Raw genomic sequence first — 41,191 nt, 5'->3', positions numbered from 1 at the left:
TTCGCTTGCGGAGGTGAGCTTCTACGCTTCCCCGCCAGCACCGTCAACACTTTTTTTCAACTTCGTTTCGCTTTCCAGCGACCCGTCCGTTTCCGGTTTCCCGAAGCGGAGGTGAGCTTCTACGCTCATCCACCCGGCCCGTCAACGTTTTTTTTCACTCAACTCGAAGTGCCGTTGCCCTTCGATCCGCGTTGCGGCTTTCCGCAGCGGGCTGAACTAAATAGCCGCGCTTGCGATGCCTGTCAACTCGTTTTTTCAATCATTGCCAGGTTTCTTTCGATCCCAGGCCTGCCCACCCCGGTTTCCCGCAGCGGGAGAGGCTATCTAGGCGCGCCGGCCGCTCCCGTCAAGTCAAATGTTGCCGTCCTTGACCGTATTTTCTAAAACATCATTAATACCGAATGTTTGCGACGACCATTTTCCACCATCCAGAACCCAGCGGGTGATCGTCCAGGCCTCGTTGTCGATGACATCGCAGTGGCCGGCACTGTCTGCGCCCGCGACGCCGGCCAGGGCGGCAAGGAACTCCTCGGCATCCACCCAACGCCCCTCGTGCTCCAGGGCCAGCGTTCCGTCGGTGTACTCCGCCGTCTCAAAGGGACATTGACCGGCGAGGCCCGCCCAGGCCGCAGCGGTCAGGCCGCGCACCTCGCCGTACACGCGCAGATCCGGGCCTACGGGCATGGGACGCCCTCGTCGGCCAGCAGGCGCTTGGCAACGTTTAAGTCATACAGTTCCAACGGATCCGTCCCGGTGCCGCGCTTTTTGTATTCTGCGGCCGCCGCTTCAATGTCGGCATAGGGAATCCAGTCATGGCGTTCCCAGATCGCAGCGTGCTCGCTGTTCCAGAGGCGGAATTCCACCTGCCCGAAGCTGACGCGCACATACATACGCACCCGTTTCTCGGCGGGATTGGGATAGTAATAGAGACCCAACGTATCTTTCATGCTTTCTTTCCTCTCGTATGTTGAAACCAAGCCCGGCTTGAAACCAGTTTACCCCCCCTTGCCCCCGAGCAGGGAAGGTCCGGGAGGGGGTTACCCCCTCCCGGCCGCCGGAGCAACGGTGGTATCCGTCAAGCTTGCGCTGCGACATGCGCTCGTCCGATGGTAGTGCATTTTTGCCCCATTCCCCTTCGCGGCAACGCCGTTCCCCCTTAACCCCTTGCCTTCTAGGAGGGATTCCAAAGGGCTCAGCCCTTTGGCCACCGGAGGCTCTTCTGCCTCCTGGCCAAGATTGGGAAAAGCGGCGGCTCCCGCGTGGTTTTGCCGCCCTGCGATAGCCCGGCCGGAGGCGGCTGGCAATCCCTGGACGCACCCCAGGCTGGCCGAAGGGCCTTGCGCCCCTCCAAAACAGTGCTACAAAGGAAAGTCAGAACGAACATCCCCCAAGGAGGCGGCCATGACCGACGCACAAACCATCGTTCTTGGCGGCATGGAATGCGACTACGACCCGCAAACGCATATCGCCACCATCTATTGCGCCAACTGTTCCGAGCAAAACGAGGTCGAGGTGTGGCTCGATCAGGACGGCCGACCGGAATACGCCGGGTTTGTCTGCGAAAAATGCGGCTCTTTCAATACACCGGAAGGGTAACCCGAAATTTTACCGGACAAGGGCGTTGCAGCCGCCGCCAGCCTCGGCTAAACCGTTTGTACGATAACGAGGCGTGACGGGGGATGGCGTCGCCATGGAGCAGGAACAAAATCTGGCCTATTATATGGAACTGATCCGGCAGGCCCCAAGCTATCAGGATCTCGTTTTTTTCCGCAACCGGACCTTTGACGCCATCGAGGCCACCCTGCCGCCCGAAGAGGTGGACGCGCTCAAGCGGGCCTGGACCGACCGGGCCAAGGACGAACGGGTGCCGGTGACGCCGCCGGGGTCCAAAAGCACCGGGGCTTAGAGCGCGCGGGCAAAACAGGAGTCCTTTGTTTGCGGGTGCAATCTCGCAGCGCATCGGGGTGCGGCGTGGCAAGCCCGTTGCGCAAGGATTGCGGGCAACCCGGGCCGGCCCGGGTTCGGGAGGCCGGATGCGGCTACGGCCCGGGCCGGCGGATCAAAAGCAGCCTGGTCAGGCGCTACAAGCGGCCAGCCGGCTGTGCGGCCCGACACCCCGGGCCGGCAGATCAGATGCAGTCTGGCCAGACGCAAAAGGGCCAGCCGGCCGTACGGCCCGACGGCCCGGTCCGGCGGATCAGATGCAGCCCGCCCGGGCGCTGCAAGCGGCCAGCCGGCCATGCGGCCTTACGGCCCGGTCCGGCGGACCAGATGCAGCGGCACGGCTGGTCCTGATTTGAGGGTAAAGACGGCTTCGGCCGTATTCGGCCCGGTGAGCCGGCCCTTGAGCAGATGGCCGCTGCCGTGCTGGGCTGCGAAATCAGCCCCCACGATCACGCCGGCCAGATGGTAGGTGTTGGTTTTGCCGCTTATGTCCGGGAGAACCACCACGCCGTAAATCATGTCACCCTGGCGGGTGAAGTTGGCTGTGACCTCCTGGCCAAGGACCGCAGCCGACCAGGTGCCGACGATACCGGCGTCCTGTTGGGCCTGGGCCGGGACGGCCAGTCCCAGCCAAAGGGTGGCCAGCAGGATCACGGAGAGGCGCGTCAGATGGATCATAACAGTCCCTCGCGGCGCATGAGCGTCATGAATTTGGTGCGGACAGCCTTGAGTTCCAGGATGATGCTTTCCACCTGGGCGTAATGGCTGGAGAATTTTACAGCGCTATCGAGCTCACGCTGGCGTTTGGCCAGCCGCTGGCTGATGAAATCGAGAAAGGCCTGGGGTCCGGGTTCCTTGCTATCCAAAAGGCAGCTCCCACAGTGCCGCCGGCTGGGCGTCGATGCGCGTGGGACTACGCCCGTGACGTCGGCCGGCAATGGCGGTGTCATCGGGCTATAATCACGAACTGCCTGGCCATCAACCCCCAAAGGACCGAAAAGCAGGGCTGCTCCAAAAGCGGAAGCCGCCCAGGCCCAGGGAGTGGCCCAAGCGGCTTCCTGAAAAGGCCGTGGTGGCGTGTTGGGGGAGGAGGCTAGGGGGTGACCGCCACGGCCAGTTGATTTGGAGCGGGATCGGTGTAGGTAGACCGTCCGCTTTGATTTTTTGAAATGCAAATCCAAGGCCAATATTGATCCAGCGATGCATTGTTTTTTTAACCAATAATTTCAAAGCATAAAAAATAGCGCTCTGGACAACGACCGGGACCGGCAGGGCAAATGACCAAAGATACCTTTCCTTTCGGTTAGCTTTTTTACAATCTTAACCTGCGGCCCGAACATTTCCCGCTCCAATCGATGGCCCCGGGCCAGGAGCGACCGGAGGATCACAGGCAGTGGCGAAGCACAGCATAGAAGACGTCATTCCCGGCATGGTGGCCGGCAGGGATATCATTGGCCAGGATGGAGCCTTGCTGGTTCCGCGCGGCACCATGCTTTCCGAAGAGCATCTGCGGCGCATGCGCGCTTACGGCGTGCGCGTCGCGGATGTCGCAGCAAGCGACGGCGATGACACCACCCCGGAAACCGATGCGGCAGCAGACCGGCTGGCCGTCGCGCAAAGGCGTTGCCGCCACCTGCTCACACCCCGCTTCCAGACCCTGGACCTGGAGAGCCCGTTTGGCCGGGCCGTGTTCGATCTGGCCGTCAGCCGGGCCGCAACCCTGGCCGTGGCCCAGGGACTCGACCTCGACGCCGTGGCCGACGGCCCGGCCCTGGCCGGCCTGCCGCCGGAACAGCAGCTTTTCGCCGAGGGTGCCGTGGACCCGGCCAGTCTGGTCTCAGGCGACGTGGAACTGGCCACGCTGCCCGAGGTGTACGTGCGCCTGCTGGCGGTTTTGGAAGACGGCGAAAAAACCTCGGACGCCGATCTGGCCGGCATCGTCGGGCGTGACCCGAGCCTGACGGCCAAGCTCTTGAAACTCGTCAACAGCCCTCTTTTTGGTTCGCGCACCCCGGTGGACTCCATTGGCCGGGCCGTGGCCATGGCCGGCCAGAAAGAACTCACCACCCTGGTCACGGGTCTGGCCGCCCTGTCCGCCTTTTCCGATATCGCTCCGGGCCTGTACGACATGCGGATGTTCTGGCGGCATGCCGCCGCCTGCGCCGTCTATGCCTCGCTGTTGGCCCAGACCGTGCCCGGAGTCGCTGCGGACCGGGTCTTTGTGGGCGGGCTGCTCCACGATCTCGGCCAGTTGGTGATCCTGCGCAAGTTGCCGGCCGCTGCCGGCCGGGCGTTGCTTCTGTCGCGGGTGGAGGGGCTGCCGGCCAGTGAAGCCGAAATCGCCGTGCTCGGTTTCGACCACGCAGCCGTTGGCCGGGCCTTAATGACCAACTGGAACTTCCCGCCGGCGCTGACCGCCATGGTCGCCGACCACCATGCCCCCGACGGCCAGCCCCAGTCCCGGGAAACGGCCATCGTCCACATTGCCGACATCCTGGCCCAGGCCTGGGTCTGGCCGGCCTTTCCCGGCCCACCCACGCCCGGAGCAAGCGAAGCGGCCTGGCGCAGTCTGGGACTGGCCGAAACGGTCCTGGCCGAAGTGGCGGCCGCCGGCGACGCCCGTATTGCCGAGATTGAGTCGCTGTTTTTTGGGGCCAGCCCCCAGCCCACCCAACGCAGGAGTCGCTCATGACCGCTGACACGCCGCGCAACATTCCCCGCCGCCATCTCTTTCGCGCCCTGCTTGGCCGGGAAATTCCCACCGAATCGCCGCCAGACGCCACTCCCGCCGCCGGGCAGGCAGCCTCTCCCCATGCCGCTGGCGACGCCGCCTACGCGGCGGCCGATTATCCGGCGGCCATGGCCGCCTACCGGGAGTCGGCGCGGGGGGATCTGTCCAATCCGGCGGTGCGCAACCGTCTGGGCCATTGCCTCTACGAACTGGGGCAGTTCATCCAGGCCCGGGTGGAATTTGAGCATGTGCTGCGCTTAACCGACGGCAAGGATGTGTTTGCCCGCCTGGGCCTTGGCCTGACGCTTTTGGCCCTGGGCAAGACGGAAAAAGCCATGGCCGCGTTGCAGGCCTTTGACGATCCCGAGCGGGCCGATCTGACCGCCCTGGCCCGGCGCATCGCCGACAAGCTCGAAACAGCGGATGTTGCCAGTTACCCGGGCCTGCGCCTGACCCTGGAACGCTCGGCCCGGGCCATGGGCCTGCTGCCGGACCACGGCACGGCCTGATGGCCAGAAACTGTTGTTAACACCAATAATTTCCATATAATACAAAAAATAGCACAAGCCTCGCAGTTGCCTCTGTGCACCGTGCACGCTATGGTACACGGACTATGGCTGCACTTTCTTTCGGCGAACGCATCCGGGCCAAACGTCTGGCCCTTCTGGCCAACGACCCCCGGTTCACCCTGCGCCAACTGGCCGCCCGCCTGGGCATCCAGCCGTCCTATTTAAGCCGCCTGGAGCGCGGCGCCATCCCGAGCCTGTCCGAGGAACATCTGCAGGCCCTGGCCCGGGAACTGAATGATGATCCCGATATCCTGTGCGTTTTAACCGGCAAACTCCCGGGCGACGTGCGGCGTATCCTCTTAAACGCCCCGCAGCGGCTCTTGCCGCTGGTGCGCGCCCTGGAGCAGCCGGACTGGCTGGGGCCGGATGCGCGCAACACGCCCCCCCAGTTCTGGGATTGCTACCGCGAATCCCAGCATCTGGCCCGGGTGGGCAGCTTCGTGCGCGATCTGCAAACCGGCGAGGATTTCTGGAGCGAGGAATTTTTCCGCATCTTCGGCCTGCCGGCCGGCAGCCCTGCCCCGGACTTTGCCGCCTTCATGGAGCTGGTCCATCCCGACGACCGGCAGGCCGTCATGAGCGTCCGGCACCGGATGGCTGCCGGAGGCGAACCCATCCACTACGCGTATCGGTTCAAACGCGGCGATGGCCTGTGGCGGCAGGCCAAGGCCGTGGCCCGCTGCCAATACGACGCCGATGGCCGGGCCCGGCGCATTCTCGGCACGGTGCAGGATGTCACCACCGAACGCCAGGCGCTTGAAGATCTGCGCGCCGTGGCCCAGTTTCCCGAAGACAATCCCAACCCGGTGCTGCGTGTGGGCCGGGACGGCCGGCTTGCCTTTGCCAACCGGGCCAGCAGCCCGCTTCTGGACGCTGCCGGGCTGGCCGTGGGCGAGCCGGTGGGTTCGCCGATTCTGGACGCCGTGCAGGCGGCACTCACCAGCGCCACTTCCCAGGAAATTGACATGGCGGTGGGCGCAGGCGTCCAGCGCCTGACCGTCGTGCCCCTGCCCGCCTCAGGCCAGGCCAATATCTACGGCCGCGACGTCAGCGACCTGCACCACGCCGCCGACTCCCTGGCCGCCGCCGAAGCCCGCTGCCAACGGATTATAAACGACGCCGTGCTCGGTATCTTCCGGGCCACCCAGGACGGCCGGCTGCTGTCAGCCAATCCGGCCCTCGCCCGGCTTTTCGGCTACGCCAGTGCAGAAGAAATGCTGGCCCAGGCCGGCGGCGATACCAATACGCTTTACCAGGATCCGCAACGGCGCAGGGAAGTCGTCCACCGGCTGGCCAACAAGGAGGGGCTGCTCAACTTTGAAAATCCCTACCGGCGCAAGGACGGCTCGATGTTTATCGGCAATCTCCACGCCCGGCTGTCCGTGGAGGCCGACGGGGAGCGCGTTATCGAAGGTTTTATCGAGGACATTACCGAGCGCCAGCAGGTCCAAGCCGAACTGGCCGCCAGCGAAGAACGCCTGCAAACCCATCTGCGCAATTTCCCCCTGCCCACCTTCACCTTTGCCCTGAGCGACCGCCAGTTTGTCCTGGCCAACGCCAACAAGGCGGCCGAAGCCCTTTCCCGGGGACGCATCGGTGGCTGCCTGGGCAGCCCGGCTGAAACCATTTTCGAGGCGTCCCCGGACGTGTATCTGGCGTTGTGGAGCGCCTTCGAGGGCCGATGCACCGGTCGTCGCCGCCTGTCCCTGCGTGTGCCCGGAGCTGAAGACGCCGGCCTGTTCGACATGACCTTCGTTTTCGTTGCGCCGGACACGGTGATGCTGCACGCCGAGGAAATCACCGCCCTGGCCCGCATGCGGGACGATCTGCACCGCACCGCGGAAACCCTGCGCACCATTCTGGAGCATGTCCCCTATGCCACCCTGCTGGCAGCGGCCGATGGGCGCACCCTCTATGTCAACCAGCGCTTTACGGATCTGGTGGGCTACACGCTGGATGACATTCCCTCTGTGGTCGAGTGGATGCCCAAGGCCTATCCCGACCCCAACCTGCGCGCCCGGGTGGCGGCCGATTGGCAGTCCATCCAGGGCCGTCCCTGCCACCGCATCTATCCGGTGCGTTGCGGCGACGGCCGCTCGCGTTGGATCGATTTTAATACCGTGGCCCTGCCTGACGGACGGATGCTGCTCACGTTAAACGAAGCCGATCCCCGGCCGCTGCTCGGCACCTCCCGCGCTGACCACAGTCAGCCTTAAATGGCCCCACAGGACCAGCGCCATAAAAAAGCCCGGCCTGCACCTTGGCAGCCGGGCTTTTTTGCGGACAAAGCCGAAACAAGCAGTTGGAACGTGGCTCAGCCGGCCGCCGGGGCCGGGCTCTTGCGCCAGGATTTCTCCTGGCCGGCGCGCAGACGGGCGATATTGTCGCGATGCTTGTAAATAATAAGCCCGGCCACCACCACCCCGGCCGGCACCAGGGCCGGCTGGCCTAAAAACGCGCACAAGACCGGCACGGCCACGGCCAAAACCAGGGAGCCGGCCGAAACATAGCCCGATACGCGGATCACCGCCACGCAGGCGGCCACTGCCAGCAAGGCCACGGCAGGAGCCGCCGCCAGAAAAACCCCGATGGCGGTGGCCACGCCCTTGCCGCCCCGGCCGTAGAGAAACACCGAAAACATGTGCCCGACCACAGCCGCCACCAGAACCAGGGACACAAACACCACCGAATCGGTCATGGCCCGGGCGCACAGCACCGGCACCAGCCCCTTGGCCAGGTCCAGCAGCAGCGTCAATACACCCAGCCGGGTGCCGCACAGCCGGGCCACGTTGGTGGCCCCGGTGTTCAAACTGCCGGCCCGACGCGGATCGATGCCGCAGCCAACCAGGGCCACGAGCAGACCAAACGGGAAAGAGGCAACCAGATAGGTCAACAGAATGAAACCGATAGCGGCCATGGAGTCCCTCGCTCTTTGTCGGCTTGTCGGATCAGGACGCGCCAGCGTCCATAAACAACTGTTCGTCGGGCAGGCTGGCCGGAATCTCTTCCGCGCCAAACACCCGCAACTCATTGGTCAGCGGATCGATGCGCCCCAACCGTAGCGCATAGCGCTGGCCGGTGTAAATCGTGTCGCCAAGCGTATCCTTGGTGGCCCGGACATAGATCTGGATGTCGGGCAGGGACAGGGAGACAAAGGGTCCACCGCAGTCCACCACCACACCCTCGAAGGTGCGCTCCTTGCACGTGCGCTGGAGAAAAAGCAGCTTCCAATAGCGCGGCCGAAACCGCTGCACCCGGCCCACGGCCTCGATGCGCGACGACAGCGCCGGCATCCGGGCCTCCAGCTCCCCCCGGCTCCAGCGCGGCGCGCCGGTGCGCAACAGGCTTTCCAGCTGGGCCAGATTGATCAGATCGGCATAGCGCCGCAGCGGCGAAGTGACCGGGGCATAGGCCGGGGCGGCCAAGGTGGCATGGGGCCGGGGGTCCGGCTCGGTCAGGGTCGGGGGCAACTCGCGCACCGCCCGCTGGATGGCCGGCGGATCGCTGTGCACGCCCCGGACTTCCGGCGGCAGCCGCGCGTCCTGGGTGCGAAAGAGCATGGCCGCGCCATGGGACACGGCGTATTCGGCGGCGGCAGTATTGCCCAGAATCATAAATTCACTGACCAGCAACTGGGCCTTGGGATAGCTCGGGCACACGGCCATCGTCACCTGGGCGTCGTCGGGGTAGCCGGCCAAAATAATTTCCGGCTCGGGCCGCTCGATGATGACCGCCCCGCGCTCCAGGCGTTTATCGCGCAAAAGGACAGCCAGTTTCCAGCCAAGAACCAGATGCGGGGCAGCGTCACCCCGCTCCAGGGCTGCTTCGACGACCGAATAGCAGGTGTTTTCCGCCACCCGGACAAAGGTCTTTCGCATGGCGAACCCAACGATTTCGCCGTCTGCGGCAAAGTCCCATTCCATAAGCAGCGAAGGCCGCACCTCGCCGGCCCGCAGGCTGTAAAGATCGGTTCCCAGGCTCTCGGGCAGCATGTGGCTGACCCCTTCGGGCAGATACAGGCTCGAGGCCCGGTGGGCCACGGCGGTATCCAGCGGGCCGCCGAAGTCCCAGTCCAGGGCCGGGTCGGCCAGGGCCAGGTACAACCGCACCCCGCCGCCGGGCAGGGTCTCGGCGTAGAAGGCGTCGTCGATATCCCGGGTCGTTGGCGAATCGATGCTGACAAAGGGAATCGGCTCGGGTTCGCGGGCCAGGGCGGCAAGGCCCGCCCGGCGGGCCTCAATCTCGGCGGCAAAGGGCTTGTGCCAGTCGTTGCCCGCGTCGTAGTCGGCCTGATCCAAATGGAAATTGTGGTGCGGCGAGACGATGCCCCACTGGCTGGCCAAAATCAGCGGCAAAAAAGGATGCTCGGGCAGACCCTTGCGCAGCATGGCCCACAAGGTGGCCATTTCCGGGTCGTCGGCGTCGGCAATGACCCGGCGCAACAGCCCGGCCAGCTTCGCGGCCGCCTCGGGATCGAGCTTGGCAGCCAGGGACGCGCCGCGTTTGCGATCCCCTGCGGCCCAGCCCTGCCACAGTTCCTTGAAAAAGGTCTGGCCGGCCACCACGACTTTCTCGCGCTCCTCGGCCGCCGCCGATTCGGTCAGCCGGCGTTCGACCACCTCGGCCGAATAGACTTCGAATTTGGGCGGATGGAACTTGAAATGGGTCTTGCAGCCCAAAAGCGCCCGGCCCATGGCCGCCACGGCGTCCACGTCCGGGGTTTCGCCGACCAGCCCGGCAAACCATTGCGCCGATTCCTCGCGCACCTCGCCCTGGGCCAACTCCCAGAGTTCCAGCGGGGCGATGGCCTTGGCCCCGGCCTCGCGCCGGGCCTGATGGGTGGAAAGAATCTCGGAAATCTGGCTGCGGTCGCGCGGTCCGTCATAGAGCGGTCCCATCCACGGCAACACCCGCGAGGCCGCCATCTTCTCCTCGCGATGGGTGAGCGTATAGACCCGCAACCGGCCCGAAGACTCTTCCAGCACCCAGGCCACCTGACTCTGGTTGCCCTGCATAAACTCCACCAGACAACCCGGCCCGGCATACCGTTCCAACGCCATTTCTAGTCCTTCTGCTCCGCGCCCAAGACGGCCAACGCCGCCGGAGGAAATAAAGAAACGAAGACGCCTCCGGCGGCCGGGGGGATGATCCCCCCGGACCCCTGCAACGAGAAAATTTTTTATATGTGAGCGTTGGAGTGGCATTGCCCGGCCGCCACAGCCGACCAGCTTGCCAGCCAACGCCCAAAACCCCTTGAAAGACTTTCTAATCAAGGGGGTCCGGGGGGGATTATCCCCCCCGGCCGCCGGAGGCATCTTCTGCCTTCGCTTCCTCTCTTAATGTCTAAACGACCGCTGGCCGGTGTAGACCATGGCCACTTGGGGCGAGGCCTCGTTGCAAGCTGTGATGACTTCCGTGTCGCGGATGGAGCCGCCGGGCTGGGCCACGGCCGTGACCCCGGCCGCGATGCACAGATCCACGCCGTCGCGAAACGGAAAAAAGCCGTCAGACACCACCACCGTCCCGACCAATCCGCCGCAGGTTGCCTCGGTGCGGGCTTTGATGCCGGTCAGGCTGGCCAGGGCTTCGGGATCGGTTGCGGCTTTCTGGGTCAGTTCATACAGCGACAGCTTGTGGGCGGCAAAGGCCAGACTGTCGGCGTACTTGGTCTTGGCCTTGAAAATGGTCAGTTCCACCACTCCGACCCGGTCCTGTTCGCCGGTGCCGATGGCGACCGTGGCCCCGTCTTTGACGAATATGACCGAGTTGGAGGTGACCCCGGCCTCGATGGCCCAGGCAAACAGCAGATCTTCGGCTTCCTGGGGTGTGGGCGCGCGGGCAACGACCGTGGTTCCGGCCTTGTCCGTCGCCTGGGCCGGCAGGAAATCGCCCGTGGAGAGAATCTTGTTTCGGAAGGAAAACTGCAGCACCAGCCCGCCATCGGCCAGGGATTTGACATCCAGAAAAGGCTGACCCACCAGCTTGTCGAGCTGGGCCAGACCGGGCAGCTTGAAGATGCGCAGATTCTTTTTGGATTTAAGGATTTCCAGTGCCGCCGGCTCGTAGTCCGGGGCGGCCACCACTTCAAAATAGACGGCGTTGATCTGCTCGGCCGTGGCCACGTCGAGGGTGCGGTTGACCACGATGGCCCCGCCGAAAGCGGCAATGCGGTCCGAGGAAAAAGCGGCCGTAAAGGCGGCGCACAGGCCGGCATCGGACCAGGCTGCGCCGCAGGGATTATTGTGCTTAAGGATCACGGCGGCCGGTTTGGCGGTCAGGTACTGGAGGATGTTGACGCCGTTGTCCACGTCGGTGAGATTGGTCTTACCGGGATGTTTGCCCGATTGCAGCAGATGCTCTTCCGTGGCGGCGCACACCAGCCCATCGCCCGGACCACGAAAGGTCACGCCGCCAAGGGTCAATCGGCCGGACACCGGGGCGTACAGGGCAGCCGGCTGATCCGGGTTTTCCCCATAGCGCAAACCTTTTTCCTGGCCGTCGATGGTCCAGGTGCGCTTGGCAAAGGCCAGTTCGGCATCGCCCAGGCGAATGACCAGTTCGGCCGGGAAAGGATCGTCCACCATGGTGGTGTACATTTTTTTAAGATCGCTCATGGCGTCACCGCTCCTTGTCGCATTCGTGCAAGCGTGCCTAGCACAGCCGGGGCATGGGGGCAAATTGCATTTGGAAGGCCCGGCCAATTCTGCTAACAAGGCCTGTCCGCAGCGCGCGTCGCTGCAGTTATCGGGGCAAGGGAGTTGTCGTGGAACAGGTTTTGTTAAAGATGGCCAGACAGCTTCGGGCCTTTGACGAGGCCTCGCTCATGGCGCTGTGGGACAAATACAGCGAAACGGTGTCGCGTTTCGAGCCGTCCCAGCGTTGGGAGGAAGCCGTTCTGGTCCTGGCCATGATCCAGGGCATGCGTTTTAAAAATCAATTGTTCAATCATCACTGGGCCGAAGGCCAACAGCCGGGACAGCCCGCCACACCCGCGCCGATCCTGGCCACGCCCCTTGGCGACGCCATGGAAACGAGCGGGAAAAAGGCCGGCCCCAAACGCCAAAACAAGGGTAAAGTCCTGGCCTTTCGGCCCAAGGATTGAGGGGAGTCATAAAACATGGGCGAATTTCGCAACCCGCAGGCCCCTGGGGCCGGGCGTGGCATCGTCATCCACGGCGCGCAGTGGGGCGATGAAGGCAAAGGCAAGATCGTCGATCTGCTGACCGAATCGGCCAAGGCCGTGGTCCGCTTCCAGGGCGGCAACAACGCCGGGCATACGCTGGTGGTGGGCGGCGAAAAAACCGTGCTGCACCTGCTCCCCTCCGGCATCCTCCACGACGGCAAAGCCTGCCTCATCGGCAACGGCGTGGTGCTCGATCCCGAAGTGCTGTGCCGCGAAATGGACACCCTGGCCCAAAAAGGCATCGACGTCTCCCCGGAGCGTCTGGTCATTTCCAAAAAGACCCACGTCATCATGCCCTATCACCGGCTCCTGGACGGCGCGCGCGAGACCCTTCGCGCCGGCTCCAAGATCGGCACCACCGGCCGGGGCATCGGGCCGTGCTACGAAGACAAGATGGCCCGCATCGGCATCCGCGCCGGCGATTTTGCCGATCCGGAGCTGCTGGCCAAGAAAATCGCCCAGGCTTTGGTGGAAAAAAACACGCTTTTCACCAAACTCTACGAAATCCCGGCCCTGGACCCGGGGGCCGTGGCCGAGGGGCTGGCCCCGGTGGCCAAACGGCTGCTGCCCTACCTGGGCGATGTGTCCTCGATCATCCAAAAGACCCTGGCCAGCGGCGACGTGCTCTTTGAGGGTGCCCAGGGCACCCACCTCGACATCGACCACGGCACCTACCCCTTTGTGACCTCGTCCAATACCGTCTCCGGTCAGGCCGCCGCCGGCAGCGGCTGCTCCCCGGATGTGCTGTCGCGCGTCGTGGCCGTGGTCAAAGCCTACACCACCCGCGTGGGTTCCGGGCCTTTCCCCACCGAACTCTTCGGCACCGTCGGCGACTACCTCCAGGAAAAAGGCGGCGAATTCGGGGCCACCACCGGCCGCAAACGCCGCTGCGGCTGGCTCGATCTGGTGCTGTTGCGCGAATCGGCCCGCCTCTCCGGCCCGACCGACATTGCCCTGACCAAACTCGACGTCCTAAGCGGCCTTTTCGAAATCAAAATCTGCATCGGCTACCGCTATAAAGGCAAAATCTACGAATACCCGCCCCAGGAAGAAGGCGCGCTGGAATTCGTCGAGCCGATCTATGAGACCATGCCCGGCTGGGAAGAAGACATCACCGGCATCACCGCCTGGGAAGACCTGCCGCTGGCCGCCCGGGAATACGTGTCGCGCATCGAACAGTCGCTCAAAACCACCTGCTCCATCCTCTCCGTCGGCCCCGACCGCCGGCAGACCATTATTAGGGGATAGGAAAGATATCAGATCGGGCTCTGCCCGAACCCGCCGGGGGGATGATCCCCCCGGCCCCCCCGAAAGGGGGGCGGGAGTTCGGGCAGCGGTTGGTGGGATGGTCGGCGGCGGGAAGCCGTCTCTGATGGGGGGCGCAATTTTCCTGGCTGGCCCAGCCGCAGGAACGGCTGGGCCAGCCAGGAAAATTGCGCCCCCCACCTGCCCTCGGCCCCGAAGACGGGGCCGAAAGGTTTGCAGGAAAATTTTCCATAGGCAATGCGGCGCATTGCCAAGAACCACTGGAGACGCTGTATCCACTTATGCGCTCCGTAAACGAATCCCCCTTTCCCTTTGGCGTCCCCGAGCGCCAGTCCCATGTGCTCGCCGGCCTTGACGCCTTGGCCCGGGCCATCCCCCAGGCGCTGATCCTGGAGGGCGGCACGGCCGATGAGCGCGCGGCCATGGCCATGTGGCTGGCGGCGCGGCTTAATTGCCGGGACGCGTCCCCCCCTTGCGGCCTGTGTCCGGTCTGCATCCAGCTTCGCGACAAAGTATTTTTGGATTTGCAGTATTTCGACGGTGGCGCGGAAACCATCAAAGTGGCGGATATGCGCGAGGTGCGCGCCCTGGTGGGCGAGCCGCCGCGCGGGTCGGGCTGGCGGGTGGTGATTTTGGCCGAAGCGCAAGGGCTTACGGACGAAGCGGCCAATGCGCTTTTAAAGGCCATGGAGGAACCGCGTCCGGGCAACGTGTTCGTGTTGCTTTCGCCCCAGCGGGAGCGGCTTTTCCCGACACTGGTGTCGCGCTCATTTGTCATGACCCTGGCCTGGCCGGATGCCAGCCTGCCCTTGCCGGCCGGCGGCGAGGACGATCCCTGGCCCATCCTCGACGCTTTGGCCGGTTTCTGGCGTTCGGGCCGGGGCTGGTTTACCGGGGTCAAGGGTCGGCCGTCGCGGCTGACGGCCGAGCGGGTGCTGACCGAGTTGTCGCGGGAATTGGCTGCATTTTTGGCGGGTCGCTCGGACACGCCGCTTTCGGCCCGCTTGTCGGTCTGCGGCGATGCGGACGTGCCCCGGCGTCTGGACATCCTTTTGGCCGAGTGCCAGGAAGCGCTCATTGCCTCGGTCAATCCGGCGGTGGTGCTGGATCGCCTGGCCACGCGGGCCTACTTATGGCTTCGCGGGTAGTCGCCGCATCCCTGAGAATCCATCGCAGAAGCAGCCAGCCCTGAGTGGCTGCAATAACGTCCTGCTCCGAAACGCGTTGACCGTAAGGCCAGGCACCCCTCGGTCCTGTCGGGAGCCAGACCTCTGATCAGACGGACGGTGGAAATGCCTGCCCCCGCAAGACCCGGACCGGGCGCAAACGACCAGCGCCCGCCTGTCGGAAACCGACGGGCGGGCGCTGGGAAACAGGTGAATGTTCAGGAAGCGGCTATTCGGCGGCTTCCTTTTTCTTTTTCTTGGGCACGCCCTGGTAGGCCATGGTCTGTTTTTCCGTGGCCACCTGGCGGTGTTCCTTGCTCATGGACAGGCAGCTGGTGGGGCAGACATCCACGCACACGCCGCAATACACGCAGCTCATGGCTTCACAGGTCCAGGTGCCGGCCTTGTTGTCCACGGCGATGCACTGGGACGGGCATTTGATCTGACAGGTGCGGCAGAAGATGCACTCATCGATATTAATGTGCAACGTCCCCCGAAACCCTTCGAAATGGCCCCGCACGGCAAACGGATAGAGCCTTGTCGAGCTTTTGGCGAAGAGGTTCGCAACGACGTTTTTGGTCATGTTGAACATGGAAACGCGCTCCTTTTTTACCGTTCGGTGCAGCTGATGCAGGGGTCAATGGAGAGCACGATGACCGGCACGTCGGCCAATTCGCAGCCCGGCAGAATGGCCAGAAGCGGCGGGATATTGGCGAATGTCGGCGTGCGGATGCGCACCCGGTCCATATTCTTGGAACCCACGCCCTTAAGGTAGTACATGAGTTCGCCCCGGGGCTGTTCCACGCGGGTAACGGCTTCACCGTCCGGCTTGCCCTTGACCTTGGCGGCCAGGGAGCCGGCCGGGATATCCAGGTCCGGGGGTGGCGCGGCCGTGATGCTGTGGTGCTTGTCGCGGTTATACGACTGCATGATGCCACCGCGATTGCCGCTGATAATCCTGGGCGTGTCGTCTTCGTTGGCCCCTTCGACATTGGCCGCGGTTTCGCCGGCCGGCATCCGGGCAATGGCCAGACGCACGATGTCAAAGGACTGGAGGGTTTCGCGGAAACGCACGGCGCAACGGGCATAGGAGTCGCCGTCGTATTCCACGATCGGCTCAAAGCCCAGTTCGCCAAAGGCGGCGTAACCGGTCTGGCGGGCGTCCTGGGCCCATCCGGAACCGCGCAGCATGGGACCGACCGCGCCGAGCTGGTAGGCCTGCTCCTTGGTCAGCACGCCCTTGCCGCAACAACGCTTTTTGACCGTGTAATCATTTAAGATCGTGGTCTGAAGCTGACGGATTTCTTTCTCGGAGATGATGAGCTGCTGCTCGATCCACTGGCATTGTTCCGGGGAAAGGTCGCGCCGCACGCCGCCAACGACGTTGACCGAGACCACCACGCGGTTGCCGCAAGTGGCTTCCATGATGTCCATGATGCGCTCGCGCACCCGCCAGAACTGCATGAAAAGGCTTTCAAAGCCGAACGCGTCGGCAAAAAGGCCCAGCCACAGCAGGTGGGAGTGGACGCGGTGGAGCTCACCCCAGATGGTGCGCAGATACTTGGCGCGCCTGGGGACTTCGACGCCCATGATCTGCTCGATGCCTTCGCAGTAGCACAGGGCGTGCAGACAGGAGCAGATGCCGCAGACCCGCTCGACGATCTGGACCATCTGGTTGAAATCACGGACTTCACACAGTTTTTCCAGTCCCCGGTGAACATAACCGAGGGTGGGCAGGGCCTCGACGACGATTTCGTCCTCGATGGTGAGTTTGAGATGCAGGGGTTCCGGCAGCACCGGATGCTGCGGACCGAAAGGCAATATAGTACGGGCCATACGCTTCCCTCTCTAGGACTGTTTTTGAGCCACGCTGACTTTGCAAAACGGCATGGCGCGGACTTCAGCTTCAAGGTACAGGTGCCCGCCGAAATCGAGAACGATGTCGGAGAAGCAGATGCCGAACTGATCGCGGCTCTCGTTTTCCACGAGCAACGCGGCAAAGTAGACGGGGGAGATGCTCGGCACCACGGTCTCCTTGGGGATGGAGAGCCGATAATGCTTCATGACCAAGTCTTTGTCATAGTGGTAAAAGATCTCAAAACCGGCCTCACCGACATCCACAGCGGTCATGGTGACCAACCGCCAGCCGCCGTCAAAGTGCTCTTTGGCCACGGCGACGACTTCGTCGAGGGAAAGAGGAATCGTTTCCAGCACAATATTCTCCTGGCCTTCGGGGTCGGACCCCGGTTGCGTCGCAGGTTGCAGCTAGGCCGTCATGCCCAGCAGCGTCTTGACCTTCTCCAGGGCCGCCACCACGCCATCGATGATGGCTTCGGGCCGGGCCGGGCAGCCGGGCACATAGACATCCACGGGGATGACCTTGTCCACGCCGCCAACCACGTTGTAGGCCTCGCGGAACACGCCCCCGGAGCAGCCGCAGGCCCCGATGGCAATAACGGCCTTGGGTCCGGGCATCTGATCGTAGATGTTTTTGAGCACATGCTTGTTGCGGTGATTGACGGTGCCGGTCACGAGCAACACGTCGGCGTGCTTGGGATTGCCGATGTTTAAAATGCCGAAGCGTTCAATGTCGTAGATGGGCGTGAGGCAGGCCAGCACCTCGATGTCGCAGCCGTTGCAGCTGCCGCAATCGAAGTGGACCACCCACGGGGATTTGATGCGTCCCTGATTGATCAAATTGCCTAACATGGCGTGCTCTCTTTTTTGGCTTGGCAAACGTTATTGGGCATACAGCCAAAGCATGTTGACGAGGGTGAGGACCAGCCCCATGCCGACAGCGGACTTGAGCATGAAGCGCCAGGTCAGGCGCGCCGTGACGTTGTCCACGATGATTTCGGCCAGGTAGGTCACCGCCACAAGCACAACCATGCCCACAACGCTGGTCGACCAGAAAAGGGCGCACAGCCCGAGCACGAGGATGACCTCATACCAGTGGGCGATTTCGATCATGGCCAGAAACGGACCGGAGTATTCGGTATAGACGCCGCGCACCAGTTCCTGGTGGGCGTGGGCGCTGGCCGAGATGTCAAAGGGGGATTTGCGCAGCTTAATCGTGAGCGCATAGCCCAAAACGATGTACATCAGCGGCAGGTCGTAGAGCAGCGGCCGGGTCTGTTCAAACACCGCGCTGACCTTGAAGCTGCCGGTCACCATGGCGATGGCGGCAAAGACAAGGATCAGAAGCGGTTCGTAGGCCAGCATCTGCAGCAGCTCGCGCTGGCCGCCGATCTGGCTGTAGGGCGAGGGCGAGGCCAGGGCGCCCATGACCAGGAAGACCGCGCCGACCGTCAGCACGAAAAAGATCAGCAGCAGGTCGGAGCCGGTAAACAGCAGCACCACCGACAGGGCCGCGCCAACAATATAGACATAGGCGCAAAGGGCCTGCCAGGTGTTGGTGACCATGGGCTCTTTGCCCAAGAGTTTGAGCACATCATAGATGGGCTGGAGGATCGGCGGACCATAGCGCGACTGCAACCAGGCGGTGATCCGGCGGTCCACGCCGGTGATGAGCGCCCCCAAGAGCGGCGCGGCAACCAGAGCCAAAATGGCGAGTATGATTTTGGTAATCACAGGGCGCCTCCGAAAAGCATGATCACCAGCACGGCGAGCGCGATGACGTTGATCCATTTGGAGAGCATGGTCTCGCCGAAGAACTGCTCCAGATAGTAGTTGCCGGACTGGACAGGCACATGCAGCCCCAGGGGACCGAGGAAGCCGGGCTTGCCGTCAACCGTTTGTTGCTCGCCGCACATATAGGGCTGGGAGCACTGGGCGGCGGTCACCTTGCGCGCCTGCTTGAGGGCAAAGTAGAAGCCAAGGCCCAAGAGGAGAAACAGCGGGTAGACCAGGAAGATGCCGACCGGGGAATCAAAGTTGCCGTATGGGAGGGCGTACGGCGCGGCCTTGTAATACATTTTTACGACCGGGGCCACCAAGCTGTTGTAGACCACCGGCGAGAAGAAGCTGACCACCAGGGCCAGCCCGGCCAGGATGTAGAGCGGCGCACGCACGGTGATGTCCTGGGCCTCAGGCTTGGCCTTGGCCACCGGGGTGCCCAGCATGAGTCCGGCCCAACGGCACCAGAACAGCACCGTAACGCCCGAACCCAGGGCCAGCATGATCATCAGCAGGAACTGCCCGTGGGCGGACTCAATGGCCATCCACTTGGCCATGAGCATGCCAAAGGGCGGCAGCATCATGGTCATGATGCCGATGATGGCGACGAGTGCCGTACGGGGCATGACCGCGAACAGGCCGCGCATGTCCTCGATGTCGCGGGAACCGATCTTTTGCTCAATGGCTCCCACGCACAAGAACATAAGCGCCTTGGAGATGGCGTGGAAGAGGATGAGCAGGATGGCCGCCGTGATGGCCGCCGGGGTGTTGATGCCGGCGCAGGCAATGATCAGCGCCAGGTTGGAGATGGTGGAATACGCCAGGATTTTCTTGCCGTTGGACTGTCCGGCGGCCAGACAGGCCGTGGCCAGAAAAACAAAGGCCCCGAAAAGGGCCACGAAGTTGCTGAAGTAGGTTCCGGCGTAGACCGGGGCCAGGCGCACGATGATGTAGACGCCGGCCTTGACCATGGTGGACGAGTGGAGCAAGGCCGAGACCGGGGTGGGTGCGACCATGGCACCGGTCAGCCAGCTCTGGAACGGGGCCTGGGCGGCCTTGGTCATGCCGGCGAACACCAGCAGGAACATGGGCACCAGGATGGCACCGCCGGCCACGGCGAATTCGGGGCCGCGCGCCAGGATCTCTTGCAGCGACAGGGTGCCAACCACCTTTTGCAGCAGGATGATGCCGAACAAAAAGGCCGTGCCGCCCAGGACGTTCATCCACAGGGCGCGTTCGGCGTTTTTGCGGGCAATCTCGGTGTCGTCATGCCCGATGAGCATAAACGAGCACAAGGTGGTGCATTCCCAGAAGAAATACATCCACAGCAGATTGTTGGCCAAAACCAGGCCGTTCATGGCCCCCAGGAAAAGCACGATGAAAAAGAAAAACTGAGGCTGTTTCGACTTGGTCAGATGCAGGTGCTCTTCGTGTTCCTTCATATAGCCGATACCGTAGACGGCGATCAGCGAACCGACGATGGAGATGATCAGCACCATGACAAGGCTTAAATCATCCGCAAAAAAGGCCGGAATGTTCCCGTGCTCCTTCACCATGAAGAAGTCGAGAATGATGAGGCCGATGATCTGCGCGACGGAGAGCCAGATAATAATCTGGTTTTTGCGTTTGATACCGACGAACAGCACCACAAATAGTATGACAAAATCACCCAGGGTGATAAGGGTGTCATACAGTGGCGCTGGCGACATGATAAACGCTCCGCCTCGCAGCATGGCCAGCGACGCGAGTGCAAGCACTCCCGCCGTGGCGACCAGGATGACCTTGCGCACGTTTTGCTCTCGCAAAACGAGCAACACGGCTGCCACCAAAAATGGCAACAGCACCGTCACAAAGACCAGCGTGTCGAGCATAGGCACCTCGATAAAAAAGTTAGGGGACCGCCTGGGACACACGTTCTGCCCCCGCCGCCGGGCAAAACAATCCGCAAGCAAAGTGACCGCCTGCTTTCGGATTGTTTTTAGGCCCCTGGGGGAAGAGCGTCAAGTTTAGGCGTCTTACGAGAAAATTCTACCCGGTGCAATAGCGTGATTCCTTTCACAAGGGTTCCTTTCCCTGGAAAACCGGCCTGTTCGCGTCGCAAAGAGCAGTCCGGCGCTCCCCCTTGCCCGGCGCCAAATTAAATTTTGCACAATTTCAGGATGTTACAAAAGGATGAAAAAATCAGGCCCCACCCCTTTTTTTTCGCTCCAACCCCTTGCCTTTCACGCCAATGTGTTTAGATATTTTCCCGCCTGCCGTTAGCACTCACACCCTGCGAGTGCCAGCAGCACGGCTCATCAGCCAAAAACCATGGAGGTTATTGTATGAAGCTTAAACCCTTAGGCGATCGCGTGCTGGTTAAGCGTTTGGAACAGGAAGAAGTCACCAAGGGCGGCATCATCATCCCCGACTCTGCCAAGGAAAAGCCCATGAAAGGCGAGATCATCGCCGTGGGTCCGGGCAAGATCGCCGACGATGGCAAGCACCAGAAGATGCACGTCGAGAAGGGTGACCTCGTCCTTTTCAACAAGTACGCCGGCACCGAGATCAAGGTTGATGACGAAGATTTCCTCGTCATGCGCGAAGACGACATCCTGGCCGTCATCGAAGCCTAAGGCCCCGCGCCTTTCCCTTTTTCTTTTTTTAGAATTTTAGCGCAAGGAGAGTATACATGGCTGCCAAAGAAATTCTTTTCGATTCCAAGGCTCGTGAGAAGCTGAAACGCGGCGTCGACAAGCTGGCCAACGCCGTGAAGGTCACCCTTGGACCCAAGGGCCGCAACGTGGTCATCGAGAAGTCCTTCGGCTCCCCGGTCATCACCAAGGACGGCGTCACCGTGGCCAAGGAAATCGAACTGGAAGATAAGTTCGAGAACATGGGCGCCCAGATGGTCAAGGAAGTCGCTTCCAAGACCTCTGACATCGCTGGCGACGGCACCACCACCGCCACCATCCTGGCCCAGGCCATCTACTCCGAGGGCGTCAAGCTCGTGGCCGCCGGCCGCAACCCCATGGCCATCAAGCGCGGCATCGACAAGGCTGTTGCCTCCGTCGTCGCCGAGCTGGAGACCCTGGCCAAGCCCACCCGCGATCAGAAAGAAATCGCCCAGGTCGGCACCATTTCCGCCAACTCCGACGCCACCATCGGCAACATCATTGCCGAAGCCATGAACAAGGTCGGCAAAGAAGGCGTCATCACCGTCGAGGAAGCCAAGGGCATGGAAACCACCCTTGACGTCGTCGAAGGCATGCAGTTCGACCGCGGCTACCTCTCCCCCTATTTCATCACCGATCCCGAGCGCATGGTGTGCGAGCTCGACGAGCCGCTGATTCTCATCAACGAGAAGAAAATCACCGCCATGAAGGATCTGCTGCCGGTTCTGGAGCAGGTGGCCAAGATGAGCCGCCCGCTGCTGATCGTGGCTGAAGACATCGAGGGCGAGGCTCTGGCCACCCTGGTTGTCAACAAGCTGCGCGGCACCCTGCAGGTTTGCGCCGTCAAGGCCCCGGGCTTTGGCGACCGCCGCAAGGCCATGCTCGAAGACATCGCCGTCCTCACCGGCGGCCAGTGTGTCTCCGAAGACCTGGGGCTTAAGCTCGAGAACATGACCCTGACCGACCTTGGCAAGGCCAAGCGCGTCATCGTTGACAAGGAAAACTCCACCATCGTTGATGGCGCTGGCGACGGCGACAAGATCAAGGCTCGCGTGAAGCAGATCCGTGCCCAGATCGACGAGACCACCTCCAGCTACGACAAAGAGAAGCTGCAGGAGCGTCTGGCCAAGATCGTCGGCGGTGTGGCCGTCATCAATGTCGGCGCGGCCACCGAGACCGAGATGAAAGAGAAGAAGGCCCGCGTCGAAGATGCCCTCAACGCCACCCGTGCGGCTGTTGAAGAAGGCATCGTCCCCGGCGGCGGCGTCGCCCTGGTCCGTTGCGTCAAGAGCCTGACCACCATCAAGGCCGTTGACGACGACGAGCAGTCCGGCATCGAGATCGTGCGTCGCGCCATCGAAGAGCCCCTGCGCCAGATCGCCGGCAACGCCGGTTTCGAAGGCTCCATCGTTGTCGCCAAGGTGCGCGACGGCAAGGACGGCTTCGGCTTTAACGCCTCCACCGGCGAATACGAAGACCTGATCAAGGCCGGCGTCATCGACCCCAAAAAGGTCACCCGCATTGCCCTGCAGAACTCTGCTTCCGTGGCCGGCCTGCTCCTGACCACCGAGGCGGCCATTGCCGAAAAGCCCGACACCAAGAAAGACATGCCCGCCATGCCCGGCGGCGGCATGGGTGGCATGGGCGGCATGTACTAGCCGACCGTTTCCTCCAGGTTACCGTCAAGGGGGCCGCGCGCTGCGCGGCCCCCTTTTTTGCGTTTTTCCCCTCTGCGTGACCGGTGCAAGCCATATTCCTCCCCGTCTCCACCACACCCCGCGCCCCCCCTCCCCGTTGACCAGCCACGCCCCGCCGGGCTATCCCAGGGCAGCCTCAGCTTAAGGAGTCGCCATGCCCGACGCCACGCCCAACGACCAGACCAACCACCCCTACGACCTCAATAACCCCCAGGTGCTTCTCGCCTGGCAGCGCAACCACTTAGCCAATGAACGCACTTTTTTGGCCTGGTGCCGCACGGGGCTGGCCCTTTTCGGCTTCAGCTTCGTCATCGAACGCTTTGATTTCTTTATCCGCCAATTGCAAAACGTACCCATGTTCGAGGGCATGGCCCAAAAGCATCTGCACACCGAGGCCGTCACCCTGTCCACCTTTGCGGCAGGCGTTTTGGTCATGGTTGTGGCGGTGTGGCGCTTCTGGTACATCCGACGCTGCATCAATACCGGAGCCAAGGCCTTTACCCCGACCCCGGACATCATTTTCACCGTGGCCGTGGTCGGCCTGATTGTCGGCCTGACTTCGGTCTTCTGGCATCTGATTCTCCAGTAACCCTGCGCAGGGGAGGAGTCGCCATGCGACCAGCGTCCATGCTTTTTCTGGCGCTTGTGGCCGTCAGTCTGGCCCTGCCGGTCCCGGCCCAGGCGGCCAACGCTTCATCGCGTCTGGCCGTCGCCCTGGCCGCAGCAACCGCCGCCCGCCTGGACGACGCCCTGACCGCTGTGGAACAAAGCGCCAGGGGGCTCGGCACGGCCTACCGCGATCTGGCCCGCGACACCCCGGCACCACCCCCGGAAGAACGCAGCCGGGCGCTTCTAAGCTACGCCTTAAAAGACGGGACCGTGGCCTTTCGCGATTTAGCCGGCCCCTGCGGCCCCGAGCCGGCAGCCAAGGCCCTGTGCCAGTCGCTTTTTTTCTACGACGGCGAAAATTTCACCGACCAGACCTTTCGCGAGATGGCCACCCTGACCCGGCTGGCCCCGGCCATGGCCGCCGCCTACGAGTCCCTGCCCTATTCCTGGGTCTATCTGACCACACCAGGGCAAAGCTTCGCCATCTATCCTCATCTGCCCCTGGCCGAGGCCGTCAATAATTACAAGCCCACGGAAAAAGGCTTTTACACCATAGCCGATGTTGCCGGCAAAGCCTGCGGCTGGGAATCGCCCTATCTCGATCTGGCCGGCGACGGCATGATGGTCACGGTCTCCTGCCCGGTCTTTGACGGCGAGACACTGTTGGCCGTCGCCTCACGCGACGTGACCATCGGCCAGCTCTCCAAACGCGTCCTGGCCGATCTGACCATCATTCCCGGGGCCAGGGCCTTTCTCATCAATCGGCGCGGCAAAGCCATCGCCGCCAGCGACCCAACGCTGGCCGCCTTTATTGACGCCGAAAACGGCAAGGCCGGCGACGCGGTCGTCTATTTCCGGGCGGATCGGGGACTGGCCGCCATGGGCCTGGAAAAAGGGATGAACTCGCCGGATGAAACGGTCAACGCTGTTGGCGAAGCTGTCATCGAACGGGCCGAGACGGAAAAAAACTGGCCCATGGCCTTTGAGCACGGCAAGGAGCTGGTGCTGGCCGCCAGACTTCGCACCACCGGCTGGTATCTGGTCCTCGCCGTGCCGCAAAAGGCGGTCCGGTGAACAACAACCAGCCCTCTCCCCACGGCGGCAACCTGCGCGCCCTGGCCGCTGCCAGCGGCCGCCCCCCTGCCGGGATCATCGACGCCTCGGCCAGCATCAATCCGCTGGGGCCGCCCCCTTGGCTGCGCGACGTGTTAAGCGCCGGCGTGGCCGAACTGGTCCATTATCCCGACCCGGAAGCAACCGAGCTTATTGCCGCCGCCGTCGCCCGCTACGGCGCGCCAGCCTCGCATTTCGTGGCCGGCAACGGCACCAGCGAGCTCCTTTTCGCCCTGCCCCGCTGCACCGGTCTGGCCCGGGCGGTCATCCCCTCCCCGGCCTACGCCGACTACGCCGTGGCCTGCCACAAGGCCGGCATGGACGTGCGCCGCCTGCCCGGTTCGGAACTCGACGGCTTTGCCCTGCACACCGAGCGCATCGAAGCGGTCCTGCGCTCGCCGTCCCTGGTCATCATCGCCAGCCCGGCCAACCCCACAGGCCTTGTGGCCGATGCCGCCGCCATCGTGGACATGGCCGGCCGCCATCCCCAGAGCCTTTTTGTGGTGGACGAGGCCTTTGCCGATTTCGTCCCCGATTTTCACAGTCTGGCCGGCACCCGGCCCCATAACGTGGCCGTACTGCTCTCGCTGACCAAAAGCTTTGCCATCCCGGGCCTGCGCCTGGGCCTTTTGGCCGCCAGCCCCGATCTGGCCGACTGGGTGCGCCGCACCCTGCCCCCTTGGTCGGTGGGTTCCCTGGCCCAGGCGGTTGGCGCGCGCGCCCTGGCCGACGCCGACTATCTGGCCGCCACCCGCCGGGCGCTGCCGCCCCTGCGCGACGCCTTGGCCGCTGGCCTCACCTCCCTGGGCCTGACGGTCTTTGCCGGCGCAGCCAATTTCCTGCTGGCCCGGCTTTCCCTGACCGGCCCCAACGCCCCGGAAGTCTGCCAGCGTATGCTGGTCGAGCACGGCGTGGCCCTTCGCGACTGCTCCAATTTTTCCGGCCTCTCCGACCGCTATCTGCGTCTGGCCGTGCGTCCCGAGGCCGAAACCGAGCGCATCGTCAACGGTCTGGCCCAGGTTCTTAACGCCTGCCCCCTGCCGGCCTCTCGGCCCCAACGCCGCGCCCCGGCACTCATGCTCCAGGGCACGACCTCCAACGCCGGCAAATCCGTGCTGACCGCCGGTATCTGCCGCCTGCTCACCCGGGCCGGCTATACCGTGGCCCCGTTTAAATCCCAAAACATGTCGCTCAATTCCGGGGTCACGGCTGACGGCCTGGAAATGGGCCGGGCGCAAATCGTCCAGGCCAGGGCCTGCCGGCTGGCCCCGGATGTGCGCATGAACCCCATACTTCTCAAACCCACCTCCGATCTCGGCTCCCAGGTCATTGTCCTTGGCAAACCGGTCGGAACCATGCGGGTGGGCGAGTACATCAATTATAAACCCACCGCCTTTGCCGCCGCCGTTGCTGCCTACGACGCCCTGGCCGCCACCGCCGACGTCATGGTCATCGAGGGTGCGGGCAGCCCGGCCGAAGTCAATTTAAAGGCCCACGACATCGTCAACATGGCCATGGCCCGCCATGCCGGGGCGCGGGTACTCCTTGCCGCCGATATCGACCGGGGCGGAGCCTATGCCGGCTTGCTCGGGACCATGGAATGCCTGCCCGAGGATGAGCGGGCTTTGGTTGCCGGCTATGTGCTCAACCGCTTCCGGGGTGACGCCACGCTGCTCGCCCCGGCCAACGCCTTTTTACAAGCACGCACCGGACGCGACGTACTGGCTGTCGTGCCGTTTCTGCCCGATCTGGGGTTGCCGGAAGAGGATTCGGTGACTTTTAAAGATGGCGGCGCCCTGCCCGAAACGCCGCCTGAGCGGGCCGACCTCCTGGACATCGCGGTCATCGATCTGCCCCACGGGTCCAATTTCACCGACCTGGACGCCTTTGCCGTGGAGGCCGATGTCCGGGCGCGCCGGGTGACCACGGCCCAACTCCTGGGCCAGCCCGACGCCGTGGTCATTCCCGGCAGCAAAAACACCCTGGCCGATCTGGCCTGGTTGCGGGAAACGGGACTGGCCGACGCCATTTTGGCCTTGGCCGGCACGGGGAAGACCGAGGTGGTGGGACTTTGCGCCGGCTTGCAGATGCTGGGCGCGACAGTGGGCGATCCGCTGGGCCTGGAATCCGGGCGCGGCGAGGCGGCAGGGCTGGCACTTTTGCCGTTGGGGACCACCCTGGCCGCCGAAAAAACCCTGGCCCTGACCAACGCCGTCCACGAACCGACCGGCTTGGCCCTTTCCGGCTACGAGATCCACCACGGCCGGACCACGCCCGGGGACGGCCTGGCTGTGGCCGTGCGCCGCGCCGACGGCGAACCCATCGGCTACGCCCGGTCCGACCTCCCGGTCTGGGGGGCCTATCTGCACGGGATTTTCGACGCCAACGCCTATCGCCGGGCCTTTTGCAACGGCCTGCGCCAGCGGCGGGGGCTGGAGACGGTGGAGCGCGTGACGACCTATGACCTGGAACCGGCACTCGACCGGCTGGCCGACGTCATCGAAGCCAGCCTGGGCCTCACCACCGTGCGCCGGCTCCTTGGGCTGTAGAGCCGCCGTCTAGGGTCGGCACAATAGGGCGCAATCCCCTGCGCCGCAGGCTCTGATGCTTCTGCCTTTCCCGGGCGAACCGGGCTGTCGCAATGCGGGCTGCCGTGCTCGCCGCGCTTCGCGGTGAGGGTCGGCAGCCCACATTGCGACAGCCCATGCGGCGCAGCCGCCAAGCGCTCCCGCGCCAACAGTCTTCCCGCACCCCCGCGTCCGCCCCAGCCCCTTACCCCGTCCAATCTCTACCCCACCAGGGGGTCCGGGGGGCCGTCGCCCCCCGGCAGGTCCAGGGCAGCGCCCTGGCAGGGTCCGGGACGGCGTCCCGGTGGGGTCCGGGGCAACGCCCCGGTAGGGGGCCGGGGCAACGCCCCGGTAGGGGGCCGGGGCAACGCCCCGGTAGCCTTACTCGTATTTTTTGGCGTAGGCGGCGTCGTTGTAGAGGGCTTCGCCGTGGGCGTCTTTGCCGAAGGTATTGATTATTTTCTGGCCTTGGGGGGAAGCGACGAAGGCTATAAATCCTGTGGCCAGTTCGGAGGCTGGTTTGCCGTCGGTTTGGCGGCACAGGGCGTGGTAGGTATTGACGAGTTTTTTGTCGCCGGAAAAGAGGATTGCCAGTTTGGGGGTATTGTTTTTTTCAGCGGCCCAGGTGCTGCTGTCGGTCATGAAGTAGCCGCCTTCGTCGTTGGCGCGTTTGAGTGTGGCGGTCATGAAGGCTTTGGTGACCACGTACCAGTCGCCGGCAGGTTCGAGACCGGCATCTTTCCAGGTATCCATTTCTTTTTTGTGGGTACCGGAGTTGTCGCCGCGCGAGAAGAATTTGGCCTGGGCTTTGGCGATCTTGTTGTAGGCGTCGGCGGCGGTGGTGGCTTTGGCGATGCCGGCCGGGTCGCTGGCCGGCCCGACGATAAAGAATTCATTGGAGCCTATGAGTGTTGCGCAACCGGCCCAGCCGTCGGCCACGGCTTTTTTCTCGGCGGCCGGGGCATGGACCATGATCATGTCCACTTCGCCGCTTTTGAGCAGATCAAGGGATTGCCCGGAACCGGCTTTGACCCAGTCCAGGCGGCAGCCTTTGGGGGTGCAGTAGCTTTCGCCGAGGACTTTGAGCAGTCCGAGTTCACCGGGGCTGCCGGTGGCCAGGGTGAAGGTCTGGGGGCCGGGACCATAACTTTCTTCGGCCTTGGGGCCGGCCTGGGCGGTGGCGGTGAGCAGACACAGGGCCAGGGTCACGAGACTGAGCAGGCGCATGGCGAGTCCTCCGGAATACTATTTTCATATATTCTACAGCATCCATGTCAACCGATGTCAACAATTTCCTTCATAAACAGGTATTTATGTTATTTTTGGCGAGCAGCCGCGACGGGTCAGAAAGGCTTTACACGTAATGTCGTTACGTGTTTTTAATACATCCAGGCGCGGGGCTGCCCGCGGGAAGGACGTATGGACCGGACTGATTTCAGCCATATTCTCGGCCGCAGATTGCGGCATCTGCGACGGTTGCGCGGCCTGACCCAGGCCACGCTGGCTGAGCGGTCCGGCATCTCCTTGGAACATTGCAACAAAGTGGAGCGCGGGGCGGCCGCACCGTCTTTGGCCGTCATTGAGGCCTTTTGTCTGGCCCTGGAAGTGGACCCGGCGGTGCTGTTTCTTTTTGGCCGGGGCGAGAAAGACGCGTTGGACGCCTCCATCGACTGGGCTGCGGCCCATGCCCGGCTGGGGGTGTTTTCCTGGCGGCTGGGCAGCGACCTGATCCGCGCGGCGGCGTCGTTGCGGCGGCTGCTTGGCCATGGCGGCAAGGCGCGCCAGGAAGCGGCGTTGACTTTTTTTGAAGGGGTGTTTCCCCAAAGTCTCGATGCGGCCAGGGCGGCCTGGGCCGCCCTGGCCGCTCCTGGCGACCGCCAGGCCCTGGGTGTGCTGTTTTGCCGCCACAACGGCGAAACGCGGCACGGCAGTCTGGTGCTGGAGCTTGTGGGCAAGGACCGCGAGGACGTGATGGGCACGGGCGTGCTTGTGGACGTGTCCGAGCCGTACCGCCTGGAGCGCATGGTCCGCACCGAGGCCGCGCTGGTTGATCGCCGGGTGCGCGAGCGGACGGTCCGGCTGGAGCGGGCCATTGAACGCCTGAACCGGGAAAATACCGATCTGGCGCTGCGGGAGGGCCGCTATCGCGCCGTGTTTGACCATGCCCCGCTAGGCATTGCCCTCAGCACGCCCCAGGGGCGTTATCTGCAAGCCAATGCCGCCCTGGCCAGCCTGTACGGCTATGATTCGCCGCAAGAGCTGATGCAGACCGTCACGGACATCGGCGGCCAGCTGTATGCCGATCCTGTTCGGCGCCACGAGTTGGAACGGCAACTGGCCGAGACCGGCCGGCTGGAACGATTCGAGACAGTCATGCGCCAGCGTGACGGGACAGAGTTGGCCACCCGGCGGGAAGTGCGCGCCGTTTGCGACCCCCAGGGCGAAACGCTTCATTTCGAACATTTCGTGCAGGACTGCTCGGCCATAGACAGCGCCGAACAATATCTGCGCCGCTATGCCCGCATCATTGCCGCCTCCTCAGACTTGGTGAGCCTGATGGACCCGCAGGGCGTCTATCTGTTCGTCAACGACGCCTATGTGCGCGTCTTTGGCCGGCCGCGCGAGGCCATTATCGGGCACAACGTGGCGGAGTTCCTCGACCCGGACTATGTCAAACAAGTGCTGCTCCCGCGTCTGACCGAGTGCATGAACGGGAAAAACGTCCATTTCGACCGCTGGGTGACGCTGCCGGCCCTGGGCCGCCGCTATCTGTCCATCCATTATTCGCCCTGGTCCGAGGAAAACCCCGATCTGCGCTGCGTGGTGGTCAGCGCCCGCGATCTGACCGACACGCGGCTGGCCGTGGAGGAATTGCGGGAAAGCGAAAAGACCACTTCCCTTTTGTATCGGGTCTCCAGCGCCGTGGCCACGGAAGAGGACATGGACAGCCTGTTCGCGGCCATCCGCAACATCCTGGGCGAGGCCCTCGATGTCCGGGAATTCTGCATTGCCCTGGCCGACCGGGAACGCGACTGCCTGGACTACGCCCTGTTTACCAGCCAATCCGAGTCCCAGCCGCCGCCCATCACCGGCCTGAACAACCGGATCATCCCCCTGACCAAAGACAATTTCAGCGACTTCAAGGAATCCAGCGTCCTGGTCGAGGTCATGCGCACGGCCCACCCCCTGCTGGTCACCCGCCGGGTGATGCGGCTGACCGGCTTGACCTGTCCCGGACGCACCCCTGAAATCTGGCTGGGGGTTCCCATCCGGGTGCGCCAGGAAGTGCTCGGGGTCATGGCGGTGCGCCATTATTCCAATCCGGCCCAGTTCGGCAAAAAGGAGGCGGAACTGCTCCTGTCCGTGGCCGAGCAGCTCGCCCTTGGCGTGGAACGCCGCCGCAATCTGGCCGCCCTGCACGCGGCCAAGGAGGAGGCCGACCGGGCCAACCAGGCCAAAAGCCGCTTCCTGGCCAGCATGAGCCATGAAATCCGCACGCCCATGAACGCCATCCTGGGCCTGACCGACCTGACGCTTGGCACCGCGCTTTCGCCGGAACAACGCGATTATCTGGAGACCGTCCACGAAGCGGCCCGGCATCTGCTGGGCATCTTAAACGATGTTCTGGATTTCTCGAAGATCGAGGCCCGCCAGATGGAATTGGAGCTGGTGGATTACGATCTGCATGCGGTGCTGCGCGCCGTGGTCAAGACCCTGGAGGTCTCGGCCCGGGACAAAGGCCTGTGGCTCAGCCTGGATATCACCCCGGGTGTTCCCCATCAGGTCTGCGGCGATCCGGGCAAGGTTCGCCAGATTCTGGTCAATCTCGTGGGCAATGCCGTCAAATTTACCGCCAGCGGCGGTGTGTCCCTGCGGGCCTGCCATGCCTGCCCTGCCCCGGACGGCATCGCCCGGCTGGAATTTTCCGTGGCCGACACCGGCATCGGCATCGAGCCGGAACTTAGCGACATCATTTTCGAGAGCTTCCGCCAAGCCGACAATTCCACGGCCAGGCACTTCGGCGGCTCAGGCCTGGGGCTGGCCATCAGCCGCGATCTGGCCCGGCTCATGGGCGGCGAGATCCGGGTGGCCTCCACCCCGGGCAAGGGCAGCCGCTTCACCCTGTCCGTTCCCCTGGTCGCGGGCTGCCAGACCAACGATACGGCCGACCACCTCCAAGCGCCCAAGCCCGCCAGACGGGGCCTTAAGGTGCTGTTGGCCGAGGACAACCCGGTCAATATCAAGCTTATGGACATCCATCTGCATAAGCTCGGGCACGAGGCCGTGGCCGCCACCTCCGGCGAGGCCGCCCTGGCGGCCCTGGCCGATACCGACTTCGATCTCGTGCTCATGGACATTGAGATGCCGTCCATGGACGGTCTTACCGCCGCCCGGCTCATCCGGGCCGGCGGCCGCATTGATGCGCCGGTGTTCAATCCGCAGGTACCCATCGTGGCCGTCACCGCCCATGTCTCCACAGAGGTGCGCCAGGCCTGCGTCGAAGCCGGGATGAACGCGTATCTCGGCAAACCGATCAATCTCGAGGAGTTAGCCCTGACAATCGAACGCCTGGCCCGACCGGCAGCCCAGACCGGGGACGCATCGCCCGGGGACACTTCGCCTGAACCAGCCCGGACACCGCCGCCACACACAGAACCGGCCTGCCCTCCCGGCCCCCAGGGGGTGCTGGATGTGGAATGGGCCCTCACGCGCCTGGGCGTCGATCAGGCGACGTTTGCCCCCATCCTTTCCATCTCCCTGGTGGAGTTTGAAAAACGCCTGGAGGCGGCCGGCCACGCCCTGGCAGGGCACGACATGGCCGGCCTGGCCCTGCACGCCCACACCATGAAGTCGGCGGCCGCCACCATCGGTGCTGCCCGGTGCCAGGAACTGGCCGCCGCCCTGGAACGCGCCGGCAACACGCGACAAAACGAACAGGCAGAACTGTTGTTGCGCCAACTCATACAAGCTTTTCACGCCGTCCACGTTTGCTGCGGCCAGATGTGACGCCGCCTGGACGCCGTGCCCAAACCGTCAACCCTTTGCGCCCACTCCAGCCCCCGACGGCTGGTACAGGAAAACCGCCATGCCCACCCTGCTCATTGCCGACGATTCCATGTTCCAGCGTTTTCAGGCGTCAAAAATAGCCAAAGAGGCCGGCTTCACCGTCCTTGAGGCCAAGGACGGCGAAGAGTGCCTGCGCATCGTGCGGGAACACCGTCCCGACGCCCTGCTCCTGGACCTCAACATGCCTGATCCGGGTGGCATCGCGGTCATGGAAGTCTTGTCCCGGGAACTGCCGGGCATCCGTATCTGCGTGGTTACGGCCGACATCCAGGAGACCACCCGGGCGCGCTGCATGGAACTCGGGGCCTGCGTGTTCCTCAATAAACCCGTCGATATGGGCGTCTTGCGCCAAACCCTTGCAGCCCTTGTCTAGCGAAAAGGCCCACACTGCCATGCCGCTTACCTCCTTGCAGCTCGACATCATCCAGGAATTGATCAATATCGGGGTCGGCCGGGCCGCCGGCATGCTCAACCAGATGGTCAACACCCACATCCAGCTCCAGGTGCCGGTCCTGCGGGTCTTGACCCCCGGGCAATTGGCCGACCAGTATGCCGCCCGGTCCAATTCGATCTTTTCTGCCGTACAGCTCTCGTTTACCGGCGAATTCGCCGGCATAAGCGCGCTCATTTTTCCGCCCGATTCCGCCTCCAAGCTCGTGCGCGTGGTGCTCGGCCAGGGAGCCATGCCCGAAGACGAAGGCATGCGCACGGCCACCTTGCAGGAAGTGGGCAATATCGTGCTCAACGGCGTCATGGGCTCCATCGCCAATATCCTGCGCGAACCTTTGCGCTATTCGCCCCCGGACTACCTCGAATCCGACATCGCCTCCATCATCGGCACCGGCACCGGCATGATCCTGGTGGCCAGCACCCAGTTCAGCATGAAAGACCACCTCATTGACGGCGAGGTGCTCATCATCTTCAGCCTCTCGTCGTTTGATTCGCTGCTCGGAGCCATCGACACCCTGGCCGCCGGTTAAGCGCCTGACGGCCGTTGATGCTCGTGTGGCATGGGACAATTGCCGAACGCGACACTAGAAGTCGTAACGCAGCCGCAGCGCGCCGCCCGGTGCGCCGCCTGTGTCATAGGTTTTCAGCCGCGAGCCGCTTTCCCGGTACAGCGTCATGGTACCCGGCAGGGCGTAGAGCGCCCCGAGGCTGATCCCCAGCCCCCGGGCCGGGTAGACGTCCACCCAGGCACCGACCCGGGCTGAAAAAAGATCGGCCACGCCGTCCGGGGCCGCCGGATTGTCCTCGGCCAGTCGATACTGGCCGCCTTCGATGCCGCCGGTCAGACGCAGGCCCCACCAGGAACCGCCGCGCCAGGCCACTTCCGTGCGCGGGAAACCCAGTTCGGCGGTCAACTCCGGCAGGGAGTCCGGTGCGTAGCGAAACGAGAGCAGCGGCACGGCCTGCACCGCCACAGGCGTCAGGGAAACGCCTCCGCCCACGGTCATACGCCACTGCCGGCCCAGAGGCAGGCTCAGGCCGGCCAGGGCCGTGCCGCCAAGGCCCCTGGCGGTGAGCGCCTTTTCATAGCCCATCGTGCCGCGCAGTCCGACAAAGCCACTGATGTCGTCCCACAACCCGCCCTGCACCGTCAGACCGGCCTCCAGACGGGAGAGGCGCTCAAAGGGTGCCTGGCCGGCGAACGGCAACCGGCCCACGTTGGAAAAAGCATACTGTCCGGTCACATAGCCCAGATCCACCCCCACCGTTCCGGTGTCGTAGGTGATCTTGGCCTCCTCCTGCCACACCGACATTGAAGCCCCCGACACTTTGGCCGGGGCCACGTAACTACCCTCGCCCGACAGGCCCAGGCCCTCGCCCCAGGCAGGCTTTGTCGCGCCGTCCTGGCGGGCGGCGGCCGCACCCATGGTGCCAAGCGCCTCTTCCACTTCCACGCCTTCCCCTTCGGCGGCCCGGGCCTCGCTGATGGCGGCCAGCAGCAAGGCTGCCGCCAGCAACCCCAACCCAAACACGACTTGCTGCACGATCCTGGCGCGCGGGGAGTCGCCGGCCAGGGGCCGGCAGTAATGCCACAAACGGTTCATACAAACCTCCTTGACTGGTTGGACGACCACCTTGCCGACTAGCTGGGTGGCGTTTGTCACTTTGCGGTGACATTATAAACCCAAAATACGCTCCGGCTTGATCCCCTGACCAACGACGACCGCCGACGACCGACAGCGGCCAACGGTGGCCGGAGCAGCTTGCCCGACTCTGTTGTCACTTTGCAGTGACACAATTTGCCCAAAAAAAGGCCGCGCCTCAACCCTGGTCCAGCACCCCGCGGATGATGCACCCGATCATGGCCTCCAGGCGATCCCAACTGGCCGGGTTATCCAGCGGCAGGCCAACAAAGTTTGGTTCGTGCAGTTCCCGCACGACCAGATGGTGGATGGCCGCACCGATCAGGGCGTTGAAAGCGGTGAGGTCCACCGGCGGCAAGGCCACGCCGGCGGAGACCAGTTCCAGGAAGTCCTGCCCTACCTCGGCCCGGGTGGTATCCAGGGCCTCGGTCAGCTCATTGTGTTCGAGAAACCGCCAGGACAGAATCTCCTGGGTCAACGGCCGCGTCCGGATGGCGCGCAGATAGTTGCGGGCCGCCGCCACCATCCGTTCAGTGAAGGACAGGGCCAAAAAAGCCTGCCTGTCGCCGCCGGCCAGTTCGTCCACATCGGGCCAGAAGTCGCCCTCCCGGGAAAAGGCGGCCACCAGCCCGGGCAACCCGTCGAAGTAGCGGTAGATAAGCACCTTATCCACCCCGGCCTCGCGGGCCACGGCATTGACCCCGACGGCCCGGAAGCCTTGCCGGGCCAGTACCCGCCCAACAGCGGCAATGAGCCGGCGTTTGGTGGCCTCGCGGTCTTTTGGCAGGCCTGGGGCATTTTTGGGGGAACGGGCGACAGCCATGGCTGCGTCTTAGTCACCGGCAAGTGACATTGTCAACGGGTTTCTCCGGCCCACGCGCCAGGGGCAGGGATTTATTTGACGAGACGCCGGCGCATGCCGACCAGGGAGAGCGGGATAAAAACCGCAGCAAAGGCGGCCAGCACGGCAGCGCTGCCCAGGGAAGCCGGACCAAGGAGGCCCAGGCAGGCCGAGCGCGTCAACTCGGCCAGATGATAGAGCGGCAACGTCGAAGCCAGCCCGGCCGCCCAGGCCGGCAGGCCGGTCAGGGGGAAAAAGGTGCCGGAGAAAAGAAACATAGGGGTGATGACCAGAAAGACCGGAATGTTGAACATGTCGATGGAGGACGTGACACTGGTGAAGGCCATGCCCATGGCCCCAAAGGTCAGCCCGCCGAGAAAGGCGATGGGCAGCACAGCCAGGGCCTGCCAGCTCGGCGCATAGCCCAGGGCAGCCACGACAGCCAGCATGGCTGCGGCGGCAATGACCGCCCGGGTGGCCCCCCAGACGATTTCGGCCACGATGATCTCGTCAACGGTGAGCGGCGTTGCCAGCAGGGAATCGTAGGTTTTTTGGTAAAACATGCGCACAAACGAACTGTACGATGTTTCCAAAAAGGCCTGCCACATGACCGTGGCCGCCAGCATGGACGGGGCGAAAAAGTCGGTGTAGCTCATGGCCCGGCCGTGCCAGACGACCTCGCTGATAAGCCCTGAAAAACCCAGGCCAAAGGCCAGCAGATAAAACAGCGGCTCGAGCATGGGCGGCAGGAAATTGATCACCCAGATGCGGCGATAGACCCGCAGATTGCGCCGCCAGACCGCCAGGAAAAGCCAGGAAAAGCGTGCGTCCGTGATCATTCCCGAAGCTCCCTGCCGGTTAAGCGCAAAAACACGTCTTCCAGGGTGGCGGCCCGGATAAAGCCCGCTTCGGCGCAAAAGCGCTCCCGCAAAGCAATAAGCGCCGCCTTGTCGTCCCCATAGACAATAAGACGCCGCCCCGAGCGGTCAAAGCGGATGCCCGCTTCGTGCAGATGCTCGGCCATGGCCTCTTCCGGGGACTCCACCTCCAGGGCGTAGCACCCGGCCCGGGCGGCCACCAGGGCTGCCGGCACGCCCTCGGCCGCCACCCGGCCATGATCGATGATGCACAGCCGGTCGCAAAACCGCTCGGCCTCCTCCATGGCGTGGGTGGTCAAAAGGATGGTCATCCCCTGGCGTTTGAGATCGAGCAGCCGGTCCCAGAGGGTGTTTCGCGACTGGGGATCAAGGCCGGTGGTCGGTTCGTCGAGGATGAGCAGGTCCGGGCGGTTGATAATGGCCCGGGCCAGCATGAGGCGCCGCGCCATGCCGCCGGAGAGTTCGTCGTATTGGAAGCGCTTTTTGGCTTCCAGGGCGAAAAAGGCCAGCAGTTCGGCGGCCCGGACCTCGGCCTCGCGCCTTTTGATGCCGAAATAGCTGGCAAAAACCAGCAGGTTTTCCAGGACGCTCAAATCCGGGTCCAGGGTGTTGCCCTGCTGGCAGACCCCGAGTCTGGCCCGGATGCGCCGAAAACCGGTGCGTATGTCCTGGCCAAAGACCTGGATGGTGCCGCCGGTTGCGGGGGAAAAGCCGTAGATCATGCGGATGGTGGTGGTCTTGCCGGCCCCGTTGGGACCAAGCAGGCCGAAGCATTCGCCCCGGCGCACGGCAAAGCTCACGCTGTCCACAGCCGTAAACGTGCCGTAGGTCTTGTGCGCCGCCGCGACAGACAGAACCGGTTGCTCGTCGGTAATCTCCATGAGCATCCTCTACGCCAGGACGCGGCAGTCTGCCAGAGGGTTTTTGGGGCTGGGCACCGCGATGGCGCAGACCGGCCTTTAGCGGCGCTCGGTCTTTTCTTTGTCCAGACGCAGGGATCGGCGAAAGCGCTTGTCCAGGGTCTCCTCGAAAAAGTTCTGCAACACCCGCCGGTATTTCTTGAGATAGTATTGGCGATCAAAAAACTTTTGCTTGTCGCGGTATTTGATCATGGTCGAAGGGTTAAAATAGGCCACGGCATTTTTCGGGGTCAGGACAAAGGGCGGCAGGCCCTCCTGGACCAGGATGTAGCTGGCCACCAGCGCCCCGGTGCGGTGGTTGCCTTCGAGAAAAAGCTGCGGCTGGCTGACACCCAGCACATAGACCCCGGCTGCCCGGCGCACAGCGGACTTGTGGCGCTTGGCCTCGTACCAGTCGGCGATCTCGCCAATGCCGTTGGCGAACCGGTGGCGGGTTTCCAGCAGATGGGAGCCGTATTCCAGGCGCACGCTGTCGTTATCGCCGCACAGCACGATGTGGTTGAGTTCCAGGATATGGTCGAGGCCCGAAGGCGAAAAGACCTCCACCCCGTCTTCCAGCAACTGGTCCACGTAGGCGTAGCCCAAGAGCAGATTGGCGATGATCTGGTCGGTGAGCGGCTCACGGCGCATGAGCAGATGTTCGCTTATGCGCTCGAAACCGGCCTGCACGGCGCGCAGGGATTCCTCGATGCGGTCGAGGTCGAGACGGTACTCTTTGTGGCTGCTCATGCACGGTGTTCCTGGACTTTTTTTCTGGCGGCCCGCAGGTGGCACGGCCTAGCATGTAGCCATAAGCCTGCCCCTTGTCTATGTATCTGAAAAAGGCCGCCCCGACGAGTCGGAGCGGCCTTTTGGCATCATATGGAGGCAGGCCTACGCGGCGGAAGCGCTCTGGGGCCGGCGGGGACGCTGGCTGCCGCCGTCGGCGGAAGCGCCGAAGGAGGGGCGGCGGTCGTCGGTGCGCGGCCGGTCGGTACGGGGACGCTCACCCTGGGGACGGTCGGCGCGGGGACGGTCGCCCTGGGGGCGGTCGTCGCGCGGGCGGTCGCCCTGGGCCGAAGCGGCGTGGGCCGGACGGGCATTGCGATCACCGTAGGAGCGGTCGCCCGAGGGACGATTGCCGTAGGGACGGTCGCCCTGGCGGCCCCGGTCGCCGTAGCTGGGGCGACGGGTCGGGTAGCGCGAAGGCGCAGCCGAGCGGCGGAATTCGCCGGGCTCGGGCTCAAAGCCGGCCAGCTCGCGACGCGGCAGGGGCTTTTTCATATGGGACTCGATGGCGCGGACCATGCCGACGTCTTCGCCGGTGACGAAGGTGTGGGCCTGACCGTCATGTTCGGCCCGGCCGGTGCGGCCGATGCGGTGGGTGTAGGCCTCGGCGGTGTCCGGGATATCGAAGTTGATGACGTGGCCCACCTCGGAAACGTCAATGCCCCGGGCGGCGATGTCGGTCGCCACCAGCACCTGGAACGAACCGCGACGGAAGCCTTCCATGGCGATCTGGCGCTGGCGCTGGGACAGGTTGCCCTGCAGGCAGGTGGCCTTATGGCCGGAGCGGCACAGTTGCAGGGCCAGATTCTTGGCCCGGTGCTTGGTGCGGGTGAAAACGATGACCGACGACTTTCCGGCCTCGCCCAGCAGATGCAGGAGCAGCGGGGCCTTCTGGTTGTGGGACACCGGGTAGATGGCATGTTCCACCGTGGACAGGGGGGCCAGATGGCCGATACGCACGGTGACCGGATCGGTCAGCGTCTCGCCAGCCAGGCCGGAGATGGCCGAAGGCATGGTGGCGGAGAACAGCAGCGTCTGGCGGCTGGCCGGCAGAGCGGACAGGATGCGCTTGATATCGGGCAAAAAGCCCATGTCGAACATGTGGTCGGCTTCGTCGAGAACCAGCGTCTCCAGGCCGTCGAAACGGACGTTGCCCTGGTTCATGTGGTCAAGCAGACGGCCCGGGCAGGCGACGATGATGTCCACGCCCTGGCGCAAAGCCCGGGTTTGCGGGAACATGCCGACGCCGCCGTAGATGACCGTGGCGCGCAGACGCGTGCCGCGCATGAAGTCAAGGACGGAGCGGAAAATCTGTTCGGCCAGCTCGCGGGTCGGGGCCAGGATCAGGGTGCGCGGCGAGCGGGACTTGGCCGGGGTGGTCAGCAAACGGTGCAGGATCGGCAGTACGAAGGCAGCGGTTTTGCCGGTGCCGGTCTGGGCCAGACCCATCAGATCGCGTCCTTCCAGAATCTGCGGGATGGATTCGGTCTGGATGGGGGTGGGGTTTTCGTAGCCGATGCGCTTGATATTGGCGACAAGGGAAGCGTGGAGGCAAAAAGAATCGAAGCTCAAAAGGATATCCTTTGGCAAGACGTGTATCCGCGCAACTGTAAAATTCGCGCGCGGGGGCGATCGGCGATGCGAGAAACGGAAGCTGCGGGCCGCGTCAGGAATCGGAAGATCGGGGCCAGTGGCCATCGGGGGGATAAGGCGTTCCGGGTGGGAGTGACGAGTTTGCAGCGAGACCACGTCACGGGAACGGTGCCCTGGACCGATGAATGCCAAAACGTCAGAATACGGATTTTGCGACGGTTGTCAACCAGGCAGCTCGGAAATAGCCTTGGTTTTTGTCCCGACCGAGGGTAAACAGCTGCAAACACCGGAGTTTCCATGAAGGATCAAAAACGGGCCACGCGCTATGCCCTGGCTACCGTCGCCATGTGGTCCACGGTGGCCTCGGCCTTTAAGCTGTCCCTGGCCCACTTGACCCCGCTGCAATTGCTCTTTTTCGCCAGTCTGGCTTCGTGCCTGACCCTGGCCGCCATCCTGGCCGCAACCGGCCGGCTCGGGCTGGTGCGCGCGCTCAGCCGCGCCCAATGGCGGCGCTCGTTTCTTTTGGGCGCGCTCAATCCGTTCCTTTATTATACGATCCTTTTTGCCGCCTACGATCTGCTGCCGGCCCAGGAGGCCCAGCCGCTCAACTACACCTGGGCCATCACCCTGTCACTGCTCGCCGTGCCCATGCTCGGCCAGAAGCTGCGCGGCCGGGATGTTGCGGCGCTGGTGGTGAGCTATGCCGGCGTGGTGGTCATCGCCACCCACGGCGACGTGCTGGGCCTGCACTTTGCCAGCCCGTCCGGCGTGGTCCTGGCGCTTGTCTCCACGGTGGTCTGGGCGCTCTACTGGATTCTCGGCACCAAAGACGACCGCGATCCGGTCGTCGGGCTGCTCGCCAATTTCCTGTGCAGCCTGCCGCTCACGCTTTTGGCCGTCCTGTGCTTCTCCAACCTCTGGCCCGACTCCTGGCAGGGGCTGGCCGGCGCAGCCTACGTCGGCGTCTTCGAGATGGGGCTGGCCTTTGTGACGTGGCTGACCGCGCTTAAATGCGCCGAAAACGCCGCGCGAGTGGCGAATCTGATTTTTCTCTCACCGTTTTGCTCGCTGCTGCTGATCCATTTCTTCGTGGGGGAGGCCATATTGCCGTCCACCGTGGTCGGGCTGGGGCTGATTCTGGCGGGGTTGGGGGTGCAGCGAGGCCTTTAACACGTCTTGACATTTGAAAAAACATATAATACTTATTAATTAATATTAACGAGGAACTTATGAAATACTTCAACTTGTTTATTATTTTTTTGCTTTTCCCCGCCTGTGCTGCTCTTGCGGGTACTAACCATTTGAAGAATGAAATTGACGCCTTCGTCGCAAATATGTCACTTGAAGAGTGTGTTGGACAGGTGCTTCTGGTCGGATTACCGGCTTCATTTGAAGAGGTCGAGAGATATGATGATATAAAAAAAATGATTACAGAGCTTCACGTGGGGGGATTTTACGTTACAAACTATAACTACAGAAGTTCCTCTAAATATTCACACGAAGCAAAGATCAACAAAATTATTTCATTTCATAACTACCTTCAGATTGAAGCAGCACAAAATAAGAACCCTGTGCCTCTTTTTATCGCTGGCGATTTTGAAACACCAGGAATTAATTCATTAACTGGCATTATACATCCCCCGATAGAGCCACTTGCCTTGTCCATGGTAAACGGGAAACTTATTTCGATGGCTGGCCAAGTATTAGCTACCCAGCTTCGCACGCTTGGAGTTAATATGGTATTGGGTCCTAATTTAGATTTAGATCAACAATCATTTCTGTCCGGCTAATTTAGAAGAGATAGCCTGCTAGAATTGTTTGGTTTTAAGCGTTGCCGTCGCGGGTCAATGAGGTCGAGAATTTCACATTGCTGAAACAGATTTCGTTGCACCAGCC

39 protein-coding genes are annotated in these 41,191 nt (G+C 63.3%); 19 read left to right on the top strand and 20 right to left on the bottom strand.

Translation table 11 applies throughout. From position 1 onward, the window contains the following. On the top strand, positions 1 to 384 hold a 384-nt coding region (locus tag GTA51_RS20735; RefSeq protein ID WP_211922611.1), incomplete at its 5' end, for a hypothetical protein. On the opposite strand, the gene GTA51_RS15710 is transcribed toward GTA51_RS20735, so the two are convergent. Both GTA51_RS15710 and GTA51_RS15705 read right to left on the bottom strand, forming a co-directional pair. After that, positions 352 to 684 (bottom strand): hypothetical protein, encoded by a 333-nt coding sequence (locus tag GTA51_RS15710; protein WP_160962730.1) that lies wholly within the window; start codon positions 682 to 684, stop codon positions 352 to 354. The two genes, GTA51_RS20735 and GTA51_RS15710, sit on opposite strands and share 33 nt — an antisense overlap. Then, positions 675 to 947, bottom strand: a complete 273-nt coding sequence (locus GTA51_RS15705; protein WP_160962728.1) for a hypothetical protein — start codon at positions 945 to 947, stop codon at positions 675 to 677. Before GTA51_RS15705 ends, GTA51_RS15710 begins: the two co-directional genes overlap by 10 nt. Before the next feature lie 454 nt (positions 948 to 1,401). Here GTA51_RS15705 and GTA51_RS15700 point away from each other — a divergent pair, with 454 nt between their 5' ends. Beyond that, positions 1,402 to 1,596 carry a hypothetical protein gene (locus GTA51_RS15700; RefSeq protein ID WP_160962726.1) on the top strand — a complete coding sequence of 65 codons (195 nt, stop codon included), beginning with the start codon at positions 1,402 to 1,404 and terminating at the stop codon, positions 1,594 to 1,596. A 94-nt stretch (positions 1,597 to 1,690) separates the two neighbouring features. Beyond that, entirely contained in the window at positions 1,691 to 1,906 is a 216-nt protein-coding gene (locus GTA51_RS15695; protein ID WP_160962724.1) for a hypothetical protein, read from the top strand. A 341-nt stretch (positions 1,907 to 2,247) separates the two neighbouring features. Here GTA51_RS15695 and GTA51_RS15690 read toward each other — a convergent pair whose 3' ends face one another. Beyond that, positions 2,248 to 2,622: a hypothetical protein gene (locus GTA51_RS15690; protein ID WP_160962722.1), complete on the bottom strand. Its 375-nt coding sequence runs from the start codon at positions 2,620 to 2,622 to the stop codon at positions 2,248 to 2,250. Further along, positions 2,619 to 2,810 carry a hypothetical protein gene (locus GTA51_RS15685; protein WP_160962720.1) on the bottom strand — a complete coding sequence of 64 codons (192 nt, stop codon included), beginning with the start codon at positions 2,808 to 2,810 and terminating at the stop codon, positions 2,619 to 2,621. The genes GTA51_RS15690 and GTA51_RS15685 overlap by 4 nt, the downstream gene beginning before the upstream one ends. A 527-nt stretch (positions 2,811 to 3,337) precedes the next feature. Between GTA51_RS15685 and GTA51_RS15680 the strand changes: the two genes are divergently transcribed. The 3 genes from GTA51_RS15680 (at position 3,338) to GTA51_RS15670 (ending at position 7,460) form a co-directional block, all read left to right on the top strand. Beyond that, the gene (locus GTA51_RS15680) at positions 3,338 to 4,636 is read left to right on the top strand and encodes an HDOD domain-containing protein (protein ID WP_160962718.1); all 1,299 of its coding nucleotides are present in this window, start codon (positions 3,338 to 3,340) and stop codon (positions 4,634 to 4,636) included. Next, a complete protein-coding gene (locus GTA51_RS15675; protein WP_160962716.1) occupies positions 4,633 to 5,184 on the top strand; it encodes a hypothetical protein in 552 nt (183 codons plus the stop codon). Before GTA51_RS15680 ends, GTA51_RS15675 begins: the two co-directional genes overlap by 4 nt. Before the next feature lie 104 nt (positions 5,185 to 5,288). Beyond that, positions 5,289 to 7,460 carry a PAS domain S-box protein gene (locus tag GTA51_RS15670; protein ID WP_160962714.1) on the top strand — a complete coding sequence of 724 codons (2,172 nt, stop codon included), beginning with the start codon at positions 5,289 to 5,291 and terminating at the stop codon, positions 7,458 to 7,460. 98 nt (positions 7,461 to 7,558) lie between these two features. Here GTA51_RS15670 and plsY read toward each other — a convergent pair whose 3' ends face one another. From plsY to GTA51_RS15655, 3 genes are all read right to left on the bottom strand, one after another. Then, positions 7,559 to 8,161: a glycerol-3-phosphate 1-O-acyltransferase PlsY gene (gene plsY, locus GTA51_RS15665; RefSeq protein WP_160962712.1), complete on the bottom strand. Its 603-nt coding sequence runs from the start codon at positions 8,159 to 8,161 to the stop codon at positions 7,559 to 7,561. A 31-nt stretch (positions 8,162 to 8,192) separates the two neighbouring features. Beyond that, positions 8,193 to 10,304, bottom strand: a complete 2,112-nt coding sequence (locus tag GTA51_RS15660) for a ribonuclease catalytic domain-containing protein (RefSeq protein WP_160962710.1) — start codon at positions 10,302 to 10,304, stop codon at positions 8,193 to 8,195. 276 nt (positions 10,305 to 10,580) lie between these two features. After that, positions 10,581 to 11,858, bottom strand: a complete 1,278-nt coding sequence (locus GTA51_RS15655) for an IMP cyclohydrolase (RefSeq protein ID WP_160962708.1) — start codon at positions 11,856 to 11,858, stop codon at positions 10,581 to 10,583. A gap of 149 nt (positions 11,859 to 12,007) precedes the next feature. Here GTA51_RS15655 and GTA51_RS15650 point away from each other — a divergent pair, with 149 nt between their 5' ends. The 3 genes from GTA51_RS15650 (at position 12,008) to GTA51_RS15640 (ending at position 14,841) form a co-directional block, all read left to right on the top strand. Further along, positions 12,008 to 12,346 carry a hypothetical protein gene (locus GTA51_RS15650; RefSeq protein WP_160962707.1) on the top strand — a complete coding sequence of 113 codons (339 nt, stop codon included), beginning with the start codon at positions 12,008 to 12,010 and terminating at the stop codon, positions 12,344 to 12,346. Positions 12,347 to 12,361: 15 nt separating this feature from the next. Next, positions 12,362 to 13,675 (top strand): adenylosuccinate synthase, encoded by a 1,314-nt coding sequence (locus GTA51_RS15645; protein WP_160962705.1) that lies wholly within the window; start codon positions 12,362 to 12,364, stop codon positions 13,673 to 13,675. A gap of 299 nt (positions 13,676 to 13,974) precedes the next feature. Further along, positions 13,975 to 14,841, top strand: coding sequence for a DNA polymerase III delta subunit-related protein (locus tag GTA51_RS15640; RefSeq protein ID WP_160962703.1), 867 nt, complete (start codon positions 13,975 to 13,977; stop codon positions 14,839 to 14,841). A 247-nt stretch (positions 14,842 to 15,088) separates the two neighbouring features. On the opposite strand, the gene GTA51_RS15635 is transcribed toward GTA51_RS15640, so the two are convergent. The 6 genes from GTA51_RS15635 to GTA51_RS15610 are packed head-to-tail and all read right to left on the bottom strand — an operon-like array spanning position 15,089 to position 20,366. Beyond that, a complete protein-coding gene (locus GTA51_RS15635) occupies positions 15,089 to 15,451 on the bottom strand; it encodes a 4Fe-4S dicluster domain-containing protein (protein WP_160962701.1) in 363 nt (120 codons plus the stop codon). Between the two features lie 17 nt (positions 15,452 to 15,468). Continuing rightward, positions 15,469 to 16,695 (bottom strand): hydrogenase large subunit, encoded by a 1,227-nt coding sequence (locus tag GTA51_RS15630; protein ID WP_160962699.1) that lies wholly within the window; start codon positions 16,693 to 16,695, stop codon positions 15,469 to 15,471. A 12-nt stretch (positions 16,696 to 16,707) separates the two neighbouring features. Next, positions 16,708 to 17,073, bottom strand: a complete 366-nt coding sequence (locus tag GTA51_RS15625; RefSeq protein ID WP_160962697.1) for an NADH-quinone oxidoreductase subunit C — start codon at positions 17,071 to 17,073, stop codon at positions 16,708 to 16,710. Between the two features lie 51 nt (positions 17,074 to 17,124). After that, the gene (locus GTA51_RS15620; protein ID WP_160962695.1) at positions 17,125 to 17,568 is read right to left on the bottom strand and encodes an NADH-quinone oxidoreductase subunit B family protein; all 444 of its coding nucleotides are present in this window, start codon (positions 17,566 to 17,568) and stop codon (positions 17,125 to 17,127) included. 30 nt (positions 17,569 to 17,598) lie between these two features. Next, positions 17,599 to 18,447 (bottom strand): NADH-quinone oxidoreductase subunit H, encoded by an 849-nt coding sequence (locus GTA51_RS15615; protein WP_170300342.1) that lies wholly within the window; start codon positions 18,445 to 18,447, stop codon positions 17,599 to 17,601. Then, positions 18,447 to 20,366, bottom strand: a complete 1,920-nt coding sequence (locus GTA51_RS15610) for an NADH-quinone oxidoreductase subunit 5 family protein (RefSeq protein WP_160962691.1) — start codon at positions 20,364 to 20,366, stop codon at positions 18,447 to 18,449. The genes GTA51_RS15615 and GTA51_RS15610 overlap by 1 nt, the downstream gene beginning before the upstream one ends. Positions 20,367 to 20,819: 453 nt before the next feature. On the opposite strand from GTA51_RS15610, the gene groES reads away from it, so the two are divergent. The 5 genes from groES (at position 20,820) to GTA51_RS15585 (ending at position 27,117) form a co-directional block, all read left to right on the top strand. After that, a complete protein-coding gene (gene groES, locus GTA51_RS15605) occupies positions 20,820 to 21,110 on the top strand; it encodes a co-chaperone GroES (RefSeq protein ID WP_160962689.1) in 291 nt (96 codons plus the stop codon). 56 nt (positions 21,111 to 21,166) lie between these two features. After that, entirely contained in the window at positions 21,167 to 22,807 is a 1,641-nt protein-coding gene (gene groL / locus GTA51_RS15600; RefSeq protein WP_160962687.1) for a chaperonin GroEL, read from the top strand. Positions 22,808 to 23,000: 193 nt separating this feature from the next. Further along, the gene (locus GTA51_RS15595; protein WP_160962685.1) at positions 23,001 to 23,435 is read left to right on the top strand and encodes a YidH family protein; all 435 of its coding nucleotides are present in this window, start codon (positions 23,001 to 23,003) and stop codon (positions 23,433 to 23,435) included. A gap of 23 nt (positions 23,436 to 23,458) precedes the next feature. Further along, positions 23,459 to 24,529: a PDC sensor domain-containing protein gene (locus GTA51_RS15590; RefSeq protein ID WP_160962683.1), complete on the top strand. Its 1,071-nt coding sequence runs from the start codon at positions 23,459 to 23,461 to the stop codon at positions 24,527 to 24,529. After that, positions 24,526 to 27,117 (top strand): cobyric acid synthase, encoded by a 2,592-nt coding sequence (locus GTA51_RS15585; protein ID WP_160962681.1) that lies wholly within the window; start codon positions 24,526 to 24,528, stop codon positions 27,115 to 27,117. The genes GTA51_RS15590 and GTA51_RS15585 overlap by 4 nt, the downstream gene beginning before the upstream one ends. A gap of 399 nt (positions 27,118 to 27,516) precedes the next feature. On the opposite strand, the gene GTA51_RS15580 is transcribed toward GTA51_RS15585, so the two are convergent. Further along, positions 27,517 to 28,362, bottom strand: a complete 846-nt coding sequence (locus GTA51_RS15580; RefSeq protein ID WP_160962679.1) for an ABC transporter substrate-binding protein — start codon at positions 28,360 to 28,362, stop codon at positions 27,517 to 27,519. A 192-nt stretch (positions 28,363 to 28,554) separates the two neighbouring features. On the opposite strand from GTA51_RS15580, the gene GTA51_RS15575 reads away from it, so the two are divergent. From GTA51_RS15575 to GTA51_RS15565, 3 genes are all read left to right on the top strand, one after another. Further along, complete coding sequence (locus GTA51_RS15575; RefSeq protein ID WP_160962677.1) at positions 28,555 to 32,142, top strand: ATP-binding protein; 3,588 nt, start codon at positions 28,555 to 28,557, stop codon at positions 32,140 to 32,142. A 79-nt stretch (positions 32,143 to 32,221) separates the two neighbouring features. After that, positions 32,222 to 32,575, top strand: a complete 354-nt coding sequence (locus GTA51_RS15570) for a response regulator (RefSeq protein WP_160962675.1) — start codon at positions 32,222 to 32,224, stop codon at positions 32,573 to 32,575. 19 nt (positions 32,576 to 32,594) lie between these two features. Next, the gene (locus GTA51_RS15565; protein WP_160962673.1) at positions 32,595 to 33,182 is read left to right on the top strand and encodes a chemotaxis protein CheC; all 588 of its coding nucleotides are present in this window, start codon (positions 32,595 to 32,597) and stop codon (positions 33,180 to 33,182) included. 54 nt (positions 33,183 to 33,236) lie between these two features. Here the strand turns inward: GTA51_RS15565 and GTA51_RS15560 are convergent, their stop codons facing one another. From GTA51_RS15560 to GTA51_RS15535, 6 genes are all read right to left on the bottom strand, one after another. After that, complete coding sequence (locus GTA51_RS15560; RefSeq protein WP_160962671.1) at positions 33,237 to 34,256, bottom strand: hypothetical protein; 1,020 nt, start codon at positions 34,254 to 34,256, stop codon at positions 33,237 to 33,239. Positions 34,257 to 34,473: 217 nt separating this feature from the next. Beyond that, a complete protein-coding gene (locus GTA51_RS15555) occupies positions 34,474 to 35,118 on the bottom strand; it encodes a TetR/AcrR family transcriptional regulator (RefSeq protein ID WP_160962669.1) in 645 nt (214 codons plus the stop codon). Between the two features lie 71 nt (positions 35,119 to 35,189). After that, positions 35,190 to 35,975: an ABC transporter permease gene (locus GTA51_RS15550; RefSeq protein WP_160962667.1), complete on the bottom strand. Its 786-nt coding sequence runs from the start codon at positions 35,973 to 35,975 to the stop codon at positions 35,190 to 35,192. Next, entirely contained in the window at positions 35,972 to 36,895 is a 924-nt protein-coding gene (locus tag GTA51_RS15545; RefSeq protein ID WP_160962665.1) for an ABC transporter ATP-binding protein, read from the bottom strand. The genes GTA51_RS15550 and GTA51_RS15545 overlap by 4 nt, the downstream gene beginning before the upstream one ends. Before the next feature lie 78 nt (positions 36,896 to 36,973). Beyond that, positions 36,974 to 37,663 carry a hypothetical protein gene (locus GTA51_RS15540; protein ID WP_160962663.1) on the bottom strand — a complete coding sequence of 230 codons (690 nt, stop codon included), beginning with the start codon at positions 37,661 to 37,663 and terminating at the stop codon, positions 36,974 to 36,976. Between the two features lie 144 nt (positions 37,664 to 37,807). After that, positions 37,808 to 39,274, bottom strand: a complete 1,467-nt coding sequence (locus GTA51_RS15535) for a DEAD/DEAH box helicase (RefSeq protein ID WP_160962661.1) — start codon at positions 39,272 to 39,274, stop codon at positions 37,808 to 37,810. A 318-nt stretch (positions 39,275 to 39,592) separates the two neighbouring features. On the opposite strand from GTA51_RS15535, the gene GTA51_RS15530 reads away from it, so the two are divergent. Continuing rightward, entirely contained in the window at positions 39,593 to 40,465 is an 873-nt protein-coding gene (locus GTA51_RS15530; protein ID WP_160962659.1) for a DMT family transporter, read from the top strand. A gap of 59 nt (positions 40,466 to 40,524) precedes the next feature. Further along, a complete protein-coding gene (locus tag GTA51_RS15525) occupies positions 40,525 to 41,085 on the top strand; it encodes a glycoside hydrolase family 3 N-terminal domain-containing protein (protein WP_160962657.1) in 561 nt (186 codons plus the stop codon). The last annotated feature ends 106 nt before the right edge of the window (positions 41,086 to 41,191 follow it).

This window comes from Solidesulfovibrio aerotolerans (genome assembly GCF_009856865.1).
In the GTDB taxonomy this organism is placed as follows: domain Bacteria; phylum Desulfobacterota; class Desulfovibrionia; order Desulfovibrionales; family Desulfovibrionaceae; genus Solidesulfovibrio; species Solidesulfovibrio aerotolerans.
This window is presented reverse-complemented; position numbering and strand designations above follow the sequence as displayed.

Coding starts and splice junctions, on each gene's coding strand:
- GTA51_RS15710 (WP_160962730.1), bottom strand. CDS start 684: ATGCCCGTAGGCCCGGATCTGCGCGTGTACGGCGAGGTGCGCGGCCTG.
- GTA51_RS15705 (WP_160962728.1), bottom strand. CDS start 947: ATGAAAGATACGTTGGGTCTCTATTACTATCCCAATCCCGCCGAGAAA.
- GTA51_RS15700 (WP_160962726.1), top strand. CDS start 1,402: ATGACCGACGCACAAACCATCGTTCTTGGCGGCATGGAATGCGACTAC.
- GTA51_RS15695 (WP_160962724.1), top strand. CDS start 1,691: ATGGAGCAGGAACAAAATCTGGCCTATTATATGGAACTGATCCGGCAG.
- GTA51_RS15690 (WP_160962722.1), bottom strand. CDS start 2,622: ATGATCCATCTGACGCGCCTCTCCGTGATCCTGCTGGCCACCCTTTGG.
- GTA51_RS15675 (WP_160962716.1), top strand. CDS start 4,633: ATGACCGCTGACACGCCGCGCAACATTCCCCGCCGCCATCTCTTTCGC.
- GTA51_RS15670 (WP_160962714.1), top strand. CDS start 5,289: ATGGCTGCACTTTCTTTCGGCGAACGCATCCGGGCCAAACGTCTGGCC.
- plsY (WP_160962712.1), bottom strand. CDS start 8,161: ATGGCCGCTATCGGTTTCATTCTGTTGACCTATCTGGTTGCCTCTTTC.
- GTA51_RS15660 (WP_160962710.1), bottom strand. CDS start 10,304: ATGGCGTTGGAACGGTATGCCGGGCCGGGTTGTCTGGTGGAGTTTATG.
- GTA51_RS15655 (WP_160962708.1), bottom strand. CDS start 11,858: ATGAGCGATCTTAAAAAAATGTACACCACCATGGTGGACGATCCTTTC.
- GTA51_RS15645 (WP_160962705.1), top strand. CDS start 12,362: ATGGGCGAATTTCGCAACCCGCAGGCCCCTGGGGCCGGGCGTGGCATC.
- GTA51_RS15640 (WP_160962703.1), top strand. CDS start 13,975: ATGCGCTCCGTAAACGAATCCCCCTTTCCCTTTGGCGTCCCCGAGCGC.
- GTA51_RS15635 (WP_160962701.1), bottom strand. CDS start 15,451: ATGTTCAACATGACCAAAAACGTCGTTGCGAACCTCTTCGCCAAAAGC.
- GTA51_RS15630 (WP_160962699.1), bottom strand. CDS start 16,695: ATGGCCCGTACTATATTGCCTTTCGGTCCGCAGCATCCGGTGCTGCCG.
- GTA51_RS15620 (WP_160962695.1), bottom strand. CDS start 17,568: ATGTTAGGCAATTTGATCAATCAGGGACGCATCAAATCCCCGTGGGTG.
- GTA51_RS15610 (WP_160962691.1), bottom strand. CDS start 20,366: ATGCTCGACACGCTGGTCTTTGTGACGGTGCTGTTGCCATTTTTGGTG.
- groES (WP_160962689.1), top strand. CDS start 20,820: ATGAAGCTTAAACCCTTAGGCGATCGCGTGCTGGTTAAGCGTTTGGAA.
- groL (WP_160962687.1), top strand. CDS start 21,167: ATGGCTGCCAAAGAAATTCTTTTCGATTCCAAGGCTCGTGAGAAGCTG.
- GTA51_RS15595 (WP_160962685.1), top strand. CDS start 23,001: ATGCCCGACGCCACGCCCAACGACCAGACCAACCACCCCTACGACCTC.
- GTA51_RS15590 (WP_160962683.1), top strand. CDS start 23,459: ATGCGACCAGCGTCCATGCTTTTTCTGGCGCTTGTGGCCGTCAGTCTG.
- GTA51_RS15580 (WP_160962679.1), bottom strand. CDS start 28,362: ATGCGCCTGCTCAGTCTCGTGACCCTGGCCCTGTGTCTGCTCACCGCC.
- GTA51_RS15575 (WP_160962677.1), top strand. CDS start 28,555: ATGGACCGGACTGATTTCAGCCATATTCTCGGCCGCAGATTGCGGCAT.
- GTA51_RS15570 (WP_160962675.1), top strand. CDS start 32,222: ATGCCCACCCTGCTCATTGCCGACGATTCCATGTTCCAGCGTTTTCAG.
- GTA51_RS15565 (WP_160962673.1), top strand. CDS start 32,595: ATGCCGCTTACCTCCTTGCAGCTCGACATCATCCAGGAATTGATCAAT.
- GTA51_RS15560 (WP_160962671.1), bottom strand. CDS start 34,256: ATGAACCGTTTGTGGCATTACTGCCGGCCCCTGGCCGGCGACTCCCCG.
- GTA51_RS15555 (WP_160962669.1), bottom strand. CDS start 35,118: ATGGCTGTCGCCCGTTCCCCCAAAAATGCCCCAGGCCTGCCAAAAGAC.
- GTA51_RS15550 (WP_160962667.1), bottom strand. CDS start 35,975: ATGATCACGGACGCACGCTTTTCCTGGCTTTTCCTGGCGGTCTGGCGG.
- GTA51_RS15545 (WP_160962665.1), bottom strand. CDS start 36,895: ATGGAGATTACCGACGAGCAACCGGTTCTGTCTGTCGCGGCGGCGCAC.
- GTA51_RS15540 (WP_160962663.1), bottom strand. CDS start 37,663: ATGAGCAGCCACAAAGAGTACCGTCTCGACCTCGACCGCATCGAGGAA.
- GTA51_RS15530 (WP_160962659.1), top strand. CDS start 39,593: ATGAAGGATCAAAAACGGGCCACGCGCTATGCCCTGGCTACCGTCGCC.
- GTA51_RS15525 (WP_160962657.1), top strand. CDS start 40,525: ATGAAATACTTCAACTTGTTTATTATTTTTTTGCTTTTCCCCGCCTGT.